The sequence below is a fragment of the Acidovorax sp. GW460-11-11-14-LB4 genome (genome assembly GCF_059423685.1).
In genome coordinates, this window is sequence record NZ_JBWKYJ010000014.1 from 1 (window position 1) to 52,063 (window position 52,063).

The 52,063-nt window shown below is 64.2% G+C and carries 66 protein-coding genes (1 of these 66 cut by a window edge); 45 read left to right on the forward strand and 21 right to left on the reverse strand.

Features of this window, described 5'->3' with window-relative positions; genetic code table 11:
- Positions 1-14: 14 nt before the first annotated feature.
- The 3 genes from AC07X4_RS07750 to AC07X4_RS07760 are packed head-to-tail and all read right to left on the reverse strand — an operon-like array spanning position 15 to position 1,317.
- The gene (locus tag AC07X4_RS07750) at positions 15-167 is read right to left on the reverse strand and encodes a hypothetical protein (protein WP_494739723.1); all 153 of its coding nucleotides are present in this window, start codon (positions 165-167) and stop codon (positions 15-17) included.
- Positions 164-310 (reverse strand): hypothetical protein, encoded by a 147-nt coding sequence (locus tag AC07X4_RS07755; protein ID WP_494739724.1) that lies wholly within the window; start codon positions 308-310, stop codon positions 164-166. Before AC07X4_RS07755 ends, AC07X4_RS07750 begins: the two co-directional genes overlap by 4 nt.
- Positions 307-1,317 (reverse strand): Lcl C-terminal domain-containing protein, encoded by a 1,011-nt coding sequence (locus AC07X4_RS07760; protein WP_494739725.1) that lies wholly within the window; start codon positions 1,315-1,317, stop codon positions 307-309. Before AC07X4_RS07760 ends, AC07X4_RS07755 begins: the two co-directional genes overlap by 4 nt.
- 151 nt (positions 1,318-1,468) lie before the next feature.
- Between AC07X4_RS07760 and AC07X4_RS07765 the strand changes: the two genes are divergently transcribed.
- A complete protein-coding gene (locus AC07X4_RS07765; protein ID WP_494739726.1) occupies positions 1,469-2,038 on the forward strand; it encodes a TM2 domain-containing protein in 570 nt (189 codons plus the stop codon).
- A 90-nt stretch (positions 2,039-2,128) separates the two neighbouring features.
- Here AC07X4_RS07765 and AC07X4_RS07770 read toward each other — a convergent pair whose 3' ends face one another.
- The gene (locus tag AC07X4_RS07770; protein WP_494739727.1) at positions 2,129-2,659 is read right to left on the reverse strand and encodes a helix-turn-helix domain-containing protein; all 531 of its coding nucleotides are present in this window, start codon (positions 2,657-2,659) and stop codon (positions 2,129-2,131) included.
- On the opposite strand from AC07X4_RS07770, the gene AC07X4_RS07775 reads away from it, so the two are divergent.
- Together AC07X4_RS07775 and AC07X4_RS07780 are read left to right on the forward strand one after the other, a co-directional pair.
- Positions 2,658-3,011, forward strand: a complete 354-nt coding sequence (locus AC07X4_RS07775) for a transcriptional regulator (RefSeq protein ID WP_494739728.1) — start codon at positions 2,658-2,660, stop codon at positions 3,009-3,011. The two genes, AC07X4_RS07770 and AC07X4_RS07775, sit on opposite strands and share 2 nt — an antisense overlap.
- The gene (locus tag AC07X4_RS07780; protein WP_494739729.1) at positions 3,004-3,249 is read left to right on the forward strand and encodes a hypothetical protein; all 246 of its coding nucleotides are present in this window, start codon (positions 3,004-3,006) and stop codon (positions 3,247-3,249) included. The genes AC07X4_RS07775 and AC07X4_RS07780 overlap by 8 nt, the downstream gene beginning before the upstream one ends.
- Here the strand turns inward: AC07X4_RS07780 and AC07X4_RS07785 are convergent.
- The 3 genes from AC07X4_RS07785 to AC07X4_RS07795 all read right to left on the reverse strand — a co-directional run bounded on the left by AC07X4_RS07785 (position 3,236) and on the right by AC07X4_RS07795 (position 4,633).
- A complete protein-coding gene (locus AC07X4_RS07785) occupies positions 3,236-3,439 on the reverse strand; it encodes a hypothetical protein (RefSeq protein ID WP_494739730.1) in 204 nt (67 codons plus the stop codon). The two genes, AC07X4_RS07780 and AC07X4_RS07785, sit on opposite strands and share 14 nt — an antisense overlap.
- A gap of 255 nt (positions 3,440-3,694) precedes the next feature.
- Positions 3,695-4,180 (reverse strand): hypothetical protein, encoded by a 486-nt coding sequence (locus tag AC07X4_RS07790; RefSeq protein ID WP_494739731.1) that lies wholly within the window; start codon positions 4,178-4,180, stop codon positions 3,695-3,697.
- A gap of 198 nt (positions 4,181-4,378) precedes the next feature.
- A complete protein-coding gene (locus AC07X4_RS07795; protein WP_494739732.1) occupies positions 4,379-4,633 on the reverse strand; it encodes a hypothetical protein in 255 nt (84 codons plus the stop codon).
- Here AC07X4_RS07795 and AC07X4_RS07800 point away from each other — a divergent pair.
- From AC07X4_RS07800 to AC07X4_RS07925, 26 genes are all read left to right on the forward strand, one after another.
- Positions 4,632-5,141, forward strand: a complete 510-nt coding sequence (locus tag AC07X4_RS07800) for a phage regulatory CII family protein (RefSeq protein ID WP_494739733.1) — start codon at positions 4,632-4,634, stop codon at positions 5,139-5,141. The genes AC07X4_RS07795 and AC07X4_RS07800 overlap by 2 nt on opposite strands.
- Positions 5,142-5,143: 2 nt before the next feature.
- On the forward strand, positions 5,144-6,013 hold the full coding sequence (locus tag AC07X4_RS07805; RefSeq protein ID WP_494739734.1) for a hypothetical protein: 870 nt from the start codon (positions 5,144-5,146) through the stop codon (positions 6,011-6,013).
- Positions 6,010-6,339, forward strand: coding sequence for a hypothetical protein (locus AC07X4_RS07810; RefSeq protein WP_494739735.1), 330 nt, complete (start codon positions 6,010-6,012; stop codon positions 6,337-6,339). Before AC07X4_RS07805 ends, AC07X4_RS07810 begins: the two co-directional genes overlap by 4 nt.
- Complete coding sequence (locus AC07X4_RS07815; RefSeq protein ID WP_494739736.1) at positions 6,336-7,226, forward strand: YdaU family protein; 891 nt, start codon at positions 6,336-6,338, stop codon at positions 7,224-7,226. The genes AC07X4_RS07810 and AC07X4_RS07815 overlap by 4 nt, the downstream gene beginning before the upstream one ends.
- A gap of 172 nt (positions 7,227-7,398) precedes the next feature.
- Positions 7,399-7,944, forward strand: coding sequence for a hypothetical protein (locus AC07X4_RS07820; RefSeq protein ID WP_494739737.1), 546 nt, complete (start codon positions 7,399-7,401; stop codon positions 7,942-7,944).
- Positions 7,941-9,998, forward strand: coding sequence for a phage terminase large subunit family protein (locus tag AC07X4_RS07825; RefSeq protein WP_494739738.1), 2,058 nt, complete (start codon positions 7,941-7,943; stop codon positions 9,996-9,998). Before AC07X4_RS07820 ends, AC07X4_RS07825 begins: the two co-directional genes overlap by 4 nt.
- Positions 9,992-10,366 (forward strand): Mor transcription activator family protein, encoded by a 375-nt coding sequence (locus AC07X4_RS07830; RefSeq protein WP_494739739.1) that lies wholly within the window; start codon positions 9,992-9,994, stop codon positions 10,364-10,366. Before AC07X4_RS07825 ends, AC07X4_RS07830 begins: the two co-directional genes overlap by 7 nt.
- Before the next feature lie 65 nt (positions 10,367-10,431).
- Positions 10,432-10,989: a hypothetical protein gene (locus AC07X4_RS07835; RefSeq protein ID WP_494739740.1), complete on the forward strand. Its 558-nt coding sequence runs from the start codon at positions 10,432-10,434 to the stop codon at positions 10,987-10,989.
- Positions 10,986-12,587, forward strand: a complete 1,602-nt coding sequence (locus tag AC07X4_RS07840) for a phage portal protein (RefSeq protein WP_494739741.1) — start codon at positions 10,986-10,988, stop codon at positions 12,585-12,587. Before AC07X4_RS07835 ends, AC07X4_RS07840 begins: the two co-directional genes overlap by 4 nt.
- Positions 12,588-12,723: 136 nt before the next feature.
- Positions 12,724-14,592 carry a phage major capsid protein gene (locus AC07X4_RS07845; RefSeq protein ID WP_494739742.1) on the forward strand — a complete coding sequence of 623 codons (1,869 nt, stop codon included), beginning with the start codon at positions 12,724-12,726 and terminating at the stop codon, positions 14,590-14,592.
- 43 nt (positions 14,593-14,635) lie between these two features.
- A complete protein-coding gene (locus AC07X4_RS07850) occupies positions 14,636-14,935 on the forward strand; it encodes a head-tail joining protein (RefSeq protein WP_494739743.1) in 300 nt (99 codons plus the stop codon).
- Entirely contained in the window at positions 14,932-15,372 is a 441-nt protein-coding gene (locus AC07X4_RS07855) for a hypothetical protein (protein WP_494739744.1), read from the forward strand. Before AC07X4_RS07850 ends, AC07X4_RS07855 begins: the two co-directional genes overlap by 4 nt.
- Positions 15,373-15,396: 24 nt before the next feature.
- Positions 15,397-16,047 carry a phage tail tube protein gene (locus AC07X4_RS07860; protein WP_494739745.1) on the forward strand — a complete coding sequence of 217 codons (651 nt, stop codon included), beginning with the start codon at positions 15,397-15,399 and terminating at the stop codon, positions 16,045-16,047.
- A 143-nt stretch (positions 16,048-16,190) separates the two neighbouring features.
- Positions 16,191-16,526: a phage-derived protein YdaY family protein gene (locus AC07X4_RS07865; protein WP_494739746.1), complete on the forward strand. Its 336-nt coding sequence runs from the start codon at positions 16,191-16,193 to the stop codon at positions 16,524-16,526.
- Between the two features lie 89 nt (positions 16,527-16,615).
- Positions 16,616-16,951, forward strand: coding sequence for a DUF1799 domain-containing protein (locus AC07X4_RS07870; RefSeq protein WP_494739747.1), 336 nt, complete (start codon positions 16,616-16,618; stop codon positions 16,949-16,951).
- A 6-nt stretch (positions 16,952-16,957) separates the two neighbouring features.
- Complete coding sequence (locus tag AC07X4_RS07875) at positions 16,958-21,841, forward strand: phage tail length tape measure family protein (protein ID WP_494739748.1); 4,884 nt, start codon at positions 16,958-16,960, stop codon at positions 21,839-21,841.
- A complete protein-coding gene (locus AC07X4_RS07880; RefSeq protein WP_494739749.1) occupies positions 21,838-22,773 on the forward strand; it encodes a hypothetical protein in 936 nt (311 codons plus the stop codon). The genes AC07X4_RS07875 and AC07X4_RS07880 overlap by 4 nt, the downstream gene beginning before the upstream one ends.
- Entirely contained in the window at positions 22,773-23,432 is a 660-nt protein-coding gene (locus AC07X4_RS07885) for a hypothetical protein (RefSeq protein ID WP_494739750.1), read from the forward strand. The genes AC07X4_RS07880 and AC07X4_RS07885 overlap by 1 nt, the downstream gene beginning before the upstream one ends.
- Positions 23,429-24,268 (forward strand): hypothetical protein, encoded by an 840-nt coding sequence (locus tag AC07X4_RS07890; protein ID WP_494739751.1) that lies wholly within the window; start codon positions 23,429-23,431, stop codon positions 24,266-24,268. Before AC07X4_RS07885 ends, AC07X4_RS07890 begins: the two co-directional genes overlap by 4 nt.
- Positions 24,269-24,274: 6 nt before the next feature.
- The gene (locus AC07X4_RS07895; RefSeq protein WP_494739752.1) at positions 24,275-24,682 is read left to right on the forward strand and encodes a hypothetical protein; all 408 of its coding nucleotides are present in this window, start codon (positions 24,275-24,277) and stop codon (positions 24,680-24,682) included.
- Positions 24,682-25,152, forward strand: a complete 471-nt coding sequence (locus AC07X4_RS07900; protein ID WP_494739753.1) for a hypothetical protein — start codon at positions 24,682-24,684, stop codon at positions 25,150-25,152. Before AC07X4_RS07895 ends, AC07X4_RS07900 begins: the two co-directional genes overlap by 1 nt.
- Positions 25,145-25,567, forward strand: a complete 423-nt coding sequence (locus AC07X4_RS07905) for a hypothetical protein (RefSeq protein ID WP_494739754.1) — start codon at positions 25,145-25,147, stop codon at positions 25,565-25,567. Before AC07X4_RS07900 ends, AC07X4_RS07905 begins: the two co-directional genes overlap by 8 nt.
- The gene (locus tag AC07X4_RS07910) at positions 25,564-25,845 is read left to right on the forward strand and encodes a hypothetical protein (protein ID WP_494739755.1); all 282 of its coding nucleotides are present in this window, start codon (positions 25,564-25,566) and stop codon (positions 25,843-25,845) included. Before AC07X4_RS07905 ends, AC07X4_RS07910 begins: the two co-directional genes overlap by 4 nt.
- Positions 25,846-25,848: 3 nt before the next feature.
- The gene (locus AC07X4_RS07915) at positions 25,849-26,331 is read left to right on the forward strand and encodes a glycoside hydrolase family 108 protein (protein WP_494739756.1); all 483 of its coding nucleotides are present in this window, start codon (positions 25,849-25,851) and stop codon (positions 26,329-26,331) included.
- Positions 26,332-26,333: 2 nt separating this feature from the next.
- On the forward strand, positions 26,334-26,741 hold the full coding sequence (locus tag AC07X4_RS07920; protein ID WP_494739757.1) for a DUF1353 domain-containing protein: 408 nt from the start codon (positions 26,334-26,336) through the stop codon (positions 26,739-26,741).
- Positions 26,738-26,956, forward strand: a complete 219-nt coding sequence (locus AC07X4_RS07925; protein ID WP_494739758.1) for a hypothetical protein — start codon at positions 26,738-26,740, stop codon at positions 26,954-26,956. Before AC07X4_RS07920 ends, AC07X4_RS07925 begins: the two co-directional genes overlap by 4 nt.
- Before the next feature lie 28 nt (positions 26,957-26,984).
- Here AC07X4_RS07925 and AC07X4_RS07930 read toward each other — a convergent pair whose 3' ends face one another.
- Entirely contained in the window at positions 26,985-27,311 is a 327-nt protein-coding gene (locus tag AC07X4_RS07930; protein ID WP_494739759.1) for a hypothetical protein, read from the reverse strand.
- A gap of 230 nt (positions 27,312-27,541) precedes the next feature.
- Between AC07X4_RS07930 and AC07X4_RS07935 the strand changes: the two genes are divergently transcribed.
- Complete coding sequence (locus AC07X4_RS07935) at positions 27,542-28,150, forward strand: hypothetical protein (RefSeq protein ID WP_494739760.1); 609 nt, start codon at positions 27,542-27,544, stop codon at positions 28,148-28,150.
- Between the two features lie 6 nt (positions 28,151-28,156).
- Here the strand turns inward: AC07X4_RS07935 and AC07X4_RS07940 are convergent, their stop codons facing one another.
- From AC07X4_RS07940 to lexA, 4 genes are all read right to left on the reverse strand, one after another.
- A complete protein-coding gene (locus tag AC07X4_RS07940) occupies positions 28,157-28,384 on the reverse strand; it encodes a hypothetical protein (RefSeq protein ID WP_494739761.1) in 228 nt (75 codons plus the stop codon).
- Positions 28,357-28,794 carry a hypothetical protein gene (locus AC07X4_RS07945; protein WP_494739762.1) on the reverse strand — a complete coding sequence of 146 codons (438 nt, stop codon included), beginning with the start codon at positions 28,792-28,794 and terminating at the stop codon, positions 28,357-28,359. Before AC07X4_RS07945 ends, AC07X4_RS07940 begins: the two co-directional genes overlap by 28 nt.
- 402 nt (positions 28,795-29,196) lie before the next feature.
- The gene (locus AC07X4_RS07950; RefSeq protein WP_494739763.1) at positions 29,197-29,382 is read right to left on the reverse strand and encodes a hypothetical protein; all 186 of its coding nucleotides are present in this window, start codon (positions 29,380-29,382) and stop codon (positions 29,197-29,199) included.
- A gap of 566 nt (positions 29,383-29,948) precedes the next feature.
- Positions 29,949-30,623: a transcriptional repressor LexA gene (lexA, locus tag AC07X4_RS07955; protein ID WP_056062380.1), complete on the reverse strand. Its 675-nt coding sequence runs from the start codon at positions 30,621-30,623 to the stop codon at positions 29,949-29,951.
- An 83-nt stretch (positions 30,624-30,706) separates the two neighbouring features.
- Here lexA and AC07X4_RS07960 point away from each other — a divergent pair, with 83 nt between their 5' ends.
- The 3 genes from AC07X4_RS07960 to AC07X4_RS07970 are packed head-to-tail and all read left to right on the forward strand — an operon-like array spanning position 30,707 to position 32,617.
- Positions 30,707-31,666 (forward strand): asparaginase, encoded by a 960-nt coding sequence (locus tag AC07X4_RS07960; RefSeq protein WP_395454838.1) that lies wholly within the window; start codon positions 30,707-30,709, stop codon positions 31,664-31,666.
- 19 nt (positions 31,667-31,685) lie between these two features.
- Positions 31,686-32,105 (forward strand): hypothetical protein, encoded by a 420-nt coding sequence (locus AC07X4_RS07965; RefSeq protein WP_288851193.1) that lies wholly within the window; start codon positions 31,686-31,688, stop codon positions 32,103-32,105.
- Between the two features lie 41 nt (positions 32,106-32,146).
- Positions 32,147-32,617, forward strand: a complete 471-nt coding sequence (locus tag AC07X4_RS07970; protein WP_494739764.1) for a DUF6152 family protein — start codon at positions 32,147-32,149, stop codon at positions 32,615-32,617.
- Between the two features lie 152 nt (positions 32,618-32,769).
- Here the strand turns inward: AC07X4_RS07970 and adk are convergent, their stop codons facing one another.
- The 6 genes from adk to AC07X4_RS08000 all read right to left on the reverse strand — a co-directional run bounded on the left by adk (position 32,770) and on the right by AC07X4_RS08000 (position 36,915).
- Positions 32,770-33,426: an adenylate kinase gene (adk, locus tag AC07X4_RS07975; protein ID WP_056062394.1), complete on the reverse strand. Its 657-nt coding sequence runs from the start codon at positions 33,424-33,426 to the stop codon at positions 32,770-32,772.
- A 257-nt stretch (positions 33,427-33,683) separates the two neighbouring features.
- Positions 33,684-34,514 (reverse strand): 3-deoxy-manno-octulosonate cytidylyltransferase, encoded by an 831-nt coding sequence (gene kdsB / locus AC07X4_RS07980; RefSeq protein ID WP_494739765.1) that lies wholly within the window; start codon positions 34,512-34,514, stop codon positions 33,684-33,686.
- Complete coding sequence (locus AC07X4_RS07985) at positions 34,511-34,693, reverse strand: Trm112 family protein (protein WP_056062396.1); 183 nt, start codon at positions 34,691-34,693, stop codon at positions 34,511-34,513. The genes kdsB and AC07X4_RS07985 overlap by 4 nt, the downstream gene beginning before the upstream one ends.
- Positions 34,694-34,721: 28 nt before the next feature.
- On the reverse strand, positions 34,722-35,822 hold the full coding sequence (gene lpxK, locus AC07X4_RS07990) for a tetraacyldisaccharide 4'-kinase (RefSeq protein WP_494739766.1): 1,101 nt from the start codon (positions 35,820-35,822) through the stop codon (positions 34,722-34,724).
- Positions 35,823-35,827: 5 nt separating this feature from the next.
- The gene (locus AC07X4_RS07995) at positions 35,828-36,262 is read right to left on the reverse strand and encodes an ExbD/TolR family protein (RefSeq protein ID WP_056062402.1); all 435 of its coding nucleotides are present in this window, start codon (positions 36,260-36,262) and stop codon (positions 35,828-35,830) included.
- 5 nt (positions 36,263-36,267) lie between these two features.
- Entirely contained in the window at positions 36,268-36,915 is a 648-nt protein-coding gene (locus AC07X4_RS08000; RefSeq protein WP_056062406.1) for a MotA/TolQ/ExbB proton channel family protein, read from the reverse strand.
- A 352-nt stretch (positions 36,916-37,267) separates the two neighbouring features.
- Between AC07X4_RS08000 and xseA the strand changes: the two genes are divergently transcribed.
- On the forward strand, positions 37,268-38,593 hold the full coding sequence (gene xseA, locus AC07X4_RS08005) for an exodeoxyribonuclease VII large subunit (RefSeq protein WP_121943012.1): 1,326 nt from the start codon (positions 37,268-37,270) through the stop codon (positions 38,591-38,593).
- A gap of 209 nt (positions 38,594-38,802) precedes the next feature.
- A complete protein-coding gene (locus AC07X4_RS08010) occupies positions 38,803-39,384 on the forward strand; it encodes a superoxide dismutase (RefSeq protein ID WP_494739767.1) in 582 nt (193 codons plus the stop codon).
- A gap of 167 nt (positions 39,385-39,551) precedes the next feature.
- On the opposite strand, the gene AC07X4_RS08015 is transcribed toward AC07X4_RS08010, so the two are convergent.
- Together AC07X4_RS08015 and AC07X4_RS08020 are read right to left on the reverse strand one after the other, a co-directional pair.
- The gene (locus tag AC07X4_RS08015) at positions 39,552-40,091 is read right to left on the reverse strand and encodes a DUF192 domain-containing protein (RefSeq protein ID WP_121943011.1); all 540 of its coding nucleotides are present in this window, start codon (positions 40,089-40,091) and stop codon (positions 39,552-39,554) included.
- A 196-nt stretch (positions 40,092-40,287) separates the two neighbouring features.
- Positions 40,288-40,491 (reverse strand): hypothetical protein, encoded by a 204-nt coding sequence (locus tag AC07X4_RS08020; protein WP_056644838.1) that lies wholly within the window; start codon positions 40,489-40,491, stop codon positions 40,288-40,290.
- Between the two features lie 225 nt (positions 40,492-40,716).
- Here AC07X4_RS08020 and icd point away from each other — a divergent pair, with 225 nt between their 5' ends.
- Entirely contained in the window at positions 40,717-41,976 is a 1,260-nt protein-coding gene (icd, locus tag AC07X4_RS08025; RefSeq protein ID WP_056745996.1) for an NADP-dependent isocitrate dehydrogenase, read from the forward strand.
- Between the two features lie 92 nt (positions 41,977-42,068).
- Here icd and AC07X4_RS08030 read toward each other — a convergent pair whose 3' ends face one another.
- Positions 42,069-42,980: a LysR family transcriptional regulator gene (locus AC07X4_RS08030; RefSeq protein ID WP_288851200.1), complete on the reverse strand. Its 912-nt coding sequence runs from the start codon at positions 42,978-42,980 to the stop codon at positions 42,069-42,071.
- A 106-nt stretch (positions 42,981-43,086) separates the two neighbouring features.
- Here AC07X4_RS08030 and gstA point away from each other — a divergent pair, with 106 nt between their 5' ends.
- From gstA to AC07X4_RS08075, 9 genes are all read left to right on the forward strand, one after another.
- On the forward strand, positions 43,087-43,707 hold the full coding sequence (gene gstA / locus AC07X4_RS08035) for a glutathione transferase GstA (protein ID WP_233193738.1): 621 nt from the start codon (positions 43,087-43,089) through the stop codon (positions 43,705-43,707).
- Between the two features lie 11 nt (positions 43,708-43,718).
- Complete coding sequence (locus tag AC07X4_RS08040; protein ID WP_056062421.1) at positions 43,719-43,937, forward strand: tautomerase family protein; 219 nt, start codon at positions 43,719-43,721, stop codon at positions 43,935-43,937.
- The gene (locus AC07X4_RS08045; RefSeq protein WP_056062424.1) at positions 43,934-44,314 is read left to right on the forward strand and encodes a nuclear transport factor 2 family protein; all 381 of its coding nucleotides are present in this window, start codon (positions 43,934-43,936) and stop codon (positions 44,312-44,314) included. The genes AC07X4_RS08040 and AC07X4_RS08045 overlap by 4 nt, the downstream gene beginning before the upstream one ends.
- 160 nt (positions 44,315-44,474) lie before the next feature.
- Positions 44,475-45,416 (forward strand): MBL fold metallo-hydrolase, encoded by a 942-nt coding sequence (locus tag AC07X4_RS08050; protein WP_494739768.1) that lies wholly within the window; start codon positions 44,475-44,477, stop codon positions 45,414-45,416.
- A 2-nt stretch (positions 45,417-45,418) separates the two neighbouring features.
- Positions 45,419-46,405, forward strand: coding sequence for a catalase family peroxidase (locus AC07X4_RS08055; protein WP_146870998.1), 987 nt, complete (start codon positions 45,419-45,421; stop codon positions 46,403-46,405).
- The gene (locus AC07X4_RS08060) at positions 46,402-47,082 is read left to right on the forward strand and encodes a DsbA family protein (protein WP_494739769.1); all 681 of its coding nucleotides are present in this window, start codon (positions 46,402-46,404) and stop codon (positions 47,080-47,082) included. The genes AC07X4_RS08055 and AC07X4_RS08060 overlap by 4 nt, the downstream gene beginning before the upstream one ends.
- Before the next feature lie 273 nt (positions 47,083-47,355).
- On the forward strand, positions 47,356-49,206 hold the full coding sequence (locus AC07X4_RS08065) for a PAS domain S-box protein (RefSeq protein ID WP_494739770.1): 1,851 nt from the start codon (positions 47,356-47,358) through the stop codon (positions 49,204-49,206).
- Entirely contained in the window at positions 49,203-49,613 is a 411-nt protein-coding gene (locus AC07X4_RS08070; protein WP_494739771.1) for a response regulator, read from the forward strand. Before AC07X4_RS08065 ends, AC07X4_RS08070 begins: the two co-directional genes overlap by 4 nt.
- Before the next feature lie 18 nt (positions 49,614-49,631).
- Positions 49,632-52,063, forward strand: the 5' portion of a protein-coding gene (locus tag AC07X4_RS08075; RefSeq protein ID WP_494739772.1) for an EAL domain-containing protein. 1,201 nt of this gene lie beyond the right edge of the window; only the first 2,432 of its 3,633 coding nucleotides appear in the window; its start codon is at positions 49,632-49,634; the stop codon falls past the right edge of the window.

The following is a 52,063-nucleotide window of genomic DNA, read 5'->3' on the forward strand; positions in this document are numbered from 1 at the left end:
GGGGTGGGTGGTGGTCATTTCAGCCATCCCATCAGCACGGCGAAGGCGACGCCCAGAAAGAAGCCGGTCACCTTGCCCTGCCACCAGCCCACGGTCCAGGCGGCGTCGGCGTTCTGGCTGCGCAGGGTGGGTAGCGCCGTGGGCTTGCGCATTTGCGGGTGGCTCATGCAATCCTCCGCGCGCTGCTGGCGGGCAAGCCCATGCCGTGAGCCTCGGCAATGGCGTGGCATTCGCTGGTGGCCCACACGTGGTGCTGGGCTTTGCCTACGCGCACGGCGTAGAGGCGGATGGGGCGCAGGGTGGGGTTCATGCTGCCGCCCCAGTGCCCAAAATTTCGCGCGAATCGCCTTCGGCGATGGACGTGGGGAGTGCCGAAGTGCTGGAGGGCTGAAGTTGAATGCTGCGGACAGGACGGGCGCGGAACTCGTAGTCCTTGATGCCGGCGGTGCTGTTGCCGTACTCGAAGTCCTGGCAAAAGGCGCTGAGGCGCGAGTACTGCGAGCTGGTCCAGTAGTAGGAGTCCTTGCTGAACAACTCTGGCGAGCACTCGTACAGCGCCAGCATTTCGAGGCGGCTGGGGATATACCAGTCTGAATGCCCGGCTAAGGTGAGTGCGCGCACGGCCTGGGCGATGGGGCTGCCTGCGGCCGCCATGGCGCCTGTGTTGGCTGCACCGTTTGGGCCTTTGGCGCCTTCGATTTCGGTGCCGTAGTTGCCCCATTCGCCGGTCCGCTCATGCAGCGAGTCGGCAACGATCAGGCCGTAGGTGGTGCCGTCGCGGCGGGCAATGATGGCGCCCAGGGTGCCGCCTTGGTCGGGTAGGTGGGTGCCGATGGGGGGCGTTGTATGGTGTAGCTTTTCACCGCAAAGGAGCCCGCAATGGGTGCTGTCCACTTCTTGCCGGATACGTTCCTGCTTCCCGATCGCGCGCGCCCCTACATCCAGCATGAGCTGCAGCTTTTCGAGAACGGCGGCGAACTGGTCTTGCGCCTCTGGATCGATGGCGTCGGCGCCGATATGCCGGTTGAATGTGTCCTGAGCAAGGCCCAGGCTGCACAGCTGGCGAGCGGCGCGGAGAAACTGGCGAGCCGTTTGGGTTTCTAGGGCAATGGGGTGCTGCCGGTCCACCAACAGCGTCGCGCCGGTGGTGATGTAGCCGTTGCCGCTGGGGTTGGGTGCGCGGTAGCTGGCTTGCCGAATGGCTGAGTGAAGGCCGTTGGCGTCGATGACGTCGAGCAGTTCGCGGTCTGCGTCTGTCTCGGCTGTCAGTGTGAATTGCTGGCCCCGCTCAGGTGCGGGGTTGATGGTGGTCTGCATCGTTCCTCCAGGGCGCCGGGGTGGCGTGTGGAGGGAATATCACATACGTGATTCGGCTTGTCAATACAAACGTGATATTTCGCGCTGAATTTGTGTTTTGCCCTCTGAAATCAGGGTGCTATGCTGCAATCAGTAACAGTTGGAGGGGCTGATGGGCAACAACGAAGCGTGGGCTGAGGCGCTGGATGAGGCTGAATCGCCAGAGCGGCGCGACAAGGGTCTATGGGCCCGGTGCTTCGCTGAAAGTGGCGGTGATGAGGCCAAGGCCAAGGCGGCCTATGTGTCGGCGAAGGTGGGGGCGGCCATGCCAGCTGCTGCGCCAGCGCAGCGCCCTGTGCGCGATGGGTTCTGCCCGAACTGCGGTGAGGACTGCAGCATGCAGGCTATGTGGTGCACGCATTGCAAGGCTGACTTTACGGGTGATGGCCCGCGCCCGGTGGACAAGCGGCCTCAGCTCCCGCCGCAGCCGCCGCAACGCCAAAGCGGCACGCAGCTGGTGAAGTCGGCCAAGAGCCGAGGCATTTACATCATCCTGGGCTTGTTCTTCGGCTTGCTGGGGGTGCACAACTTCTATGCCGGGCGCCTGGGTATTGGCCTGGCTCAGTTGCTCGTCACCTGCATCCTGGGCTGGTTTGTGGTGGGGCTGTTCATCACCGCGATTTGGGTGCTTATCGAGCTGTTCACTGTCACGAAGGATGGGGCGGGGGACGCCTTTGCGTAGCCCGTGCGCTTGACTGATGTCAGCGCGTGGTCATTTAGGCCTTTACTTTTCGTAGGGGCTGCGGAAACATAAAGATACGGGCCGTGGTACCTATGCGGCCCGCTTTGCTTTTGAGCTCATCAGCGCTTGAATGTGCGCGCCTATCTCTTCCGCCTGCTCGGGCTTGCGCGCCACTGCTGCCAGCATTTCTGCGATTGCAGCCCTTCTAACATCATCGATCCCGCTCAGCAGTGTGCCGATCTGGGCCACGTGGTGGGCGATGTCGTTCTTGCTGCCCCTGGCTGGTAGGTAGTCGGCCTGCACGTCCTGAATGGCGTGGCCTCGGCTGTCGGCGTCGGCCAGCCGTGGGCCTTTGCCGGACTTCAGCCACTCTGCATTGACGCCCACAGCTCTGGAGATGGCCAGCAGCTCGCGCGGGTTCTTGCGGATGCCGCCCTCGATGTTGGCGATGGTGCCCTGGGTGACGCCCGCTTTTTTGGCGAGTTCTTCCTGGCGCAGCCCTGTGGCTTCGCGTGCGCTCTTGAGTCGTTCGGCTATGGTTATCACCGATGTGATTGGACAGGATCGGTCCAACACGTTGGTGTTTGCCGAATTATCACGATCGTGATTTAATGCGGCCATGGAATCACTGCAAAGAGCCATCACGATCCTCGGTGGTCAGGTGTCCCTGGCTACTGCCCTGGGCGTTGTTCAGTCGGCCATATCCGGCTGGCTGAAGCGTGGAAGGGTGCCCATCAAATACTGCGCCGCCATCGAGCGCGCCACGGCGGGCGAGGTCACGCGCCGCGACTTGCGTCCCAACGACTGGCACGACATCTGGCCCGAGCACGAAGAGGCCGAGCGCCTGCGCGCGGTGGTGGCGGACCTGCTGCAGCGGCTGCGTCGGTATGAGCCTGATGCGGCGGATGTTCAAGCGCCTGCAGCTATCAATTCCGAAGCGCTCCATACGGGGCAGGAGGTGGCCCATGTCTGAGCTTTCAAACTCCGCGACAACCGTCATGGCGAAGATCGAGATCGGTCTTGCCACGAATGGTGAGGTCTTTATGCGCAGCGAATTCCTGGGGCGTAAGGACGACATGTACATGCCGTTTCCCCACGGTGAGCTGCTGCCCAAGTTTGAAAAACTGGCGCAAGAACTTCGCGCGCTGATGGTGGTTGAGCTGCGCGCCCAGCTTGCTGCCAACGAGGCCGCGCTGGCTACCCGGGGATGACCTTGTACACCTCGTTGAACTCGACTTGCACGATGCGCGGCCCATGGATCGGGCCGCGTTCCCTGAGCTGGAAGAAGCTCAAGTCTCCGCTGCCGAAGCTGATCTGGTCTTCGTCCTTCAGGCTGGCCAGCAGGTCCCTGAAATGCAGTTTGAACTCTGCACCGCTCATCAGTTTGGTGTCGTTGCTCATGTCCGCCCTCCTTGGCGTTGGTTGTGTAGGAGCTTCCATCGTATGCCAGGGATGGGTGGGCGCCCTTATGCAATTTGAGCAGGAGGTGGCCCATGGCTGAGCACATCAACATTCGCCCCTCAAGTCTGGTTTGGAGGCTGGATTGCGGTGCGGTGATTGAGTTTGAGCCACCCGCTGTTGATCCTGGTGTAGACCAGTTCATGCTGCCGCTCGGTGCGGGCTTCGGGTTCGTGCGGTTTGTCCGTTTGCCTGTAATCAGAGGACAAAGCCAAGCAGTCTTCCAATCGCGCTCAATGCATCCGGTGCTTTCTCCAAGCCTAGGTCCACTAGCTTCAATACAAGGTGTTTTGTGGTCTCGGCCGGCAGCTCGCGAAGCTGATCGAGCCATCGCTGTTTTTCTGCTGGCGGAAGGTCCGACTCCTGAATCTTCAGAGACAGGAGGTCTTTGATGGTCTCGTCGTGCAGCTTGACTGTGACCACGCCAAGGATGGCTGAGAGACCGCCATCCTCTTCTATGAAGTCCATGCCCTTGGCTGTGGCGTGTACCGCTCCCACAGCGATATCGCCTGAGTTCATCGCGCTTTTGTGTAGCCGCAGCAGCCCGTGCTCTTCCAGATACACAAGGTTGCGCACTGTCGTCGCGTCGGAAAGCTCGATCCCATCGCCATGCAGGACTGGGGCTGGGTATTTCACCGCCGCTATCGATAGCAGTTGCTTCTGCAGTGATCTGTTCAATGTCATGTCCGCCCTCTCTGGTGATGGTTGTGTGAGAGCGTCCATCGTATGCCAGGGCAGGGCGGGCGCCCAGTTCTGTTTTGCCACCCCGCCAGGCCAGCAGCCGCGCTGCCGGGCTGCTCCACCCAACCACCAGGGCGCTGCGCGCGCAGGCAAGTGCGCGCGGCTTCGTGCGGTGGCGTGGCGGGGTGCTTTCTCTGTGGGTCATGCGCACACCGCGTCTGTCAGCGCCTCCAGCGCGCGCAGCGGGGCCGGCGGCACGCTGCCGGTGGCGCGCATGCGGCTGGCGGCGGTGTCCAGCCATTGGCCCAGGTCTTCGATGCTCAGGGTGCCCTGTGCGTCCATCACAAAAAGCATCTGCTGCACCAGCAGCTCGAGCGCGGCCACGCGGTCGGGCAGGGCGTGGGCGGTGGTGGGTGCTGGTGCTGCCGTTGTGCAGCTGGAGGTTTGATTCGTCATGAGAGCAACTGTCTCAATTCCGCGCGCCTTTGCCTATGGCGAAGGTGAGCCGGTACCGTCCACCCGGCCCGATGTGTTGGTGGCGGTGGCCGCCATGCTGGAGGGGCGGCTGGAGCGTGTGGCCAAGAGCATTGGCATGTCACCCAGCACCCTGCAGAAGAAGGTGAGCCTGTACACCGACACGCACCACCTATCGGTGAGCGAGCTGCAGATGATCCAGCACGCCACGGGCTGCATTGCGCCCACCGAGGTGCTGGCCGCTGCCGAGGGCTATGTGTGCGTGCAGGTGAACCCGGTGCAGGTCACCAGCGTGGCCGAGTTTCTGGCCACTGGCGCGCAGATGTTTGGCGACCTGGCCAAGGCCATGCAGGAAGAGGCCAGCCACGACCGCCCGGTAACGCCCAACGGCCACAAGCGAGTGCAGCATCTGGTGCAGGAGCTGATGGGGCACATCAATGCGGGCAATGCGTTTGTGGCGGGGCGAGTGCCTGCCAAGGGTGGGGTGTAGCCATGCAGCTCAACATCGCCATCAAGGGCATTGAGCGCGTGAAGGCGCAGCTGGAGGCGTTATCCAGCAGCCAGCTGCGCGAGGCCTCGGCCAAGGCGCTGAACGACACGGGCTACCAGGTGCGGCGCGACATGCAGCGCGAGCTGACGCATCGGTTTGACCGGCCTACGCCGTTCATTGTCACATCGCCCAGGGTGTTCGAGGCCACGCCCGACAAGCTGCAGGTGTCAATTGCACCGACGAAGCAAAGCCAGTTTGGCACCATTGGCGGCAAGATCGGTGTGGACCCGCAGCAGGTGCTGCAGGCGCAGGAGTTTGGTGGCCAGCGGCGTGACAAGCGCAGCGAGGTGGCCCTGCGCCGGGCGGGCATCTTGCCCAACGGCTACCAGCTGGCCATCCCTGCCAACCCGTTCCCGGGCAGCGAGGATGGCTACGGCAACATCAAGGGGCCGTTTCTGGTGCAGTTGATCAGCTACTTCCAGGCCTTTGGCGAGCAGGGCTACCGCGCCAACATGACCGACCGAACCCGCGCCAACCTCGCGCGCGGTGGCACGGCCGCCCGCCTTGCCAAGGTGGCGGGCCCCCAGCTGGGGCGCCGCTACATCGTGAGCTACGGAAAGATGCGCGGCGGCTCCCGCATCACCCGCAAGGGCGAGCCCGACATGCGCGCCAGCAACCTGGCCCCAGGCATCTGGGCTGTGCTGGGCGCCACGGGTGCCGTGGTTAAGCCGGTGGTGATGTTCGTCCGCAAGGGCACCTACAAACCCCGCTTGGATCTGGACAGCCTGGGCAAGAGCGCAGCCACGCGGGACTACCTGGCACGGCGCATGCGGTTTCGGATTCGTCAGGCTGCGGAGGCGCTGGCTGTATGACGCAGACCGCAACGCATTGCCAAGTGCCCCGCGCCTGGCAGCCCACAAAGCAAGAGCGCCTGCGCACCATGCTGCTCGAAATGCCGCTCACCCGCGCGGAGCTGGTGGAGCGCACCGGCTGGGCCGCCAAGCAGGTGGACAAGGCCATCGAGGATGCAATGCGTCTGGGCTCGGTGATCCCCTTGAATCTGCCAGGCCGCACCCGCCGCAGCTATGCCGTGCCGGGGTTTGTGCCCGAGGTGTGCGCGCAAGCGGCCAGTGCGCAGTTTGGACATGAAGAGCGGCAGATCCTGCTGCGAGAAATGAAAGCGATGGGGCAGGCATGAATCACTACCCGCACCACGTCGGCGACTTCAACAGCGCCACCCGACATTTAACGTTCGTTGAACGGGCGTTGTACCGGGAGTTGCTTGACCTGTACTACGACACCGAACGGGCACTCATCGCCGATGAAGCCAAGCTCGCACGGCGCATCGTTGCCAACACCGAAGAGCTGCGCGAGGCGCTGCGCGTGGTGCTGGAAGAGTTCTTCGAGCTGCGAGAGGATGGCTGGCACAACGACCGCTGCGACCGTGAGATTGCGGCCTATCACGCAAAACAAGAGCAGCAATCCCGCGCTGGGCGTGCGTCTGCAGCCAAAAGGGCAGGGGGCGCCAGCGGTGCAGCAGGTGTTGCCAAGCCTGCAGAGCCACCACCATCAGGTGGAGGTGGTGCGGTTGAACGCCCGTTGAACGACCGATCAACCAACCAGAACCAGAACCAGAACCATATAAGTCCCCCCAACCCCCCTGCAGGGGGGGCGGGTGCGGGCTTGGCTGTCGCCACTGCACTCAGCAGCCACTTCCCGCTGCACCGCAGAACCCGCATCGCCGAGGTGGCCACGCTGATCGCAGCCATCGAGGCTGAGGGGCTGAGCACGGGTGAGCAGCTGCTGCACGCGGCCGCCCTGCAGTCCGAGGAGTTGGGCAAGGACGGCGGCAAGCACGCGCCCAACGTGTTGACGTGGCTGCGGCGCAAGGGCTGGCTGGACTGCGCTGCCCTCCAGGCCGGTGCCGCGCCAGCCGATTGGCGCCAGACCCGCAGCGGTGTCGAGTCCATGGGCGAACGCCTGGGCCTTGGTCGGTGGGACGAATCGCGCCACCGCCTGTTTGCGCAGTACGAGGCCGCAGTAGTCGCCGCCTTCGATGCGCAGGCCGCGACGGTCGGAGCTTAAGCAATGGCGGAGCCCTCCACCCCCACCCCCCGTCTCGGGTCCTCCCCCCACCCCCCAAGTGCGGGTAATTCGAGCCGCCCTGTCGGACTGTTGCGGGTGAGTGCTAAGGGGGTTAAGTGAATATGGTGTATGGCTTTGGTGCTACGTTGTTGATAGCAAATGAGGGGTGCAAGTGAAAGTTTTGCCGGTGCTCGACCAGGTGATATCGCAGGCTGAGTTCGCCCAGATCATTGGGGTGAGCGAGGCGCGCGTGTCGCAGATGGTGAGCGAAGGCTTGATTGCCCGGGGCGATACCGCTGCGGGCTGGGTGGTGGCCTATTGCGAGCGGCTGCGTGACCAGGCTGCAGGGCGGCTGGGCGAGACCTACGGCCTCGACCTGGTGCAGGAGCGCGCGGCCCTGGCCCGTGAGCAGCGCGAAGGCCAGGCGATCAAGAACGCAATCGCCCGGCGCGAGTACGCCCACGTAGGCCTGCTGGCTGACGTGCTGGGCCAGGCCGCCAGCGCGGTGGTGGACCGCTTCGACCAACTGGAGGGCACGCTGCGCAAGGCCTGCCCCGCTCTGCCTGATGAAGCCAAGATCGCAGTGCTGCAGGTGATCGCGTCGGCCCGCAATGAGTGGATTCGCGCCACCGAGCGGCTGGTGGCTGACAGCGTGGACGCCATGCTGGCCGAGGGTGCCACCGAGGAAGAGCCGTACAGCGAGGGCATGCCCACATGACCACGATGCCCATGCTGCATGCCGAGACGGCCGCCGCCATCAAGGCGGCAGTGCGCATGGGCCTTGAGAGCCTGCGGGCAGAACCGCCCCAGCGCCTGGGCGACTGGGCGCGCGACCACTTCAAGCTGGCAGGCGAAAGCAGCCACCAAAAGGGCGCCTGGGAAGCCTGGGCCTTCCAGGTGGGCATTCTCGATTTCATGAGCGATGACCGCATTGAGGATCTGGCCGTGCGCAAGGCCAAGCGCGTCGGCTACACCAAGATGGTCACCGCCTTCGTGGCCTACAACATCGCCCACCGCCGCCGCAAGCAGGCCCTGTGGCAACCGACCGACGATGACCGCGACAGCTACGTCAAGAGCGAAATCGACCCGCTGCTGGACCCGCTGACCGGCGTGCCTGCCATCAACAAGGCCCGCAAGCTCGGCAGGTCCTCCGAGGAAACCATCAAGTTCAAGCCCTTCCGCGACAGCGTGCTGCACCTGCTGGGCGGCAAGGCGGCTCGGGCGTACCGCCGCATTACCGTGGCCGTGGCCATCCTGGACGAGTGGAGTGCCTTCGACCAGCAGATCGAGAAATCCGGCGACCCTGGCGGCCTGGCCAAGGGGCGCCTGGAGGGGGCGCCATACCCAAAGTTCGTCGGCGGCAGCACGCCGCGCCTCAAAGGCCTGTGCCATGTCGAGCGCGCGTGCGACAACGCCGAGGGCATGGTGCGCTTCCACATCGACTGCCCACGCTGTGGCCTTGAACACCCATTGATCTGGGGCGGAAAGAACCTGGCCCACGGATTCAAGTGGACGCGCGGCAAGCCCGACACCGTGCACCACGTGTGCCCACACTGCCGTGCATCCATCACCCAGGCCGACTACCTGGCCGGCGGTGTGCCGCTCGCAGGCGCCTGGGTGTGCGAGCGCACGGGCAAGCGCTACGGCCAGGACCGCATCTGGCGCGACAGCAAGGGCATGCCCTGCAACCCGCCGCGCACCCTGGGCGTGCACGTGTGGACGGCCTACAGCCCGCAGCGGGCATGGTCCGATATCGTCACCGAGTTCGAGAACGCCCTGAAGGCGCTGGAGGCGGGCGAAGTCGGCCCCATGCAGCTCTTCGTCAACGAAACCCTGGGCGAGACCTGGGAGCTGGCTGGCGAGCGCACCGACGAGCACGCCCTGCAGGCCCGGGCAGAGCCCTACAAGCTCTGCACCGTGCCCAAGGGCGGCCTGTACCTCACCGCCGGCGTGGACGTGCAGCGCAACCGGTGGGAAATCACCGTCTACGCCTGGGGGCGCGGCATGGAGTCCTGGGTGGTCGATGTGATCGTCATCAAGGGCAACCCCGCTGTCGATGAAGAGTGGGATGCTGTCACCCACCAACTGCAGCGCCGCTACACGCAAGAATGGCACGGCGGCACCCTGGGCATCAGCGCCACCAGCATCGACTCATCCGACCAGACGCAGGCCGTCTACAACTGGGTGGCCAAGGCCCAGCACATCCTGCCCGGGCTGCGCGCCATCAAGGGCGACGGCAACGAGGCCACCAACATCCTGGGCGCCAGCAGCGCGCAGGACATCAACTGGCGCGGCAAGAAGGTGCTCAACGGCATCAAGCTCTGGCGGGTGGGGGTGGACGCCGCCAAAGACCTGCTGCTGGGCCAGCTCGCCATCGACAAACCCGGGCCGGGTTACGTGCACTTCAGCGACGAGCTGCCCCGCGAGTTCTTCGAGCAGCTCACCGCCGAGCAGCGCGTGCTGGCCAAGATCAACGGCCGCGAGGCGTACCGCTGGATCAAGCGCCGCCCCCGCAACGAACAGCTGGACAACCGCAACTACGCCCTGCATGCCGCCATGGCCAGCGGCCTGCACCGCTACGACGACGCCCGCTGGCAGAAGCTGGAGGCCGCCGTGCAGCCCGCCAATCATGACCTATTTGCTACACAAAGCGTAGCAACAAAACCAGAAGAAAAAAGCGCTGCCGCAGACATCGCACCCGTGCAGCACAAGCCCAACCCCTTCGCATCGCGCGCCAACCGCAGGCCCACAGCCTCCACCGTCTCATGGTAAAACCCGCCGCCCCAGCCACCACGCCCGCAACACCCCAGCTCGACGGGCTCCTGCTCGCCGACGGACCCGCCGCCGACCAGCAAGCCCTCGCCGCCGTACAGCACAGCGACGATGTGGTCGAGTACACCCTGCGCTGCGTCATGGCCCTGGCGCCCAAGCTCAACGCGGCAGTGCTGCGCGCGGCCGAGGCCCAGGTGCGCGAGGTGTTCGGCGGCGATGAGGTTTGGGTGGGCCGCCGGCCTGACCTTCTGAGCCGCAACGACGCCATCCGCCGCGACTACCTCGCGGGCGAGCGCGTGGCCCTGCTGTCGCGCCGGTACCAGCTCACTCAGCGCCACGTGCTGCGCATCATCAAGGGGCAGGGGTGACATTTCACCCCTTACAAATGTCACCCCGCCCGGCCTAGATTGCAGCCTGCAACACCACGCGCGCCATGGCCACCACACCCACCACAGAACCCACCACCGTCAACGCAGGCGACACCGTGCTCTGGCGCCGCACGCTGGCCGACTACTCCGCCAGCGACGGCTGGGCGCTGACCTACACCCTGCTCAGCGCCACGGCCAAGATCACCATCAGTGCAGCAGCCGACGGTGCCGACCACCTGGTCAACGTGGCCTCTGGCGTTTCTGGCACATGGGTCGCTGGCGACTACGCCTGGCGCGCCCAGGTCAGCAAGGCGGGGCAGGTGTTTACCGTGGCAGAGGGCCGCATCACCGTGCGCCCCAGCTTCACAGCAGCCACCACGCTCGACACCCGCAGCAGCGCCCGCAAAGCGCTGCAGGCCGTCAAGGACTACCTGGCCGATGCCAACAACATCAAGGCGTCAGAGTATGAAATCGCAGGCCGCCAGCTGCGGCGCTACACCCTCAGCGAGCTGTGGGCCCACCATGACCGGCTGGTGACCGAGGTGCGCAACGAAGGCGCGGCAGACCGCATTGCCGCAGGCCTGCCCAGCAACACCCGCGTTTATGTGAGGTTTGGCCAATGACCAGCATGATCAACCGTGCGCGCCAGTGGCTCAGCCGCACCGTCGCCCCCGCTGCCCACCACACGCGCCGATTCCAGGCTGCCCGCATGGACCGGCTCACCGCCGACTGGATGGCTACTGCGCAAAGCATCAACGAAGAGCTGCGCAGCGACCTTGATGCGCTGCGCTCGCGCGGCCGCCAACTTGGCAACAACAACGACTACGCCAAGAAGTTCGTCGGCATGGTCAAGGACAACATCATCGGCCCCGGCGGCGTGCGCCTGCAGGTGCGCATCGAAGACGCCCCAGGCAAGCCCGACCGCTTGGCCAGCCAGGCCATCGAGCGCGGCTGGAACGAGTGGCAGGCTGTAGCCGATGTCGCCGGGCACCAGCACTTTCGGGACATGTGCGAGACCATGGTCGGCGGCCTGCCGTCTGACGGCGAGTTTCTGGTGCGCATGGTGCGCGGGGCAGACGCGGGCAACCGCTTCAACTTCGCCCTGCAGCTCATTGACGTGGACCGCATCGACACCACCTACAACGGTCGCCACGGCGCCAACACCGTCATCATGGGCGTGGAGGTCAACGCCTACCGTCGCCCTGTGGCCGTACACATCTTTGCCGCCCACCCCAACGACGGCCAGCACAGCAGCCGCCAGCGCATACGCCTGCCGCTGGACGATGTCATCCACGGCTTCAAGGTAGACCGACCCGAGCAGCTGCGCGGCATCCCCTGGATGGCCGCTGGCATGCTCAGCCTGCACCACCTGGGCAACTTCAAGCTGGCGGCGCTGCTTGCGGCAGAGCATGGCGCCAACCACTACGGCTTCTTCACCACGCCAGATGGCCAGTCACCCATCGGCGCCCCGGACTCCACCGGCGGCGAGGCCGTCACCGTCAGCCAGCCTGGGTACTACGACACGCTGCCCACCGGAGTGCAGTTCACGCCCTACGACAGCAAGTACCCCGAGCAGAACTTCGGCCCCTTCGTCAAGACCACCCTGCAGCGCATTGCCAGCGGCTGGGGGGTGGCCTACCACTCCCTGGCCAACGACCTGGAGGGCGTCAGCTTCTCCAGCATCCGCAGCGGCACGCTCGAAGAGCGCGACCGGTGGATGAGCGACCAGCAATGGTTCATCGACGTAGCGCTGGAGCGCATCTACCGGGCCTGGCTGCAAATGGCCCTCCTGTCCGGCGCCATCACCATGCCCAACGGCAGCGCGCTGCCCGCCTCCAAGCTGGAGAAATTCAGCCGGCACGAATGGCAGCCCCGCCGCTGGGAATGGGTGGATCCGCAGGCTGACACCAATGCCAACATCCTCAAGGTGCGCGCAGGCCTCATGAGCCCGCAGGACCTTTGCAGCGCTATGGGCTACGACTTCGAGGACACGCTCGACGCCATCGCAGCCGCCCAAAAGCTCGCCAAGGAAAAGAACGTGCAGCTGCCTGCCTACGACGCACTGCCGGGGGCCGGTGCAGCAGCCTCAAGTGGTCTCAAGGGCGATTCGGGTGTGCGCGAAGCCATTGAATTCGTGGCCGCAATCAGGGCCATGGATGAAAAGTTTGACCAGATGCGGCTTGCTGCGTTTGAGCGGCGACAGGCCGATTCCAAGAGCTGAAGCACGGCGCCTGGTTGAGCAAGCGCTGCAGTTCAAGGCCCGCCCCGCGCGGGCCTTTTGCTGTGTGGTGCGCTGTGCAAGTAGGTGACATTTCACCCCTTACAAATGTCACCTCACCCCGCTTGCAATAGCGGGCATGAGCAGCACAGCACAACTCCCCGAAGCCGTCGCGCGGCACCTGTCCAAGGGTCGCGCAGAGCGTGCATTTCTGGTCGAGCGCCAGGCCATTGACGAAGAAGCCCGCACCGCTGTGCTGGCCTTCGCCAGCGAGCTGCCTTACGAGCGCTACTGGGGCGTGGAGATTCTGGACTGCACAGCCACCAGCATGCGCCAGGGCCGCCTGCGCAGTGGTGCCAACCTGCTTTGCGACCACGACACCCGCGATGTCGTTGGCGTTATCGAATCTGTCGAGATCGGTGCGGACAGGGTTGCCCGCGCCGTGGTGCGCTTCGGAAAAAGCGCTCGTGCAGAGGAAGTGTGGAACGACGTGCGCGACGGCATCCGCCGCAACGTGTCTGTCGGCTACATGGTCCACAAAGCGCAGCTGGTCGAGACCGTGGACGGCGTGGAAACCTACCGCGTCACCGACTGGGAGCCCTTTGAAGTCTCGCTGGTCAGCGTACCCGCTGACGCATCCGTCGGCGTAGGCCGCAGCCTCGATGGCGCTGAAACCCCAGCGCCAGACGCAGCCCCCGCGCCGCAAGCCACCACCCCCACCACAACCCCATCCGAACCCGAGGTAAAAACCATGCCCGATCCCGTAGTCGAAGTCGTCGAGCAGCGCAACCACGCTGCCGAAATCTCCAAAATTGCCCCCAGCATCCCAGGCGGCGCCGAGCTGGCCATGGATGCCATTCAGCGCGGCCTGACCGTTGAGCAGTTCCAGCGCGAGGCCATCGCCAAGATGGCCAGTAAGCCCGTGCCCACCGCCGATATCGGCATGGAAAAGGGCGAGGTCAAGCAGTACAGCCTGATGCGCGCTCTGAACGCGTTGGCCAACCCCACCGACGCCGCCGCACAGCGCGCAGCCGCATTCGAGCGCGAGTGCTCCGATGTTGCTGCTGCCAAGCTGGGCAAGCAAGCGCGCGGCTTCATGGTGCCCAACGAGGTACAGCGCCGCGACCTGCTGGTGGGTACTCCCACTGCGGGCGGTAACCTGGTGGCGACGGATCTGCTCACCGGCAGCTTCATCGACATCCTGCGCAATGCCATGGTCATCGACGGCCTGGGTACGCGCATGCTCACCGGCCTGGTGGGCAATGTGGCCATCCCCAAGCTCACCGGCTCGGCTTCCGCATACTGGGTGGCTGAAAACGTGGCGCCCACCGAAAGCCAGCAAACTGTCGGCCAGGTCACTCTGACCCCCAAGACGGTCGGCGCCTTCACCGACATCGCCCGCCGCCTGCTGCTGCAAACCAGCCTGGATGTCGAAGCCATGGTGCAGAACGACCTCGCCACCATTCTGGGCCTGGCCATCCAGCAAGCCGCCATCAACGGCACGGGTGCATCCAACCAGCCCAGCGGCATCCTGACGCAGATCGCCACGCCCACCGTGGTGGCAGGCACCAACGGTGCTGCGCCCACCTGGCAGAACGTCATCGATCTGGAGTCTGCCGTGGCTGTGGCCAATGCCGACGTGGGCACGCTGGCCTACCTCACCAACGCCAAGGTGCGCGGCAAGCTCAAGGCCACCAGCAAGGTGTCGGGCCAAAACGGCTTCATCTGGGAAAGTGGCGACACCCCCGTCAACGGCTACCGCGCAGCGGTCACCAACGCCGTGCCGTCCAACCTCACCAAGGGCACCAGCTCTGGCGTGTGCTCGGCAGCCATCTTTGGCAACTGGGCTGACCTGGTGATCGGCATGTGGGGTGGCCTGGACCTGATGGTGGACCCCTACACCGGCAGCGCCGCCGGCACCGTGCGCGTGGTGGCCCTGCAAGACGTGGATGTTGCCCTGCGCAACACCGTGTCGTTCGCCACCGTGGTGGACCTGCTGACCGTCTAAGCCAGCGCCACGCCCCCAGCCCACTACCGCCCTGACCCCCAGCATGTTCACCGAAGACATCAGCGCCTTCTTCAGCACCGCAGATTTCGCCACCATGGCGAGCTTTGCCGGTGGTGCCGATGTGCCTGTCATCTTCGACGCGGCTGCGGTTCAGGGCTCGGTGGGGCCGCTGGGCATGGTCAGTGCCATGCCCGCCATCACCTTGCCCAGTGCGCAGGTGCCCGCCAGCCCGGTGGGCGTCAGCGTGGTGGTGACTGTGGATGGCGCAGCGGTCCCCTACGTGGTGGCCGACGCCCAGCCCGACGGCACCGGCGTCACACGCCTGCTGCTGGAGGTCGCATGACCACCCCCACCGTCTTCGCCCAGGTGCTCGGCGCCATGCAGGCATCCCTGCAGGCCGCCACACCCGTTTCCCAAAACGTGTTCCGCGCCCGGGCCCGGGTGATACCGCAGCAGATGGCCACGGCCATCGTGGTGCGGCCCGCCCAGGCAGAGCGCGACGCATCGGTGGGGCAGGGCGCCATGGCGCTGTGGCTCACGGCTGCGGCGGTGGAGTGCTACGCACGCGGCAGTGCCTCCAGCCCGGCGGATGTGGCGGTGGACGAGCTGATGGGCGCAGCCGTGCAGCGGCTGATGCAAGACCCATCCCTCGGCGGCCTGGTGGGGTCCATCGACCCCCAGGGCGTGTCCTGGGATTTCGACGTGGACGGCGAGCAAACCGCCTGCGCCACGGTGACTTTTTACGTGCGGCACGCCACGGCGTCTGCGTCTTTCTTCTGATCACCTTCCAACGAGGTAACCCAAATGGCAAACCCCATCTTCTGGACCAACGTAGGCATCGATGTGCAAACCGCACTGGCTGCTGCCGTCACTATCACCGCCATCAGCAAGGCATCCCCCGGCGTGGCCACCTACAGCGGGGTCGTCAACCCCGCCAACGGCGACCACATCGTCATCACCGCCAACGGCATGAGCCAGGTGAATGACCGCATCTTCCGCATCGCCAATGTCAACACCACGACCAAGACGTTCGAGCTGGAAGGCGAAGACACCTCGCTGTACGACACCTTCATCAACGGCAGCTACCAGATCGTCACCTTCGGCGCTTCTTTCAGCACCGTGCAGAGCATCAGCCCCAGCGGTGGCGACTACGAAAAGGCCGACGTCACCACCATCCACGACCAGGTGCGCAAGCAGGTGCCCACCATTGCCGCGCCCCTCACACTGGCCATGACCAACTTTTTCGACCTGACCGATCCCGGCTTCGTGGAGTGCAACAAGGCCTACAAGTCCAAGACCAAGCGCGCCATCCGCCTGCGTTTCGGTACCGGCGCAAAGATGCTGATGACCGGCTACGTGGGCGCCGCTGGTGTGCCCACCGGCCAGGCCCAGGGCGTGGTGCAGACCCCTGTGACCATCGAGGCGCAAAACCTCCCCACCGTCTACGCGAGCTGATCGCGCAGCGCGCATGCCGCACCCCGGCATGCGCATGGTTTCGTGCGCGGCACGGTGGGCTGCAAGGCCTGCTGGCTCCGTCTTTGCCCGAGCGGGCACGCCGCGCACTCCCTTCCCATCGGGCCTTTGATCGGGCTTCTCCCATGTCTATCTCTCTCGTCGTATCTCCAAAGGTCAAGTTCCCTGTGAAGGGCAGCATCAAGAACGAAGCCGGTGTAGACCAGCCGTTCGACTTCACCCTCACCTGCAAGCGCCTCGACACCGATGAAATCCAGGCCAAAAAGAACGAAGACGGCTCCTACGTCTATGCCGACTTCATGGCTGGTGTTATTGAAGACTGGTCCGGCGTCAAGGACAAAGACAACCAGGCCGTGCCCTACACCACCGACGCGTGGCAGGCCCTGAGCAAGATCCCCGGCGTGGCTGCGCTCGCCTGGCAAACCTACATGCGCGAGAACGGCGCCAAGGAAAAAAACTAGCCCAGGTCGCCCGCCGGATCGCTGAGCACAACCATGCGCGCCACTCTGCCCAACAGCCACAGCAGCCGGGTCCAGACCCGTCCAGCCCCATGGGTGGGCTGCTCTCGCAGCTTGCGGCCGTGGGTGCGTTTGACGCGCAGGGCGAGCCAGACCCCGGGGGCGACATCGTGTACCTGTGGCCCGAATGCGTTGATGCATGGGGCCACTGGCAGCAGCTGCAAACCCAGTGGCGCACCGGCGTGGCTGGCGCCACGGGCCTCGACTACAGCGGCGTGCGCGCCTACCTGGACGAGCACGGCATCGAGCCCGGCCCCGAGCGGCGCGAGCTGTTCGCTTGCCTGCAGGCCTGCGAATTCGCAAGCCTTGAAGCGTGGTCCGAGCTGCGCGCCAAAGAGTCACCGCCACCACCTCCAACCAACCGGTAACGCTGCATGACCGCACCCATTGGCATCACCCTCAGTCTCGACGGCGTACAAGCCACAGAGCAAGGCCTGCGCCGTGTGGCTGGCGGGGTGGACGCCGTTGGTGTGTCCGCCAAGCAGACGGCCGCCGCATTGCGTGGCGTGCCGGCACAGTTCACCGATATCGTCACCAGCCTGGCCAGTGGCCAGCAGCCGCTCACCGTCTTCCTGCAGCAGGGCGGCCAGCTCAAGGACATGTTCGGCGGCGCGGGCAATGCGGCCAAGGCGCTGGGCGGGTATGTGGCGGGGCTGATCAGCCCCTTCACGCTGGCAGCTGCGGCGGGGGTGGCCCTGGCCGTGGCGTACAAGCAGGGCAGTGCCGAGGCTGATGCCTACGCCCGCTCCATCGCCCTCACGGGCAATGCCGCTGGCGTCACCACCTCGCAGCTGCAGGGTATGGCAGAGCGTGTGTCGGCCGTGGTGGGCACCCAGTCCAAGGCCGCCGAGGTGGTGGCCCAGCTGGTGGGCACTGGCGGTGTTGCATCGCAGAGCCTGGAGCAGTTCACCGCCACCGCCATCCGGCTGGAGCGCAATGCGGGCGTCGCCGTGAAAGACACGGTGAAGGAGTTTGCCGAGCTGGGCAAGGAGCCTGTGGAGGCTGCCAAAAAGCTCAACGAGCGCTACAACTACCTCACGGCGGCGGTGTACGAGCAGATCAAGGCGCTGCAAGAGCAAGGCAAGGCCAGCGAGGCCGCGGCACTCTCTCAGCAGACCTACGACAAGGCCATGAGCCTGGTGGCGTCCACGCTGGAGGGCAGGCTGGGCTATGTCGAGCGTGCATGGCGCGCGGTGGGCGATGCGTCCAAATGGGCATGGGACAAGATGCTCAACGTGGGCCGTCCCGACACGCTGAAGGACCAGCTCGACCGCGCCCGCGCAAACCTTGAACAGCGGCTGAACACCCCCTTGGCGGTGGACAACCCCGCCATGCGCGCGTCCCGTGAAAAGGGCATCGAGGCCCTGCGCAACGAAATCAACCTGCTGCAGGAGCAGGAGCGCATGATGCGCCGGGGCGCAGACGCCCAGGCTGATCGCGCCAAGGCCGAGAAGGCAGGCATTGACGCAGCCGATGCGCTGCTCAAAACCCAGGACAAGGGCCTCACCAAGCAGCAGCAGATGAATGCTGCGCTCAAGGAATACCGCACGCAGCTGGAGGCGCTGCGGGCCGTCAATCCCAACTCCGATCGCCTGGCTCCCGATGCCGTGGCGCGTGGCGAGCGTGCCATCCGCGACCAGTTCAAGGACCAGGCTGGTGCCTCCACTGGCGAGTCCGAGCTGGCCACCATCAAGGCCAAGATCACCGAAACTGAAAAGTACATCGAGGCCCTGCGCACGCAAGGCCTGGAGGGTGCCAAGCTCAACGACGGCGAGCGGATGGCCCTCAAGATCAAGGAAGACCTCAAGACCAGCATCACCGGCACCGCCCGCGCCAACAAAGAGCTGGCCCTGGTAGAGGCTGAAAAGCTCGGCCTGGTGCAGCGCGCGGCAGCAGCTGAAGAGCAGCGCCAGAAGGCCGTCAAAAAGTCCACCGACGAATACGCCAAGCTGGTCGAGAGCACCTTCAAGGCCGCCGACGCACTGCAAGACCAGGCGGACAAGCAAGAGGCCGCCAACGCTGTGTACGGCAAGGGTGCTGCCGCCATCGATGAGCTGGCCCTGGCCACCCTCAAGTCGCGCATGGCCGAGGCCCAGGCCTCCGACAGCTTCAGCGAAAAATTCATCGCCGCGCTGGAGGCCCAGATCCAGGCGCAGGAGCGCCTGAACGCCGCCCGCGCCGAAGGCCGGTTCAAGGAGATGAACGAATCCCTGGACCGCGAACTGGCCGCCGCCAACCAGCAGGCCGCGCTGTACCAGGACGAGCTGCGCCTTACCGGCCTGTCGGCCCTGGAACGCGCCAAGATCGTCGCCCTGCGCCAGTCTGAGCTGGAGCTGGCCCGCGACCTCGAAAAGATCGAGCAGTCCGGCCTGGAGGACGCTGACAAAGAGCAGCTGCGCATCAAGGCCCGCGAAAAGCAGCGCGTGGCAGGCTCTGCCGCCGTCAACAAGGTCATTCAGGACGATTTCACCCGCACGTCCGAAACCATCGAGCGCTCGCTTACCGACGCGCTGCTGCGCGGCTTCGAATCGGGCAAGGGCTTTGCCAAGAACCTGCGCGACACCATCGTCAACATGTTCAAGACGCTGGTGCTGCGGCCCATCATCAGCGCCATCATCAACCCCGTGGCGGGCGCCATCACCGGCGCGCTGGGCCTGGCTGGCACTGCCAGCGCGGCCACTGCTGCTGCCAGCGGCGGCGGCATCCTGGGCAGCGCTGGGGGCATTCTCAGCGGCGTGGGTGCGTTGGCTGGCAACTTCGGCGCAGGCATCACAACTGGCCTCGGACAGCTGATGAGCGGCAACATCATCGGTGGACTGCAACTGGGTGGCGGCCTGATCGGGTCGGGGGCTACGGCTGGCGGGCTGGGCACCATCATGGGGGTGCTGGGCCCCATCGCCCTGGGCATCGGTGCCCTGGTGGCCATCAGCAAGGCCACCAAGGGCGAAACCCGCACCGGCGGCCAGTTCGGCGTGTCGTTCGATGGCACCGTGACCAACCAGCGCCGCGATCAGGTCTACACCTACCAGGGCCAGCAGTTCGACCGCGACTTCTCCAACGGCCAGCGCAATGCGCTCATCGCGGGCCAGGCCTACCGCCTGGAGGGCGACCCGGTGCAGAACGAGCAGGCCATCCGCGATGCGGTGTCTGGCACGGCCAGCGGCATCAATGCCTTCCTGAAGGCGCTGGGCAGCAAGGCCACGCTGACGGGCTTCTCTGCGGGCCTGGAAACCTCCAGCAAGGGCCGGGGCGGTGTGTTTGCGGGCGGCATCTTGTCCGACGGCACCACCTTCGGTGAGAGCGGCAAGGGCGACAACTACGCGGGCACGTTGTACGAAAAGTTCAGCACCAACAGCCCCGACTTCAAGACCGCTCTGGAGAACTTCACGCTCGACCTGAAGCAGTCCACTATCCAGGCGCTGCAGTCCGTCACCGACATCCCGCAGACCGTGCAGAAGATGCTCAAGGGTGTGGATGCCGAGGCCCTGAGCGAAGAGGCTGCGAACGCGCTGCTGGAGTCCATCAACGCCCAGATCGTTGGGGTGCAGAACCTCACCACCGCCTTCGAGGCTATGGGCCTGGACAAGCTGGCAGAGATGGGTTTCGACGCCGCTGCAGGCCTGGCCGCCGCTGCCGGTGGCTTCGACAAGCTGCAAACCAACCTCAACACCTACTACGACAACTTCTACACCGACGCGGAAAAGCGCGCCAACCTGCAAAAGCAGGTGGACAAGCAGTTCGCCGAGCTGGGCATTGACGTGCCCAAGAACCGCGACGAATTCCGCCGCCTGGTGGAGGGCACGCTGGAACAGGTCGATGTGCAGGACAAGGCCCGCGCCTCCCTGTCCAAGCAGATCAACGACGCCATCGCAGGCGCTGGCAAAGACGGCTTCACCCTGGCCGATGCCGCCGGCCGCAGCATCGTGTCGGGCATCAACCCGAACCTGCTGGGCAATGGCCCCGCCGACCCGGCGCTGGCTGGCAAGCTCAACGGGTTCCTGGCTGGCGTCAGCGACCTGGCCGCCAAGGGCCTCGACCCGGAAGCATTCGACAAGGGACTGGCTGGGCTGATCGATGTGAACGCCGAGGTGCTGGGCATCGGCAAGGACGCCTCCAAGACGGCCGCCACGCTGCTGGCCCTGTCTGGCACCTTCGCCCAACTGAACGAAAGCGCCGACGACGCTGCGGCCCGCATCGCCAAAGAGCAGGCCGACGCCCGCGACAAGGCCCTGCGCGGCCTGGAGCGCGCCATCGACGCAGAAAAGAAGGCGCTGCAGACTCAAATCGACGTGGCGCGCGAAGTGGCCGACACCATGAGCGGCCTGTTCGACCTGCTCAAGACCAACGTGCAAGAGCTGTACGGCGAAGTGGACTCCACCCGCGCCATGCTGGCCGTGCAGGGCAACGACTTCATCACCCAGGCGCTGGCCACCGCCCGCACAACGGGTTCCCTGCCCGACCAGACCCAGCTGTCAGACGCCATCAGCGCCGCGCGCGGCGGCCTGGACTCCAGCGGTTACGCCAGCCAGTTCGAGCTGGACCGCGACCGCCTGGTGCTGGCCGGCAAGCTGTCGGAGCTGGAAGGCCTGACGGGCAAACAGCTCTCCAGCGCCGAGCGCACGGTGAAGGAGTTGGAAGCACAAAGCAAGCAACTGGACCAGACGCTCGAATACTGGAAACAGCAGATCGACATTGCCAACGGCACGTATGAGGCGACGCTGAGCGTGGCTGATGCGGTCAAGAGCCTTGAAAAGCTGATGTTCCCGAACGCGAGCGAAACCGGCAACCTGAAGCCTGAAAAGATCGGCGGCAGCAGTGGCGGTGCTGGCTTCGGCCCTGGCATGGGCGGTGGCACATCCACGCCCGCCAAGATCGACGCGACCACAGGCAAACGCACCTTCTCTGATGGCAGCGTGGACTACCTGACGGAAAACGAGCTGGACCTGTATCGACGCGGAATTCTGGGCAAGGTCACGTATTTCGACGTGGGCACCGACTACGTGCCACGCGACATGCTGGCCATGGTCCACGAGGGCGAAAAGATTGTGCCCAAGGCCTACAACCCGGCCGCGAATCCGGGCATGGGCGGTGGCAATGGGCAGATGGAAGCGCTCATGGCTGCTTTGCTGGAGCAGAACGCGCGCCTTGAAACCCGCCTGGCAGCCATCGAGGGGCACACGCAGGACACCAGCCGCGCCACCAACGGCAACCCGATATCCCCGGTGCCTATGGCGCTTGTTGAGGACGAAACCGTATGAACATCCTCGTCCCCATCACTATCACCGACGCCATGATCGGCGCGGGCACCACCATCGCAGAGCCTGCAGCTGGTGAAACGGCTTGGGTGTCTGCTGGGAACTACGTGCTGGGCGACCGCCGCATTCGCGCCATCACCCACCGCGTTTACGAGTGCGTCCAAGCGCACACCGGGCGTACGGCGCTGCCTGAGGTTGACACCGCCTACTGGCTCGACGCCGGACCCACCCAGCGCTACGCCCCATTCGACACCTATACCAACACGGCGGCCACGGCCACCGCCAGCATCACCTACGTGCTGAGCCCAGGCTATTTCAATGCAATCAGTCTGTACGGCCTCACCGGCACGCAGATCGTGGTGAGCGTGAAAGATGCCCCTGGCGGCACGGAGATCTACCGCTACCCGGCCACCGGCGCCGCCAGTCTCACCGAGCCGCCCACCGGCTGGTACGACTATATGTTCGGAAAGCGCCGGCCCATCCAGAAGCTGGTGCTGAGCAATCTGCCCATTCGTCCCGCGGCCGAGCTGACCATCACCGTCACGGCCGCCTCGGGCGTTGCTGTCGGCATCGGAATGATCAATGTGGGCGACCTCACGCCACTGCTCGGCGATGCAGAGTGGGGCGGCGTCACGGGCGGTGCATCGGCAGAGCCCACCAGCTACAGCTACATCAAGACCAACGACGACGGCACCACCACCATCAAACGGCGCGGCAAGTCCACCAACCTACGTGCAACGGTGGTCATCCCTCGCCAGAAGGCAGACGCAGCCCTGGCCACGGTGCAGCAGGTGCTCGATGTGCCTGTGTCGTGGATCGCAACCACCTCCCAAGGCTTTGACGGCCTGAACGTCTTTGGCATCGGCAGCTGTTCGATGAGCTACGACAGCTTTGGCATCGCCACCCTGCAGGTCAATGTGAAAGGACTCATCTGATGGCAATCGTTGCCCCAACCCCGGTTGATGCGCTTCCTACGGCGCCAGACCCCAATGACCGCGCGACGTTCGATTCCCGGGCGTATCCGTTCCAGCAGGCGCTCAGCGGCGCCTATCGCATGCAGATGAACGCGCTAGCCGAGAACGTCAACAACAACGCTGAAGAGGCGAGTCTTGCAAGCACTGCAGCCGTGACAGCGGCGGCCTCTGCATCCACGGCAGCAAGCCAGGCCGTTGCCGCCGCCAACTTTAAGGGCGAGTGGCCAGACCTGACTGGCCCCCTGAACAAACCCGCCTGCGTCAAGCACAACGGCCGGTTCTGGATGCTGCTCAACAACCTGGCCGATGTCACCACCAGCCAGCCAGGCGTGTCGGCCGACTGGACATCACTCAACGTGGGGCAGGTGTCGGCGCGCATCGGTTCCAACACCAACGCTGTGTCCGGCGTGTTCTACATCGCCACCACGGCGGGCATCACGCTCACCATCCCTGCGGGCTTCACGGCGGATGACTTTGTGGGCGGGCGCAACGCCTCGGGCGGCGGCTGCTTCATCAACTGGGGGGCCTACACGGTGTCAGGCGAGACACCCGAGGCCCCCATGTCCTGGCCCAACCGGGGCCGGTTTAACGCTGTCTACGACGGGAGCACCTTCGCATGATCACATTCAACCAGGCATTCGGCGGTGGTTCCGCATCGGGGGCGCTCGGCGGGTGGGCTTTGCCCATCCTGGTGTCCAAGTCCATCACCATCGCCAGCAAGGGCAAGTTGCAAATTGCTGCCATGGGTGGCACCGGCTCCGGTGGTTTCACCACCACCGGCGGCGAAGGCGCTACGGGGGCGAACTCTGCACCCTGGGGCGTCAAGATCATCAATGTCGCTGTCGGCGATGTGGTCGAGTTTGTGATTGGCGCTGGTGGCGCTGGGCAGACGGTGGCGGGTAGCGGCATAGCTGGCAATGCCACGCTGGTCAAGCTCAATGGCACGACCATCATGACCTGCAACCCCGGTGAGCCGGGTATCAAGGGCGCTTCGTTCCCTTTGATCCAGACCGCCCCGACTGCGACTGTCGTGGGCGCGGATTACTGGGTGCCGGGCCTTCGCGCTGGGCAGCTTGCAGCGGGCACGTTGGGTTCCGGCGGTGCTGCGGTGGACGTGTTCCGCACGGGCCTCGGTCGCTCCACCGGCACGCCGGGCGGTAGCGTGGGGGCGGACGGCAACTCAAACGGTACTTTTTACACGGCGCCCCTGGCTCTGCCTTCTTTCGAGCTGGGCATCAGCTTCCTTGGGCTCAACACGGCGGGCCTGGCTGGCGTTGGTGGCAATCAGACAACGACGGCAGGTGGCCTGTTTGCAGGCGGTTCGGGCTCCATCTCTGGCTCTGCTTCTCCTGGCAAAGGTGGACGTGGCGCAGGCGGCGGTGGCGGCTACGCAGGCACCACCAGCGGCGCTGGTGGCGACGGCTATGCATTCATCGTGTTCCAACCAGAGGCTTGATTGACCATGACACAGCGAATCGAAATTCTCGAAAACGGTGTCGTGGTCGGCACCATCATTGCAGACGAAGAGGCTGCAGAGCAGCTCTATCCCGGCGCGTGGCGCGTGGCAGAGCAGCAGGGGGAGCCGGCACCACCGGCCGACCTGCGCATCACCCGTCTGGCCTTCCTTGATCGCTTCACCGATGCAGAGGCTGTGGCCATCGACCTGGCGAGCCTCGGCGCCACGGTGCAAGCGGCAGGACTGCGGCGCTACCTGCACAAGGTCAACTCGGCCCAGCACATCGACCTGGCCCGAGCTGACCTGCAGGCCGGTGTGCAGGCGCTGGAGGCGGCCGGCCTGCTGGCTGTGGGCAGGGCCGAGCAGATACTGACCGCGCCCATAACCGACATCGAGCGCTACAAGGGGCCCTGATGCGTGCCGCCTTCTACCGGGGCACTCGTCCAGGCCTGCAGGGCCTGTACAGCCGCGCTGTGCGCGTCATCGAGCGCGGGCCCTACAGCCACTGCGAAATCGAGTTCGGTGACGGCTGGTGCGGCTCTGCCTCGCTTATTGACGGCGGGGTGCGGCTCAAGCGCATTGAGTTCGATGCCGAGCACTGGGACTTTTTCGACCTGCCGCCAGCGCTGGAGGTGTACGCCCGCGACTGGTTCGAGTTCCACGTCGGCGAGCCCTACGACCTGCCCGGCAACCTGCGCTTTGTGCTGCCCTGGATCGCCGACAGCGAGCGCGGCTGGTTCTGCAGCGAAGCCTTCGGCGCCGCCCTGCGCTGGCAAGAGCCATGGCGCCACGGCCCCAACGGCGCTGCCGCCCTGGTCCGCACCATGTACCCACAACAACCACAACAAAACGCACCAAGCCTGGGAGGGATTGCGCATGCCTGAGCCAACGTCCACCGCCGCCGGCATCGCCACCCTGGCGGCCACAGCGATGTCAACCACCGCCATCACCGCCTTCGGCGTGCCCCTCGGGTTGCGTGCGGACCTGCTGGTGGCGGGGTTCTTTGGCGGCATGAGTGCCGTCTTCATCCTCAACAGCGTGCCCAGCACTGGTGACACGTGGATCGAGCTGGTGCGCACCACGTTCAAACGCATGTCGGTGGTGGCGGCCTCCAGTTTCACGGCGGGCTACCTCACGCCCATGTTTGCTGTGCCATCCATCGTGGGTGAGCCCTGGCAGCTTGGCGCCGCCTTTGTGGTGGGTGCCTTCGCGCAGCGCATGCTCATGCTGGCCCGCGACAAGGTGGGCGGGCAGGGGGGTAAGGCGGGCGGTTCTACAGATGCTGGAGGTGCGCCATGAGCACGGTCTTGCTGCTGCTGCACTGGGTGGCCGGCTTCATCGTGCTGGCCGAAGCGCTCAACAAGCTGGAGCGCACCGCGCCGTGCGCCCCGGGCCTCACCCCGCGCGAGCGCGTCACGGCCTGGCTCAAGGGCTTTGCCTGGCTGCTGCTGGGCCTGGGGGGCGCTGGCGCCCTCATCACGCCGCTGCTGCCGCTGGAGCGGCCCACCTTGCAAGACGTGTGCGTGATGCTGGGCTTTGCCGTGCTGATCGTGCGCACCCGCGTCAAGGAGGGCTAGCCCATGTCCCTGTACCTTGACCTTGTAGACCGCGTGCTCTCGCACGAAGGTGGCTATGTCAACGACCCCAACGACCCGGGCGGCGAAACCAAGTGGGGCATCAGCAAGCGCAGCTATCCGCACCTGAACATCAAGGACCTGACGCGCCAGGACGCCATTGCCATTTACCACCGCGACTTCTGGCAGCGCGTGCAGGGCGACAAGCTGCCGGTGCCGTTTGTCTTCCAGGCCCTCGATGCGGCCGTGAACCATGGCATTGGTAACGCTGTGCGGTGGATCCAGCGGGCCGCCGGTGTGGCTGACGACGGAGTGATTGGCCCTGTCACCCTGGCCGCTGTGGCGCGGCAAGAGCCCGCCGACCTGGTGCTCAACTTCAACGCCGAGCGGCTGGAGTTCTACGCCAAGCTGCAGACCTTCGACCACTTTGGGCGGGGGTGGACGCGCCGGGTTGCCAAAAACCTGCGGTACGCCGCGCGGGACAACTGACCATGCGCGTCACCTTCCTCAACCAGCCCCTGCTCAAGCCGCACGGCAACGGCGACGAATGGGTGCTGCACGAAGACTTTGCCGCCCTCATCGAGACCGACACCGCCGACGACTCCGCGGTGATCACCGTGCCCCGGGGCTTCATCACCGACCTGGCCAGCGTGCCCCGCCTGCCGGTGATGTTCATGGCCTTCGAGGGCAAGGCCCGCCGCTCGGCCGTGCTGCACGACTTTCTGTACGAAAGCCAGTACCCCCGCGCGTGGGCCGATGCGGTTTTCTACGCCGCCATGAAAAACGAGGTCAACAACCTCGACCAATACCTGATGTGGCTGGCCGTCCGCTTGGGCGGGCAGGGCGCATGGGCCAACTCAATTCCCTTACCACCCGAAACCGAAAGGCAAGCACCATGAAAAAGAACGTCCTCGCCCTCTGCATCGCCGCCGCCCTGGTGGCCATGTCCGGCTGCAGCAGCTTCAAAGTGGGCGCTGCCTGCTACATCCCCCACGGGGTCACTGGCCAGTGCTCGGCCACCACTGTGGCGCCTGGTGTCGTACCTGCTGGAGCTGCGGCCGCAACCGGCGCCAGCCAGGCCCAGCCATCAAAGCCGCCCACCACCGGCGTGTAGTTTCCCAATCGCCGGCTGCGCGCCGGCGTTACGCCGTGGGCATCTTGTCGAAGTCAGCCAGCGGCATTTCGGTGCCGTCATGCGCCACCAGCGCGCCGGCTGTTGAGTCCGCGACTTCAATAGGGCGGTCATTGAACTTGGCCTTGTCCACCTTATAGGCGCTCCCCATGGATGAGGCGCCGTAGAGGCGGCAAAGAGCCAGGTCTTCGGCCTGCTTCTGGGTCAGGACCAGCTTCTGCGGCGTCTTGCCTGGGTGCTTGATCCAGTGCGTGCGGAAGGCGTTCGACACCCGGCGGTGCAGTTCTGCCATGCCGGGGTGGTGCGGGGGAAGGTCAACGATGTTCTGGGTAGCCATGGCCGGGGATTTTCAGCCCAAAACAGAAAGGCGAATGCATGCACTCGAACAAGCGCCGTGCTACCGGCCTTGGCGGCAAGTCCGTCAAGGCCCAGAAAGACAAACAACTCCGAGACCAGCGCGAGCTGGCCAGGGAGTTGCAGGAGAGGGTGCAGCGGCAGGCCGTCCCGCAAAGGGATGACGGGCCATTACCTCGCATCGATTAGCATGTTCTCCTAATAAGGAGTGGTATGGCTACTTTTGATCCTGGCAGCAATGAATTTCTCGGAGCAATCGCTGGCTCTCTCGTGGGTGGTGCTATCGCGCTGTGCGGAGTCTGGCTAACATTTTGGCAACAGCGAAAGGCAAAGGAGTATGCTGAACTTCAAGCTACGCATAACCTGTTGATGTCAATTCAGGATGAGATAAATGCGCTGCTCTTGATGTATCAGACATCCGTGCGAGAGTCATTATTGGCCCTTCAGGATGGGCAGCCTCTCATGATAGTTTGGCCTGTAACGCACGAGAGATTTTCGGTCTACGAGGCAAATGCAGCAGCTCTCGGGGCAATAGCTGACGATGACTTGCGATCAAAAATTGTTCGGTTCTACATCATGGTCAGTGGTCTCATCGCGACATTCAAATTCAATACGGAGCTGATCGGGCGGTTTGAGGGTTTTGACTTCCTCAGTCGTCACACTGGATCGCAAGAGGCTCGCGCTCAGGCAAATGGCGTGATCCGGCAGTTAATTGAATACGCTCCAAAAATCAAAACGCGGGATCAGCTTACTGTGACTTTGGCGGCCGATGTGATTTCTTCTATTAAGCAGTATTTAGATACGCATCCCATTAAAAAATAGCCCCGCCTAAAACGGCGCCGGAGACTCCACCACCTCCACCGGCCCAATCCCTCGATACAGCACTTCGCCCGTGTGCTTTACGGTCACCGCCCAGCGGTCGGCCTCCACTTGTTCCACCAGGTAGGCCGCAGCCTCAAGCGGCAGCACCAGCTCGTCAGGCAAGCCGCCGTACCAGGTGGGCGTGCGCAGCAGGGTGGGGTAGGGGATCAGGTCCTGACGTGGGTCTTGTGCCATTGTTCGCTCACTGGGGGTTCGTTGCCGGTGCGCTCTTCCACCGGCATTTTCTTCATCCACTTGCGCGCATCAAAGCGCGGCAGAGGTGGGGCATTGGGGGCGCTGCAGGGGCGCACCAGCCACAGCTGCTCGTATTCGTAGCTGCGGCCGCTGCTGGAGTCGATGACATGCCCGCGCAGCAGAAAGCCATCGCCCACCACGTCCACAAACTCCGGCTCGAACAGAATCATCAGGGTGAGGGGGTGCGACACCCATTCCCCCAGCAGATCCACGCGCCGCACGGTGCGCCTGGCCGCGCACTGATCGTGGGACATGTGCTGCATGCGTAGCAGCCCACGCGATGGCTCTGGCCATTCGTCGGGGCGCAGGCGCAGGCCTTGAGCGCGCAGTGGAGTAACTTCGCAGAACATAAAATTCAGCGTAGGTAACAGCGTAAGTTATATGGAAGTCTTTTAAGTTTCATTGGGGAATATGAGAATCAAGGATCACAATATTCATGCCGACATTGTGCCTTGACGGGCGCAGGGGAATGCCACAGGGGCCGTGCTGGGCATACCAAAGCCTGCGGTTTTTTGGTGACTGAGTGCTGCATGGGCCCCGCAGACGTACTTCTTGCACTGCGCGTGCACGGAAGTCCGCATTCAGAGAGTGCCATGCACCACGACTGCTGCAGCTCGGTGCGGATTTTTGGACCTGCCGGTGCCCCGGTGTTAGACGTTTGCGGATCGAGCGCGGCCTGACAGTGCCTCAGCCTTGGTGCGTGGGGCGTAGAAGAGGGCTTGGCGCTCGTGCCGCCTGCTGCGCTCTGCGAATCAGGCCCGGAGCGCCTCGGACGCTGCCAGGCGGTCCAGCTCTGCGCACACATCGGCCATGCGGCCGGCAATTACCAGGCGGCAGGTGCCTGTGTCAGAGGCCCGACGCAGCACCCGGGTGGATTGTGGTGGGCAGTGGTCTACACCCACCGACGCCAAGAAGGCCTGTCGTTTGCTGCCGGCCATGTGTGTTGGCAGGAAGGAGCGGTGGGTGGCAGAGGGTCTGGTCGGGCTTTCCGGCGTTCGTGCTGGAGGTTTGGCGGTAAAGGGCCAATTTCCGCGCAATGGACGTTGCGCCTGTGGCTCTGTGGAGTTGCTGGGAACCAGGGCTTGGGCGTCGTCGCTGCGGGAGGCCGATGTTGGGGAGTTGTCTGGCCTGGCACGTCTCATGCCGACTGGCTGTGCCCGCAGGTCCAGTCTGTCTTTGGGGGCACCGGCTGGGTTGGCAAGCAGCTTTTTAAGACTGCGAAGAGGGTTCTGCACAGCAGACAGGGTGAACAAAGCAATTCCCATGTGAAAACTCCGAAAGTCGGGGGTTGAACATAGGCAGGATTGCAAAGTGGTCGAACACCAGTGCAGACAGACGCAGTGCGAGTTGATCCCTCGACAGTGCAGCCAGCTGCTCCGCCGATCCATCAAGCATTGCCTGAGAGGCCTTGGCATTCAACGGGACCTGCACCGCAGGGCTGGTGAATCGGTTGTATCCGTTCACCAAACGCCCGCCACCCACGGTGCGGCCCCTGGGGCACAAGCTACATCAGCATGGTGTTGCGGATAAGTCCCACTGCCAGTCCTTCGATTTCGAAAGGCTCGCCGGGCTGCACCACGATCACAGGATAGTCGGGGTTTTCGGGCAGCAACTCGATGGCAGTGGCCGTGCGGCGAAGTCGCTTGACGGTGACATCATCGCCCAGGCGGGCCACGATGATCTGACCATTGCGAGCCTCACGGGTGGACTGCACGGCGAGCAAGTCACCGTCCATGATGCCGGCGTCGCGCATGGACATGCCCCGCACCTTGAGCAAGTAGTCGGGCTTGTGTTGGAAGAGGCTGTTTTCCACGCTGTAGGTCTGGTCCACATGTTCCTGCGCGAGAATGGGCGACCCCGCAGCCACCCGACCTACCAGGGGCAAGACCAGCTGCGACAGACCCGGGATGGGCAGACTGAATTGGTTGCCACGGGCTGCGTTGATGGAGCGAACTGTGTCTCCGCGCAAGCGGATGCCGCGCGAGGTGCCGCTGACCAGTTCGATCACCCCTTTGCGGGCCAGGGCCTGCAGGTGCTCTTCGGCCGCGTTGGCTGACTTGAAACCCAGCTCGGCCGCGATTTCTGCGCGGGTGGGAGGCGCGCCGGTGCGTGCGATGGCGGTCTGGATGAGATCCAGAATCTGCTGCTGGCGGGCGGTGAGTTTGGGGTTGTCGAGCATGGTGGTTTCCGGTGCAGGCGGTTACAGTGGCGAGCAACTGTTTTTTAATCCAGTAACTGTATTTTTCACCAGTTTTTCGGAGTATGCAAGTGAGTGGGCAAAAAATTGTGGTTTTGGGCACCGGTGGCACGATCGCGGGCACCTCTGCACAGGCGGGAGACAACATCGGCTACACCGCGGCCCAGGTGGGGGTGGAGCAACTTCTGACGGCCGTGCCAGGCTTGCAGGCACTGGCAGGGGGCGCCTTGGCTGCAGAGCAGGTGGCGCAGATCGACAGCAAGGACATGGATTGCGAGGTGTGGCGCACGCTGGCACTGCGGTGCGCGCACCATTTGAGCGACCCGGAGGTGAGAGGTGTGGTCATCACCCATGGCACGGACACCCTGGAAGAGACCGCGTGGTTTTTGCACGAGGCGCTGGATGCGCGCAAGCCCGTGGTACTGACCTGTGCCATGCGGCCCGCCACAGCCCTGACCCCCGATGGACCCCAGAATCTGCTGGACGCTGTGGCAACGGTATTGGCACCCGGTGCCACAGGTGTGCTGGCTGTTGCGGCGGGTGAAGTGCATGGCGCACGGTATGTGCAAAAGATGCATCCCTACCGCGTCAATGCCTTCAGCTCGGGCGAGGCCGGTCCTTTGGGATGGGTGGAAGAGGGCGTGGTCCGCTGGACATGCAATAGCCCGGTAGCGTATGTCAATCATGTCGATAATGCTATAAAAAATATAGTGAATGCTGTTGCCTGGCCCTGGGTGGAAATCGTCATGAACCATGCAGGCGCGTCGGGCAGGGCGGTTGATGCTCTGGTGCGAGAGGGGGTGCAGGGCCTCGTGGTGGCTTGCACCGGCAATGGCACGATCCACCACGATCTGGAGGCTGCCCTGGTGCGAGCGCAGGACGCCGGGGTGCGAGTGGTGCGCTCCACCCGCTGCGCGGAGGGGCAGGTGCTGCCCAAGCCGGGGGATGCGCTGCCCGCCTCGCAGGGCCTGTCGCCGGTCAAGGCGCGGGTTGCTCTGATGCTGGATTTGCTGCGGGCGGATTGATCGAAAAAGACTGCCAGCCGTGTTCACCGCACTCAAGACACACGCCTGGGCTTATCCCGCGCTCGAAGTCGTCCACATTGTGGGCATTGCGCTGTTGCTGGGCAATCTGGTGTTGCTGGAGTTGCGGGTGTTTGGGCGCGGTGCGGCCTTGCCGATGAAAGACCTCGCGCGGCTGGGTCTGACTTTGGCCGTGTGCGGCTTTGGATTGGCGGCAGTATCGGGTCTGTTGATGTTTGCCACCCAGCCTCCGGAGCTGCTCAGCAACCGCGCCTTTACCTTGAAGATGCTGTTGTTAATGCTTGCGGGCTGTAACGCGGCGTGGTTTCATGCACGCGGTTCGCTTGCACGCCTGGACGGGTTGGCACGTCTGCAGATGCTGGTGTCCACCGTGATCTGGCTGTCGGTGGTGGCCTGTGGCCGCTGGATTGCGTACCTTTGATATGCCCCCTTGAACCGGGTTTTATTCCTACGGGAGTCTTTATGGGCTTGCAACGTCGCCATGTGCTGATCGCCGCCAGTGCCTTGCCTTTGGGGGTGCACGCCCACCATGGCTGGAGCAGTTTCGATGCAGACCGACCGCTGTATCTGGAGGGCACAGCGCGCAAAGTGCGCTGGCAAAACCCGCACGCAGAGCTGGAGCTGGAACTGCCCGTTGCGCTCCGGTTGCCAGCGGACCTTGCGCAACGCGCCATCCCCGCGCAGACAGCGCCAGTGGATGGCCGCGCGCTGCTGGCCAAAACGGTGCTGCCGACCCGCAAGGACCGCGTCTGGGAGATTGAGCTGGCGCCGCTAACCCGCATGCAGGCGTGGCAGGTGCCAGAGATCAAGCCAGGCACCGCCGTATCAGTCGTGGGTTTTGGCCTGCGGGACGAAAAGGGCGAGGCGGTACTGCGCGCCGAGTACCTGTTTGTGGACGGCAAATCCTACGGCCTGCGGTCCAGTCCTGCCTGAGTCAACGCACACGCCCGCAGCAGGCGGCTGTCGCGGCTGCCGTGCTTCAAGGCGGCCCATGAAAAAAGCGACGCCCTGGTGCGGTGCGTCGCTTTGATGGGGCTTGACCGCCCAACGTGTGTCAGGCGGTTTTTTGCTCCTAGTTCAATGTATCAGCTGGCCAGCGCCTGCAGCGCGCGTGCGGTGATCTCGTCCACACTGCCGGTGCCGCTGATGGCGCGGTACTTGGGCGCCACAGCGGGTTCGTCCTTGGCCCAGTTGCTGTAGTAATCCACCAAGGGGCGCGTCTGGTCGCTGTAGACCTGCAGGCGCTTCTTGACGGTTTCTTCCTTGTCGTCTTCGCGCTGGATCAGTTCTTCGCCGGTCACGTCGTCCTTGCCTTCCACTTTGGGGGGGTTGAACTTGACGTGGTAAGTGCGGCCGCTGGCGGGGTGCGAGCGGCGGCCGCTCATGCGCTCAATGATGGCGTCAAAGGGCACATCGATTTCGAGCACATAGTCCAGCTTGACGCCTGCGGCCTTCATGGCGTCGGCCTGGGGAATGGTGCGGGGGAAACCGTCGAACAGGAAGCCGTTGGCACAGTCTGCCTGCGTGATGCGCTCCTTGACGAGACCGATGATGATGTCGTCACTGACCAGGGCGCCCGAATCCATCACGGCCTTGGCCTGCAGGCCCAGGGGGGTGCCGGCCTTGACCGCTGCGCGCAGCATGTCGCCGGTGGAGATCTGGGGGATGCCGTACTTCTGGCAGATGAACGTGGCTTGCGTGCCCTTTCCGGCGCCAGGCGCGCCCAACAGAATCAGTCTCATGGATGTCCTCGAAGGTTAGAAATCGGGTGGCGCCGCTGGCGGGGACGTTCGAAGGGCGCCTGAAGCCGTTCTGTGCGCCCGGGATGCGGTGCTCTCGTTACAGTTGAGGATAGCATGTGACCACCTTGCGCTGACTTACATGGGTGACCGTTTCTAGGTCGGCGCCTCCACGTGCCCACCACGGCGCCCCGCTGTACGTCCCCAGTGCGTTGAAAGTGCGCCCGCAGCGCACACCGCATAGCGGCGCCAGAGCGCTTTCAGCGAAACAGCGCGCGCACCCGCTCCAGGTCCTCCGGCGTATCCACGCCAGGGCCGGGCGCTGCGTCTGCCAGGTGCACTGCGATGTGGTGGCCATGCCAGAGTGCGCGCAGCTGCTCCAGGGCCTCCACCGCCTCGGTCGGTGCTGGCGCCAGCTGCGGAAATTTCCGCAAGAACCCTGCGCGATAGCTGTAGATGCCCACGTGCCGCAGCGGTGCAAAGCCTTGCAGTGCCTTGACGCCGGGCTGGGCGGCCTGTGCCGCGCCCTCCCACCAGGCCGTGCTCGCGTGGTCGCGGCCAAAAGGGATGGGTGCACGGCTGAAGTAATGGGCCAGACCCCGCGCGTCCAGCACCACCTTCACCACATTGGGGTTGGTGTAGTCGGCCAGGGACGCAATGGCATGGGCAGCGGTACCCATGCTGGCTTCGGGGCGCTTTCCATCACGGTCTTGCAGCAGGCTTGCCACGGCATTGATGAGGCCGGGGTCTATCAGCGGCTCGTCACCCTGCACATTGACCACGATGTCGTCGCCGTCCAGCCCCAGCTGTATGCATGCCTCGGCCAGCCGGTCGCTGCCGCTGGCGTGGTCGGTGCGGGTCATGACGACATCCACGCCATGCACTGCGCAGGCTTGCAGGATGCGGGCGTCGTCGGCCGCCACCACGACGCGGGTTGCGGCGCTCTGCGCAGCACGCCGGGCCACGCGCACCACCATGGGCAGGCCCGCAATGTCGGCCAGAGGCTTGTCTGGCAAACGGCTTGAGGCCATGCGTGCCGGGATCAGCACGGTGAAGGCGGTGTGGGCTAAGGCGGGCACGGGTGCGCTCACTGCTCCAGTTCCTCGTCGGTCAGGGTGCGTGCTTCGTTTTCCAGCAACACCGGAATTCCGTCGCGCACCGGGTAGGCCAGCCGCGCGCTGCGCGACACGAGTTCCTGCGCCTCGCGGTCATAGGTCAGGGGGCCTTTGGTGACGGGGCAGACCAGCAGTTCAAGCAGTTTGGGGTCCATGGGGGAGGAGCTTTCCGGGAGGGTTCGTTCAGGCAGGGGCAGATGATAGCGGCGGCCTTTGGGCTCCTGGGCCGGTCGTAATTCGATGGAGCCAGGCATCGAGGGCGGTAAAAAATTGCGGGTCCATCTGCGCGACCAGGGGAACAGCCAGTGCGTCAGGATGGCGGGTCCAGAGCTTCACGGCGTCTTTTTCAGTGCAAACAAGCTGCATGCGCTGGACGGATAAGCGCTGCCAGCTATCAAAATCATAGTGATCTGGCAGGGCCTCGGTGCGCTCCAGCGCCAGGCCCTGGGTGCGCAGCATGGCAAAAAACTCGCTGGGTCTGGCCACGGCTGCCACCGCATGCAGCGGTTGCCCCTGCAATTGGGCCAGTGGCACCTGCTGGCCGTTCGACCGCAGGGCATAGGGCGCCAGGCTACGCTGCAGCTCAAATGCAGGCGCCGTGGTCCCGCGCGGCGGCGCACTGCCTGCGTGCAGCACGATGTCCACGGCGCGGGGCCAGGGCTCCCGCAGCGGGCCGGCAGGCAGCAGAAATCCGTTGCCGATGCCCTGGTCATTGAAGATGCAGATCTCCAAGTCCCGCTGCAGCGCCAGGTGCTGCAAGCCGTCATCGCAAATGAGAACGTCGGTGTCAGGGTGCGCGGCCAGCAGCGCGCGTGCGGCAGCGATGCGGCGCGGGGCCACAAACACAGGCACTGTGCCACCCGCCGCCACGCTGCGGGCAATCAGGGCGGGCTCGTCGCCCACCTCACTGGCCAGGCTGTCAGGCAGCACCGCACGGCAGTCGTGCGTGCTGCGGCCATAGCCGCGCGAAATCACGCCCACGCGCAGACCGCACGCCTGCAGGTGTTTGGCGAGTGCGATGACTACCGGGGTCTTGCCGGCGCCTCCGGCAATCACGTTGCCCACCACGATGACGGGGCGGCCCGGGTGTTCGGAGCGAAGCCAGCCCCTGCCATACAGCCAGCGGCGCAGCGCCACCAACGCGCTATACATCAGGGAGACGGGCCACAGTGCCCAAGCCGCTGGACCCCGGGACTGCCAGATGTTGTGAAGCCGTTGTTCGGCCGTGGGCGGAGAGACCTGCGGGGCCGAAGCCCGGGGCGGCTGCGGCCCGGAAGCGGCCATGCCCGTCAGCGGCTGGCCGCGCGTCCCGACGCGGACGACTGCGTGGCAAACGTGATCTGCGTGAGGCCCACGCGGCGCGCGGCTTCCATCACAGTGACCACGGACTGGTGTGGCGACATGGCGTCGGCGCTGATGATGACCACGCTGTCGCGGCCTGCGGTGGCAGCACTGCGCAGAGCCTGGGCGATGGCATCCACACTCTTGCCTTCCACGCCGGTCTTGTTGACGGCGTAACGGCCGTCTGCGGCCACCGACACGATCACTTCCTTGGGATGGTCGCGCTGCTGCTCGGCATCGGCCACGGGCAGGGTAAGTTGCAGCTCCGTGAACTTGCTGTAGGTGGTGGTGAGCATCAGAAAGATGAGGATCACCAGCAGCACGTCGATGAACGGGATCAGGTTGATCTCGGGCTCATCCTTGGCGCGGGGACGAAAGTTCATGGCGCTTACTTGGCTTTGCGCAGGCGCAGGATGTGGCGAACGAATTGCTCCGACGCCAGCTCCAGCGTGAGCAGATACGCGTCCACGCGGGCCCGGAAGTAGCGCCAGAAGATCAGCGAGGGGATCGCCACGATCAGGCCAAACGCGGTGTTGTAGAGCGCGATGGAGATGCCATGCGCCAGCTGGGCCGGGTTGCCGCCACCCATGGCCTGGCCCACACCGCCGCCGCCGGCCTGCGAGCCAAAGATCTCGATCATGCCGATGACGGTGCCCAGCAGGCCCAGCAGCGGAGCGGCTGAAGCGATGGTGGCCAGGGCCGACAGGTACTTCTCCAGCCGGTGCGCTACCGCGCGGCCGGTGCCTTCCATGGCGGCGCGCAGGTCGGTTTCACTGCACTGGGGGTTGCTGTTGAGGGTGCGCAGGCCGCTGGCCAGCACTTCACCCAGGGCCGAGTTCTGGGCCAGCTGGTTCACCACGTCGGGGGTGGGCAAGGCCTTGGACGACACCGTGATGGCTTCGTCCAGGAGTTTGGGGGGGGCCACGCGGGCCGTTTTCAGGGCCAGAAAACGTTCAAAAATCAGTGCCAGTCCCAGGACGGAACACGCGATCAGGGGCCAGATGGGCCAGCCTGCGGCTTGTATGATGGACAGCAAATCTCTCTCCGCGCAGATGAAAGCAATCGGCGATTATGGCCTAGCTTGCGGCGGCCACTGCGTCACAAACCGTTACGTTATCGCGCACGCCACCCATCACCGCGCTCACCCACAAAAACTGTGGATAACTTTGTGGGCAACCCACATCCACAGCCTCGCAAAGTGGCTTCGCGCCGTGCTTGCAACAGATTGATGAAAAATTGTGCAGTGAAAAATGTATATAAATCAACAGCTTGCACGTGCTCTCGTGTTTTGCGGCCGATTGGGGTGCCCAGTTTGAAGGCAATTCCCGCTGGCTCGAAACTGTGGAGTACTCGCCGGGGGGGCGCGGCGCCAACGCGCGCCGTTTCTCATGTTTGACCGCTCAAGCCCAGCAGCGGCGCCCCGTATCTGGGAAGTTGGCGCGCTGTGCCGCGCCATTGCTGATGCCCTGGAGGCGCGCTTCAATCCTGTCGCGGTGCGCGGCGAGATTACGGGCTTCTCGCGCGCGTCCAGCGGTCATTGTTATTTTTCGATCAAGGACGCCAACGGGCAGTTGCGCTGCGCCATGTTCCGACGCGCAGCCACGTTGCTTGACTTTTCGCCGCGCGATGGTGAATTGGTGGAAGTGCGCGGGCGTCTCGGTGTGTATGAGGCACGTGGCGACCTGCAGTTCATCGTGGAAAGCATGCAGCGCGCGGGGCAGGGCGCGTTGTTCGAGCAGTTCCTGCGGCTCAAGGTGCAGCTCGACGCCGAAGGCCTGTTCGACACGGCGCGCAAGCGCCCGCTGCCGCTGCAGCCCCGCGGCATTGGCCTGGTCACGTCAGCCGGCGCAGCCGCGCTGCACGATGTGGTCACGGCGTTGCGCCGGCGTGTGCCGCACATTCCGGTGGTGCTGGTGCCAGCGCAGGTCCAGGGTGTGGCCGCCCCGCCGTCGATCATTGCGGCGCTATCAAAACTGTATCTGCTCGCGCAAGCGGGGCAGGCGCCTGGGGCTGATTCGAACCGGCATCCGCCTATTGACGTGATTTTGCTGGTCCGTGGAGGCGGCTCCATCGAGGACCTGTGGGCCTTCAACGACGAGCAGCTGGCCCGCACCATCGTGCAAAGCCCAGTGCCCCTGGTCAGCGGCGTGGGGCATGAGACCGATTTCACCATCGCTGACTTTTGCGCCGATCTGCGTGCACCTACCCCCACTGCAGCGGCCGAGCTGGTGGCCCAGCCGCGCGAGGTCTGGCTGGGCGCGCTGGGGTTGCTGGCAGGCCGCCTCAGCGATGGAGTGCAGCGCCAGCTGGATACCCGCCACCAGCGGCTGGACCAGGCTGCAGCCCGCCTCGGCCGTCCCTCGGGCCTGGTGGCGCGTCAGCAGCTGCAACTGGCGCGCCTTGCGCAGCGCATGCGCCATGGTGTGCTCCTGAAAATGCAGCGCCTGGCGCAACGCCAGCAAACACTGGAAACCCAATTGCCCCAGGCTTTGCAACGCAGTGCTGCGCAGCACGCCGAGCGGCTGGACCGCGCTGCCTTGCGACTGGAACTGCTGGACCCACGCTTGGTACTGCAGCGCGGTTATGCGCTGCTGACCGATACCAGCGGCCAGGCGGTGACCAGCGTGCGCCAGGCTCAGCCGGGCGACGCGCTGCGGGCCACGCTGGCCGACGGCGCCGTGGATGTGACGGTGTCGCAGCCACGGTTGCTGTGAGCGGATTGCGGAGGGAGAGGGCTGCAGGGCTTTTTTGTAGGACAGCGGCGGTTTGTGGCGTTGCGGGTGGGGAACCGGGAGCCCACATGCTGCACAGGTCACCTGATGTTCCTACAATGCCCCCTTCGCGCTGTGTCCGACTGCATTGCTCAGGAAAGCCCGCGTTGCAGACGGCATCCCAGAATTTCAAACCACGAGGAAACACTACCATGGAACACACCCTTCCCCCGCTGCCCTACGCCATCGACGCCCTGGCCCCGCACTACAGCCAGGAAACCCTGGAGTACCACCACGGCAAGCACCACAACGCCTACGTGGTGAACCTCAACAACCTGCAAAAGGGCACCGAGTTCGAATCCCTGACGCTGGAAGAGATCATCAAGAAGGCCAGCGGTGGCATCTACAACAACGCTGCGCAAATCTGGAACCACACCTTCTTCTGGAACTGCATGGCTCCCCAGGGTGGCGGTGAGCCATCGGGCGCACTGGCCGCAGCCATCAACGCCAAGTGGGGCAGCTACGCCGCTTTCAAGGAAGCCTTTGTGAAGTCCGCCGTGGGCAACTTCGGTTCGGGCTGGACTTGGCTGGTGAAGAAGGCTGACGGCGGCGTGGACATCGTCAACACCGGCGCCGCCGGCACGCCCCTGACCACCGCCGACAAGGCCCTGCTGACGGTGGACGTGTGGGAACACGCGTATTACATCGACTACCGCAACATGCGTCCCAAGTTCGTCGAAACCTTCCTCGACAAGCTGGTGAACTGGAAGTTTGCTGAAGCCAACTTCGCCTGATCGACCCGCGCAGTCGCGGTGTGGCGCCCACATCGCGCAGGCAACAAAAAACGGCCCGAGGGCCGTTTTTTGTTGCACGACAGAAAATTTGAAGTGTTTTCGGCTGGATGTGCTAGTGAATTATGGTTCTATTGCTATTGAATATGTAGCATCTGCAGCCCTTGGCGTCACTGCCGGGCAAACGGGGTCCCACTGAGTTTGGCCCCGGCCTTGATGCCCTTCTTGGCAAACCAGCCCTGGTTCATCTCCAGCACGTAGCGCACGGGCTTGGCCGAACAGTGTGAATCCAGTGTCTGGGGCTTCATGTCCTCCAGGTTCACGATGGTGCCGTCATCGGCAACGAAGGCGGCCGTGAGCGGCAGCAAGGTGTTCTTCATCCAGAAGCATTGCTGGGAGGGCTGCTCAAACACAAAGAGCATGCCTTCGTGCGCGGGCATTTCCTTGCGGTGCATCAGGCCGGTCTGGCGCTCCTGGGGGGTGAGGGCGACCTGGGCGTCGATGCGGTGCATGCCGGCGGTCAGTTCCACGCGCCGTAGGTTCATCTGTGGGCCTTCCTGCGCCTGGGCGACCCCAGCGGGCGCGGCCAGTGCACATGCCGCCAGCCAAACCCCCCAGGCCCCGACGGCGCGGCGGGCCCGGCTGGGAACACCGGTCGCCCCGCGCAGGGCGGCGAGCGGGAAGGCTGGGAGGGCGCGTGAGGCGGTCATGGGCGGGACTTTCTGGCAAAAAAGACAACAGTGGGTGCGGCAGCTGCGCCAGGGACGGACTGCAGCACTCGCAAAAAGTTCAGGCGGTGCGCAGAGTATGCGAAGCACCAAAGAAAACGCCCGCAGGAGCGGGCGGTTTTTGAATCGGCGAAGGCCTGAGGGGCCCCGTGGTGGGTCTGTCAGGCCTTGCGATGTTTCAGGCGGCCTTGTGGGCGGTTTTCTTCTTGGCGACCTTTTTGGTGGTCTTTTTCTTGGCGACCTTCTTGGTGGCCGGTGCTGCTGCCTGGGCCGTCATGGGAGCGGCTGCGGGAGCGGTAGTGGCAGGGGCGGCTGCGGGTGCCTGTGCAAAAGCACCAGCAGTGAACAGACCGGCCACGAGGACAGCGAGGAGTTTTTTCATATATGCCGTTTCCAGTGTGAACGAAGGTTGAAGGGCCGGACGAATTCCGTACGGCTCCACTCGCAACGATAGCAGCGCGCGGCCCGTTGACAGGGTCTTGGACGAAATTTTTTGTCATTAGAATGGTTTGAAACCACACTGGCGCGCCTGCGGCGGTGCTTCTTTTCCTCGCTTTGCCCCTCATCGACCGAATCAGACTCGGCGCACACCGGAGACTCCCCACCCATGACCACCTACCAGCACATCGTGGTGCCTGCCGAAGGCCAGAAAATCACCGTCAACGCCGACATGTCCCTGAATGTGCCGGACGAGCCCATCATCCCCTTCATCGAAGGTGACGGCACCGGCCTGGACATCACGCCCGTCATGATCAAGGTGGTGGACGCAGCCGTGGCCAAGGCCTACGGGGGCAAGAAGAAGATCCACTGGATGGAGGTGTACGCGGGCGAAAAGTCCACCAAGGTGTACGGCCCCGATGTGTGGCTGCCCGATGAAACCCTGCAGGTGCTGCGCGAGTACGTGGTGTCCATCAAGGGCCCGCTGACCACGCCCGTGGGCGGCGGTATCCGCTCGTTGAACGTGGCGCTGCGCCAGGAGCTGGACCTGTATGTGTGCCTGCGTCCCGTGCAGTATTTCAAGGGCGTGCCCTCGCCGCTGAAGGAACCCGAAAAGACCAACATGGTCATCTTCCGCGAGAACTCGGAAGACATCTACGCCGGCATTGAGTTCGAGGCCGAGTCGGACAAGGCCAAGAAGCTCATCAAGTTCCTGCAGGACGAGATGGGGGTGAAGAAGATCCGCTTCCCCAACACGTCCGGCCTGGGCGTGAAGCCCGTGTCCATCGAGGGCACAGAGCGCCTGGTGCGCAAGGCCATCCAGTACGCCATCGACAACGACAAGCCCAGCGTGACCATCGTGCACAAGGGCAACATCATGAAGTACACCGAAGGGGGCTTTCGCGACTGGGCCTATGCCCTGGCACAGACGGAGTTCGGTGCCGAGCTCATCGACGGCGGCCCCTGGTGCCGCCTCAAGAACCCCAAGAACGGCAAGGAAATCACCATCAAGGACAGCATCGCCGATGCCTTCCTGCAACAGATCCTGCTGCGCCCGGCCGAGTATTCGGTCGTGGCCACGCTGAACCTGAATGGTGACTACATCTCTGACGCGCTGGCGGCACAGGTGGGCGGCATCGGCATTGCCCCCGGCGCCAACATGTCCGACTCGGTGGCGTGCTTTGAAGCCACCCACGGCACGGCGCCCAAGTACGCGGGCAAGGATTACGTCAACCCCGGCTCCGAGATCCTGTCGGCCGAGATGATGCTGCGCCACATGGGTTGGACAGCGGCTGCCGACCTGATCATCAGTTCGCTGGAGAAGTCGATCGCATCCAAGAAGGTGACCTACGATTTTGCCCGCCTGATGGAAGGTGCCACGCAGGTCAGCTGCTCGGGGTTTGGGCAGGTCATGATTGACAACATGTAGTCGCATCCGCCTTGGCTTCGGGGCGGTTCAAAACGTCTCCATAAAAGAAGAACCCTGGTGCGTCATTCGGACCAGGGTTTTTTGTTTGCGCCTCAGCGTCCCAGCGCGCGTACCAGATAGTCGATGAGCACCCGCACCCGCAGGGGCATGTGCCGGTTGCCTGGGTAGATCAGCGAGAACGGGCGTGACGCGCCCGCATGCCCCGCCAGCACTTCGACCAACTGGCCGTTTCGCAGATCCTCCTCCACCAGAAAACGGTACGTTTGTACCAGGCCTGCTCCTGCGCGGGCCAGCGTGACCTGACCCAGGATGTCATCAGCACAGCGCAACTTGCCCTGAGTCGGCCATTCCATGGTCTGGCCCTCGTGCACCAGCAACCAGGGAACGACCTGCCCGCTGCTCGGCAGCACGAACTGCACGCATTCATGTCGTTCCAGCTCGTCTGGCGTAGCGGGTGCGCGGTGGCGTTTCAGGTAGGCCGGGGCTGCGACAACGATCAAGGCCGCGTCCTCCAACTTGCGAGCCACCAGGCTCGAATCTGGCGGTGTTCGGCCGCGGATGGCGAGGTCAAAACCTTCCTCGGTGAAGTCCACGTTACGGTTGGACAACTGCAGTTCTATCTCTATGTCGGGGTACTTCTTGCTGAACGCGGGCAAGAGAGGCAGTACGCGATGGTGGCCGTACGAAGTGGGCAGGCTCATCCGCACAAGGCCTGCTGGCTTGAGTTGCTGGCCCGACGCCTCACGCTCTGCCTCGCTGAGTTGCGTCAGCGCCTGGCGGCATTGGTCGTAATAGCGCTGCCCAACCTCCGTCAGGCGCACTTGGCGCGTAGTGCGCATGAGAAGGCGCACGCCCAGACGCTCCTCCAGCCGTGCCACTGAACGGCTCACGGCAGCCGCCGTGAGTCCTGTGGCCTTGGCTGCCGCAGTGAACCCCTGGTGCTGCGCTGTCAGGCAGAACAACTCAATGCTGCCCAGGCGAAGGTTGTCGAATTGCCGGTTCATTGTTGATTCTTATGTAATTAGTGATTTGAAATTAATCTAGTTTATTGTCAATTTCATCGCAAATACAGTTACTGCATCACCAACCACGGACGTAAGGAGTCCCCAGATGCAGAACTCGATCAAGCTTTACTACTCTCCCGGCGCATGCTCGCTGGCGACGCACATTCTTCTGCGCGAAACCGGCACGCCATTCACGCTGGAGAAGGTGGATACCCACAAACACACCACCAGCACTGGCGGCGACTTCTATGCCATCAGCCCCAAAGGCCAGGTGCCTGTGATCGAACTTGCTGATGGGACGCGGATCACCGAAGGGCCGATAGTTGCTCAATATGTGGCGGACCGGGCGGGCGCACGCACCCTGATGCCCCCCGCAGGCAGTCTGGAGCGCTACCGGGTCATGGAGTGGCAGAACTACGTGACGGCGGAACTGCACAAGTCTTTCACCCCGCTGTTCCACAGCGATGTGGATGCCAATGCCAAGAAGGCGCTGGCTGCTGTGCTTTACAAGAAGCTGGTCTGGCTCGACGGACAACTGGCTGGCAAGAGCTACCTCACGGGCAGCGATTTCACTGCCGCCGATGCCTATCTGTTCGTGGTGCTGGGCTGGGCCAAGTTTGTTCAGATCGACTTGGGGGAACTGCAGCACATCGGCAGCTTCATGGCGCGTGTGGCAGCCCGCCCCGAGGTCCGTGCCGCGATGCAGACAGAAGGCCTCGTAGCCTGAGGAATACTCCCATGCCTTACATCAAGATCCAGATCACCCGCGAGGGTGCATCGCGCGAGCAAAAGGCCCAGCTGATTCGGGGCGCTACCGACCTTGTCGTGCAGGTGCTCGACAAGAACCCTGCCACTACTTTTGTTGTGATCGAAGAAGTGGATACCGACCACTGGGGCATCGCTGGCGAAACCGTGACCGTGCTGCGTGAGCGGGCGAAGAAAGGCGGTGCGCAATGAGTAGCGCCGCTGACTTTGCCGCCATCCATTCGGTGCTGGAGCTGTACCTCGACGGCCTTTACCACAGCGACACAACGCGCCTGGCCAAGGTGTTTCATCCGCAGGCTCTGTACGCCACGGCGGTGGGAGAGCAACCCATCTTCTGGCGTATGAACGAGTACTTCCCGGTGGTGGATGCTCGCCCAGCCCCTGCGGCGAGCGGCCAAGGGCGCACCGACCGCGTGCTCTCCATCGACCTGGTAGGCCCCGTCACGGCACTGGCCAAACTCCAGTGCTCCATTGCGCCCAAACATTTCATCGACCTACTGACGCTGCTCTGGCTGGACGGACGCTGGCAGATCGTCTCCAAGGTCTTTCATTACGACATCAGAGATTGACATGAATATTCTTCGACCTTTCTCCAAGCCGTTTCTCTCTTCAGTGGGCGGGCTGGCGCTGTATTGCGTCACTGCATTGCTGCTGGGTTTTTCTGCCAGCGCATCGGCTCACCAAGAGTGCGCGGCCCCAGGGTGTGCTGCTTCGGAGCCTTACCATGGAATGCCCGCGATTGCGACCATTGGAGCGCGCACCGGCAAGTACATGGAAATCCCCGAAGCTGCCAAGGGACCCACCATTGACCCCGCGAAGGGTTATCGAATCCAGGAACTGGGGCGCGGCCTGTACATGGTGACCGACAACGTCTACCAGGCGATGTTCGTGGTGCACGAAAAAGGCGTAGTGCTGGCTGACGCACCGCCCCCGCTGGCCGGATTTATCGCGAAAGCCATCCGTGAAGTCACGGGCAAGCCGATCACACACATCATTTACAGCCATGCCCATGTTGACCACATCGGTGCAGCAGGGGAGTTGCTAGCCACGCTGCCGCGCCGACCTGTGATCATTGCGCACGAAGAAACCCAAACCATCCTGGCGCGTGCACGTGATCCCAAACGCCCGCTGCCCGGCGTCACCTTCCGCGACAAGTACACCCTCAAAGTGGGCGGGCAGCGCCTGGACCTCTCGTACCACGGCAATGGTCATGAGCCGGGGAACATCTTCATCCTGGCACCTGAGCAACGTACGTTGATGGTGGTGGACGTCATCTTTCCCGGATGGATGCCGTGGAGACGCCTTGCGCTGGCGCAGGACATCCCGGGCTACTTCAAGCAGGTCGAGAAGATCAAGTCGATGGACTTCGACTGGCTGGTTTCTGGCCATGTTGCACGCGCCGGTACCAAGACCGATGTCGCCATGCAACATGAGTTTTTGCAAGATCTCAAAGAGGCTGCCGGCAAGGCCCTGCAGAACACGGCCTTGGGCGAGGGCATGGATGCCCGCGACCAATCCAACCCCTGGGCCGTCTTTGACAATTACATAGACCGTGTGGCGGCCCAATGTGTGAACGCGTTGACACCCAAGTGGGCTTCTCGCCTGGCGGCTTTTGATGTGTACATCTGGGACCAGTGCTTCACCATGGAGCAGAGCCTGCGGCTGGATTGAGCATGGCACTCAGAAACTACATCTACCTCATGTTGCTCGCGCTGGCCGTTGGGCAGCCGATGGCGGTAGTAGCCCAACCATTGACAGAGTCTGTGGACGCATTGGAGGCGTTGTTTGGCAAACACGCTGGCGTGCGTCGTACGCAGACGAAGGGGCTGTGTGCGAAGGGCTTCTTCATCGGAACTGCCGAGGCACGAGCACTGAGCAAAGCGACTGCATTTTCGGGAGCCCAAGTGCCAGCCCTCGCTCGGTTTTCGGTGGGTGGGGGCAATCCCGGCGCGTCGGACAAAAGCCGCTCAACACGTGGTCTGTCGCTCAAGCTGGACCTTCCCGATGGGGCAGTCTGGATGCAGGCCAACCTGTCTGCTCCGGTATATTTTGTGAAGGACCCGGCGGACTTCGCTCCGTTTGTCCGATCCCGCGTCCCGGACCCGGTGACCGGCAAACCATCTCCAGAACGCTTGGCAGCATTCAACCTGGCTCACCCCGAGTCGTTGCGCCAGGGGAAATATCTGGCCGAGCGTTCTGCGCCTGCGAGCTATGTCACGACTCCTTATTGGGGCGTGAACGCATTCATCTTCCGGGCTCCGGATGACCAACGCCGCTTTGTGCGTTGGCGTTTTGAGCCGGAGGCGGGAGAGCAGCGGCTGAGTGAGGAGCAGAGCATGCAGCTACCCGACGATTTTCTCGCGGCAGAGCTGAAGGAGCGACTTGCCAGAGGACCCGCTTCCTTCCGGTTTTTGGTGCAGTTGGCTGAAGACGCCGACGATCCCAGCGACCCGACCGTCGCGTGGCCAGAACAGCGTCGGCAGGTCACTGCAGGGCGTCTGGTGATTGAGAGCTTGTCCGAGTCTTCGACCTGCGAGCCCGTCCTTTTCAATCCCCTGGCTCTGCCGGATGGCATCGAACCTTCAGCCGACCCGGTGCTGCTGGCGCGTCCAGCCGCATATGGAATTTCATTCGGGCGCCGAATGGCGGAGCGCCAATGAACGCCACCGCCAGCGAGCGACACCGCTTGGTGTTTGTGGGAGACCCCATGTGTTCATGGTGCTACGGCTTCGGACAAGAACTGTCCGAGGCACTGGCCCGGCGGCCCGAAATGCGGCTCGACATCGTCACTGGTGGTCTGCGTGCAGGGGCTACTGAGGTATTGGACGATGCCGGCAAGCGCTTGAGGTTGTTTCACTGGGCGAAGGTGGAAGCAGAGACAGGCCTGAGCTTTGACCGAGAGGCCCTCCTGGCTCGGCGAGGCTTTGTATACGACACAGGGCCTGTCTGTCGCGCGGTGGTTGCCGCTCGGCTCAGTCAGCCGGGTGCAAACCTGTTGGCCATTTTTCGGGCGCTGCAAAAGGCTTTTTATGCCGACGGCTTGGACACGACCGATCCAGAAGTGCTGGTCGCCGTAGTGACTCAGGCTCTGTCGGTACAGGCGTTGGATGCCCAGGGGCTGCAGGAGTGCTTCGTGGCCGATGCCACCCTCCAGGTGACTCAGAGGGACTTTGCGCAAGCGCGTCGCTGGGGCATCACCAGCTTTCCCGCACTTCTGGGCAAACATGGCGAGCACCTGGTCCGCCTGGTGGATGGCTTTGCCAAAGCGCCCGTGTTGCTTGCGACCATAGATCGTTGGATGGATCAGACATCGATGACAGTCACACCCCGGGGCTAGCGGGGGAAAGTGTATGCAACGCCACAGATGGTGAGGCCCACTTTGTGCAGCAGTGCTATTGATCAGCCCCTGTTGCATGCTTTCCGATTCTTCCCACAACCTGCATGATCGCGCTGGCAATTCAGAGTTGGCTTTTTGAATCTTTCCCTCCTAAGATGGCCTGACGCTTCGGCATTGCTGGCATAAGCCTGATGTGTGCTTTGCCGAATGTGGCGAGCGTTGAAGGTCCCTGGAGCGCCTGACTCTCCAGGAAGCAGAAAGCGAGAGGGCTGCATGGCGACTGACTTTTCTGCCGGGTACTGGGAGCAAAACCCCGATGCATTGCTGGTGCTATCACCCCAGGGCGTGGTGCTGGAGTGGAACCCGGCGGCCGAGCTGATCTTTGGCTATTCGCAGGCCGAAGTGCAGGGGCGCTCCATCCTCGACCTGATCGTGCCCCAGGGCCGCGCACACGAAGAGGACCTTTTCCGTGCCGAGGCCCTGCGACTGGGCACTTCGGTGCAAGAAGCTGTGCGCCGCCGCAAGGACGGCTCGCTGGTGCATGTCAATGTATCGACCAAGGCCGTGTGCGATGCAGCCGGGCAGGTACTGTACTTCTTGTCGAGCAAGAAGGATGTCACCCAGCTCAAGGTGCAGCGCGATGCCAAGCTGCTGGAGGCGCGGTTTCGCGACCTGCTCGAATCCACCCCCGACGCAATCGTGATGGTCAACGTGACCGGGCGCATCGTGCTCGTCAACTCGCAGGCCGAGCGCGTGTTTGGCTACCCCCGCTCCGAGTTGTTGGGCCAGGCGGTGGAGGTGTTGTTACCCCACCGCTACCGGGGTGCCCACCTGGGCCACCGCAGTGGGTTTTTTGGCCAGCCGCGCACGCGCACCATGGGCGCGGGGCTGGAGCTGCATGGCCTGCGCAAGGACGGTGGCGAGTTCCCGGTCGAGATCAGCCTGAGCCCCATCGACACCGAAGAGGGCACCATGGTGATGAGCGCCATCCGCGACATCACCGACCGCAAGCGCGCAGACCAGAAGTTCAAGGACCTGCTGGAGGCCGCACCCGACGCCATGGTCATCGTCAACCGCGAAGGGCGCATCGTGCTGGTCAACTCCCAGGCGGTCAAACTGTTTGGCTGGAGCCGCGATGAGCTGCTGGGCCAGCCCATTGAGTTGCTGGTGCCCCATCGCTTCAGCGCCCGCCACCCCGACCACCGGCGCCACTTTTTTGCCGAACCACGTACCCGATCCATGGGCGCCGGGCTGGAGCTGCACGGTTTGCGCAAAGACGGCAGCGAGTTTCCGGTCGAGATCAGCCTGAGCCCGCTGGAGACGGAGGAAGGCCTGTTTGTCTCCAGCGCCATCCGCGATGTGACGGAGCGCAAGCGCATCGAGCAGGTGCTGCGCGACAAGAACCTGGAGCTGGAGAACGCGGCACTGGTGAAAGACCGTTTTCTGGCCAGCATGTCCCACGAGCTGCGCACGCCGCTCAACGCCATCATTGGCTTTACCGGCACACTGCTCATGAAGCTGCCCGGCCCGCTCAATGCTGAACAGGACAAGCAGTTGCGCATCGTGCAGACCGGTGCCAAGCACCTGCTGTCGCTCATCAACGACCTGCTGGACGTGGCCAAGCTCAGCGCCAACAAGGTCACGCTGAACCTGGAGCCCGTGGACTGCAAGACCCTGATCGAAGAAGTGTCTGCGACACTGGAACTCGAGGCGCGACGCAAGGGCCTGGCCTTTGCCGTGCATGCGCCGCCGGTGGATGTCTTGTTGCTCACCGACCGGCGCGCGCTCAGTCAGATTCTCATCAACCTCGTGGGTAACGCCATCAAATTCACGCAACAGGGGAGGGTGGATGTGGTGCTGCAGGAGTTGCAGCTGCCCACCGGCCGCGCCGTTCAGCTGCGGGTGCAGGACACCGGGCCAGGCATACCGCTGCAAGAGCAGCCCCGGCTGTTCGAGGCGTTTTCGCGGGTCGAGAGTGCGGACCGCCGCCACCATGAGGGCACGGGCCTGGGCTTGCACCTGAGCCGCAAGCTGGCCGAAGCACTGGGAGGCACCCTGGGTTTTGACAGCACCGAAGGCCTGGGCAGCACCTTCACTCTGCAATTGTCGGAGCCCCAGGCATGACAACCACCATCCATCCCGCCACCATTCTGGTCATCGAGGACGATGACGCAAGCCGCCTGCTGATCACCTACCTGCTGGAAGCCGCTGGCCACCGCGTGCTGGCGGCCGAAAACGGCGCCGTGGGGCTGGACCTGGCCCTGGCCGAGAGTCCGGACATTGTGTTGTGCGACCTGCAGATGCCGGTGATGAACGGCTACGAGGTGGCTCGCGGCCTGCGCGCCAGCCCACGCTGGCGGGTGGTGCCACTGGTGGCCGTGACTGCGTTCTCGATGCCGGGCGACCGCGAGAAGGCCCTCGAAGTCGGCTTTAATGAACACCTGTCCAAGCCCATCACGCCCGAGACCTTTGTGCAGCAGATTGAGGCGTTTTTGGCTGGTGCCCACCCGGCTCCGCCCCAATCAGGTTGAATATCCAGCACGTACAGCATGGCAAAGATCCTAGTCGTCGATGACCTCCCCGCCAACCGCGCCCTGGTGGTGACCCTCATCGGGCACAGCGGCCACCAGGCGCTGGAGGCGGCCGATGGCGCCGAGGCGCTGGCCCTGGTCCGTGCCGAACGCCCCGACCTGGTGATCTCCGACATCCTGATGCCGACGATGGACGGTTTTGAGTTTGTGCGGCAACTGCGCTCAGAACACGGCCTGGCGGCCACGCAGGTGATCTTTTGCAGCGCCCACTATCACGAGGAAGAAGCCCTGCGCCTTGCCAAGGCCTGCGGTGTGACCCAGGTGCTGTTCAAACCCTGCGAGCCGCAGGACATCCTGGCCGCCATCGAGCAGGCGCTCACGCAGATCCTCCACCAGCCCTCGGTCGCGTTGGAACACAGTTTTCAGACCCGCCACCTGCAACTGATGACCGACAAGCTCACCGGCAACATGGCCGAGCTGGAGGCCATGAACCGGCGCCTGTCCGCGCTGACCGATCTGAACCTGCAGCTGGCCTCCGAGCGCGACCCGCAGGTGCTGCTGGCTAATGTGTGCCGGGGTGCACGCGAGCTGGTGGGCGCGCAGTACGCCGTGTTGTGCGTGGTGCGCAAGCACAGCGACGGTGCCATCACCTGCACCAGCGGCATGGACCCGGCCCTGCAGAACGGACCGCTCGATCTGCCTGTGGTGTCGCATGGACTGTTGGGGCAGCTGCGGGCCGAACGCCGCCCGCAGCGCCTGATCAATGCCGGCGGCGACCCTGTGGCGCTCGGTTTGCCCGCAGGCTATCCCCCGGTGCACACGGCGGTGATCGCACCCATCGTGTCGTTGTCGTTCTCCTATGGCTGGCTGTGTCTGGCCAACAAGCTAGGGGCCGATGCCTTCAGCGCCGATGACGAAAAAGTCCTCGCCATCCTGGGCGCGCAGGTGGGTCGCATCTACGAAAACGGCAGCCTGTACCAGGAGATCCAGCAGCACGCCGAGCAACTGCAGGTGCAGGTGCAAGAGCGCCAGCGGGCTGTGGATGCGCTGCGCGCCAACAAGGCCAGCCTGCGCAGGGCCCAGGCGCTGGCCAAGATATCGCACGTCATCAGCGGGCCCGACGGCGCCTTTGAGAGCTGGCTGGACACCTTGCCCGACATGCTGGGGTTGGACGAAAGCGCCATGCCCCGCTCGGCCCGCGACTGGCTGGCGCTGGTGCACCCCGATGACCGCGACATGTTCCGCCGCCACGCGCTGCAGGCGGCGCACCAGGGCGCGCGTATGGACTTCACCTACCGCGTGGTGCGTGGCGATGGCCAGCCGCTGTACCTGCGCCAGGTGATGGAGCCCCTGGAGGACGAAGCGGGCCGGGGCGAGCTGGGTCGCTGGTTCAACACCATCCAGGACATCACCAAGGAAAAGCGCGCCGAAGAAGAACTGCACGAGAGCGACCGCCGCTTCAACGACATGCTCGACAAGGTCGAGATGATCTCGCTGATGCTGGACTGCGAAGGCCGCATCACCTACTGCAACGACTACCTGCTGCGGCTGACGGGCTGGCAGCGTGACGAAGTGTTTGGCCGCAACTGGTTCGATCTGTTCGTGCCGCCCGAGATGGGCGATGTGCGCAGCGTCTTTGCCGACGTGCTGGCCGACCGGCCGTCGGCCTGGCACTACGACAACGAGATCCTGACCCGGTCTGGCGAGCGGCGCCTGGTGCACTGGAACAACACGGTGCTGCGCTCCGTGGGCGGGCAGGTGACGGGGGTGGCGGCCCTGGGTGAGGACATCACGGCACGCCGCGACGCCGAGCGGCGCATCAAGCGGCTGAACCGCGTGTACGCCGTGCTCAGCGGCATCAACACCCTGATCGTGCGTGTGCGCCAGCGCGACGAGCTGTTCCGCGAGGCCTGCCGCATCGCGGTGGAGCACGGCCAGTTCAAGATCGCCTGGATCGGTCGCGTGGACCACGCCCTGCAAGAGGTGGTGCCGGTGGCGCTTGCCGGGGCCGGGGCGGAGTTCCTCATGCATGTGCGGCGCCGGTTGTGGCTGAGCGAAACCCCGAGAGAGGGGGAAAGCCTGAGCGCCAGCGTGGTGCGCACCCGGCAGTCCGTGGTGTGTGAGGACATTCAGAACGACCCGCGCATCCTCGTCCCCCAGGAGCTGGCCGCGCGCGGCGTAGCATCGATGGCCGTGTTGCCCTTGCTGGTGGCGCACGAGGTGGTGGGCGTGATTGCCCTGTTTGCCGACGAAGCCGGGTTCTTTGACGATGACGAGATGCACCTGCTGACCGAGCTGGCGGGCGATATCGGCTTTGCCATGGACCACCTCGACAAGGAGGAGCGGCTGAACTACCTGGCGTACTACGACGACATCACAGGTCTGCCCAACCGCACCCTGTTCCTGGAGCGCAGCGGCCAGCACCTGCGGCCACGCGAAGGGGCCAAGAC

What these genes read in the sequence shown, in the direction of transcription:
- AC07X4_RS07920 (WP_494739757.1), top strand. Translation starts at nt 26,334, where the DNA reads ATGCGCGTCACCTTCCTCAACCAGCCCCTGCTCAAGCCGCACGGCAAC.
- AC07X4_RS07785 (WP_494739730.1), bottom strand. Translation starts at nt 3,439, where the DNA reads ATGAGCAACGACACCAAACTGATGAGCGGTGCAGAGTTCAAACTGCAT.
- AC07X4_RS08045 (WP_056062424.1), top strand. Translation starts at nt 43,934, where the DNA reads ATGAGTAGCGCCGCTGACTTTGCCGCCATCCATTCGGTGCTGGAGCTG.
- AC07X4_RS07880 (WP_494739749.1), top strand. Translation starts at nt 21,838, where the DNA reads ATGAACATCCTCGTCCCCATCACTATCACCGACGCCATGATCGGCGCG.
- AC07X4_RS07800 (WP_494739733.1), top strand. Translation starts at nt 4,632, where the DNA reads ATGAGAGCAACTGTCTCAATTCCGCGCGCCTTTGCCTATGGCGAAGGT.
- AC07X4_RS07815 (WP_494739736.1), top strand. Translation starts at nt 6,336, where the DNA reads ATGAATCACTACCCGCACCACGTCGGCGACTTCAACAGCGCCACCCGA.
- AC07X4_RS07760 (WP_494739725.1), bottom strand. Translation starts at nt 1,317, where the DNA reads ATGCAGACCACCATCAACCCCGCACCTGAGCGGGGCCAGCAATTCACA.
- AC07X4_RS07960 (WP_395454838.1), top strand. Translation starts at nt 30,707, where the DNA reads ATGCAAGTGAGTGGGCAAAAAATTGTGGTTTTGGGCACCGGTGGCACG.
- AC07X4_RS07940 (WP_494739761.1), bottom strand. Translation starts at nt 28,384, where the DNA reads ATGGCACAAGACCCACGTCAGGACCTGATCCCCTACCCCACCCTGCTG.
- AC07X4_RS07935 (WP_494739760.1), top strand. Translation starts at nt 27,542, where the DNA reads ATGGCTACTTTTGATCCTGGCAGCAATGAATTTCTCGGAGCAATCGCT.
- xseA (WP_121943012.1), top strand. Translation starts at nt 37,268, where the DNA reads ATGTTTGACCGCTCAAGCCCAGCAGCGGCGCCCCGTATCTGGGAAGTT.
- AC07X4_RS08070 (WP_494739771.1), top strand. Translation starts at nt 49,203, where the DNA reads ATGACAACCACCATCCATCCCGCCACCATTCTGGTCATCGAGGACGAT.
- AC07X4_RS07835 (WP_494739740.1), top strand. Translation starts at nt 10,432, where the DNA reads ATGGCCACCACACCCACCACAGAACCCACCACCGTCAACGCAGGCGAC.
- AC07X4_RS08015 (WP_121943011.1), bottom strand. Translation starts at nt 40,091, where the DNA reads ATGACCGCCTCACGCGCCCTCCCAGCCTTCCCGCTCGCCGCCCTGCGC.
- AC07X4_RS08020 (WP_056644838.1), bottom strand. Translation starts at nt 40,491, where the DNA reads ATGAAAAAACTCCTCGCTGTCCTCGTGGCCGGTCTGTTCACTGCTGGT.
- AC07X4_RS07790 (WP_494739731.1), bottom strand. Translation starts at nt 4,180, where the DNA reads ATGACATTGAACAGATCACTGCAGAAGCAACTGCTATCGATAGCGGCG.
- AC07X4_RS07910 (WP_494739755.1), top strand. Translation starts at nt 25,564, where the DNA reads ATGAGCACGGTCTTGCTGCTGCTGCACTGGGTGGCCGGCTTCATCGTG.
- AC07X4_RS07900 (WP_494739753.1), top strand. Translation starts at nt 24,682, where the DNA reads ATGCGTGCCGCCTTCTACCGGGGCACTCGTCCAGGCCTGCAGGGCCTG.
- AC07X4_RS07895 (WP_494739752.1), top strand. Translation starts at nt 24,275, where the DNA reads ATGACACAGCGAATCGAAATTCTCGAAAACGGTGTCGTGGTCGGCACC.
- AC07X4_RS07810 (WP_494739735.1), top strand. Translation starts at nt 6,010, where the DNA reads ATGACGCAGACCGCAACGCATTGCCAAGTGCCCCGCGCCTGGCAGCCC.
- AC07X4_RS07875 (WP_494739748.1), top strand. Translation starts at nt 16,958, where the DNA reads ATGACCGCACCCATTGGCATCACCCTCAGTCTCGACGGCGTACAAGCC.
- AC07X4_RS07770 (WP_494739727.1), bottom strand. Translation starts at nt 2,659, where the DNA reads ATGGCCGCATTAAATCACGATCGTGATAATTCGGCAAACACCAACGTG.
- AC07X4_RS07765 (WP_494739726.1), top strand. Translation starts at nt 1,469, where the DNA reads ATGGGCAACAACGAAGCGTGGGCTGAGGCGCTGGATGAGGCTGAATCG.
- AC07X4_RS07840 (WP_494739741.1), top strand. Translation starts at nt 10,986, where the DNA reads ATGACCAGCATGATCAACCGTGCGCGCCAGTGGCTCAGCCGCACCGTC.
- AC07X4_RS07805 (WP_494739734.1), top strand. Translation starts at nt 5,144, where the DNA reads ATGCAGCTCAACATCGCCATCAAGGGCATTGAGCGCGTGAAGGCGCAG.
- AC07X4_RS07945 (WP_494739762.1), bottom strand. Translation starts at nt 28,794, where the DNA reads ATGTTCTGCGAAGTTACTCCACTGCGCGCTCAAGGCCTGCGCCTGCGC.
- AC07X4_RS07825 (WP_494739738.1), top strand. Translation starts at nt 7,941, where the DNA reads ATGACCACGATGCCCATGCTGCATGCCGAGACGGCCGCCGCCATCAAG.
- AC07X4_RS07850 (WP_494739743.1), top strand. Translation starts at nt 14,636, where the DNA reads ATGTTCACCGAAGACATCAGCGCCTTCTTCAGCACCGCAGATTTCGCC.
- AC07X4_RS07830 (WP_494739739.1), top strand. Translation starts at nt 9,992, where the DNA reads ATGGTAAAACCCGCCGCCCCAGCCACCACGCCCGCAACACCCCAGCTC.
- AC07X4_RS07950 (WP_494739763.1), bottom strand. Translation starts at nt 29,382, where the DNA reads ATGGCCGGCAGCAAACGACAGGCCTTCTTGGCGTCGGTGGGTGTAGAC.
- lpxK (WP_494739766.1), bottom strand. Translation starts at nt 35,822, where the DNA reads ATGGCCGCTTCCGGGCCGCAGCCGCCCCGGGCTTCGGCCCCGCAGGTC.
- AC07X4_RS07845 (WP_494739742.1), top strand. Translation starts at nt 12,724, where the DNA reads ATGAGCAGCACAGCACAACTCCCCGAAGCCGTCGCGCGGCACCTGTCC.
- lexA (WP_056062380.1), bottom strand. Translation starts at nt 30,623, where the DNA reads ATGCTCGACAACCCCAAACTCACCGCCCGCCAGCAGCAGATTCTGGAT.
- adk (WP_056062394.1), bottom strand. Translation starts at nt 33,426, where the DNA reads ATGAGACTGATTCTGTTGGGCGCGCCTGGCGCCGGAAAGGGCACGCAA.
- AC07X4_RS08010 (WP_494739767.1), top strand. Translation starts at nt 38,803, where the DNA reads ATGGAACACACCCTTCCCCCGCTGCCCTACGCCATCGACGCCCTGGCC.
- AC07X4_RS07855 (WP_494739744.1), top strand. Translation starts at nt 14,932, where the DNA reads ATGACCACCCCCACCGTCTTCGCCCAGGTGCTCGGCGCCATGCAGGCA.
- AC07X4_RS07775 (WP_494739728.1), top strand. Translation starts at nt 2,658, where the DNA reads ATGGAATCACTGCAAAGAGCCATCACGATCCTCGGTGGTCAGGTGTCC.
- AC07X4_RS07865 (WP_494739746.1), top strand. Translation starts at nt 16,191, where the DNA reads ATGTCTATCTCTCTCGTCGTATCTCCAAAGGTCAAGTTCCCTGTGAAG.
- AC07X4_RS07750 (WP_494739723.1), bottom strand. Translation starts at nt 167, where the DNA reads ATGAGCCACCCGCAAATGCGCAAGCCCACGGCGCTACCCACCCTGCGC.
- AC07X4_RS07925 (WP_494739758.1), top strand. Translation starts at nt 26,738, where the DNA reads ATGAAAAAGAACGTCCTCGCCCTCTGCATCGCCGCCGCCCTGGTGGCC.
- AC07X4_RS08060 (WP_494739769.1), top strand. Translation starts at nt 46,402, where the DNA reads ATGAACGCCACCGCCAGCGAGCGACACCGCTTGGTGTTTGTGGGAGAC.
- icd (WP_056745996.1), top strand. Translation starts at nt 40,717, where the DNA reads ATGACCACCTACCAGCACATCGTGGTGCCTGCCGAAGGCCAGAAAATC.
- AC07X4_RS07885 (WP_494739750.1), top strand. Translation starts at nt 22,773, where the DNA reads ATGGCAATCGTTGCCCCAACCCCGGTTGATGCGCTTCCTACGGCGCCA.
- AC07X4_RS07795 (WP_494739732.1), bottom strand. Translation starts at nt 4,633, where the DNA reads ATGACGAATCAAACCTCCAGCTGCACAACGGCAGCACCAGCACCCACC.
- AC07X4_RS07985 (WP_056062396.1), bottom strand. Translation starts at nt 34,693, where the DNA reads ATGGACCCCAAACTGCTTGAACTGCTGGTCTGCCCCGTCACCAAAGGC.
- AC07X4_RS07970 (WP_494739764.1), top strand. Translation starts at nt 32,147, where the DNA reads ATGGGCTTGCAACGTCGCCATGTGCTGATCGCCGCCAGTGCCTTGCCT.
- AC07X4_RS07755 (WP_494739724.1), bottom strand. Translation starts at nt 310, where the DNA reads ATGAACCCCACCCTGCGCCCCATCCGCCTCTACGCCGTGCGCGTAGGC.
- AC07X4_RS07780 (WP_494739729.1), top strand. Translation starts at nt 3,004, where the DNA reads ATGTCTGAGCTTTCAAACTCCGCGACAACCGTCATGGCGAAGATCGAG.
- AC07X4_RS07915 (WP_494739756.1), top strand. Translation starts at nt 25,849, where the DNA reads ATGTCCCTGTACCTTGACCTTGTAGACCGCGTGCTCTCGCACGAAGGT.
- AC07X4_RS08050 (WP_494739768.1), top strand. Translation starts at nt 44,475, where the DNA reads ATGCCCGCGATTGCGACCATTGGAGCGCGCACCGGCAAGTACATGGAA.
- AC07X4_RS08040 (WP_056062421.1), top strand. Translation starts at nt 43,719, where the DNA reads ATGCCTTACATCAAGATCCAGATCACCCGCGAGGGTGCATCGCGCGAG.
- AC07X4_RS07870 (WP_494739747.1), top strand. Translation starts at nt 16,616, where the DNA reads ATGGGTGGGCTGCTCTCGCAGCTTGCGGCCGTGGGTGCGTTTGACGCG.
- AC07X4_RS08030 (WP_288851200.1), bottom strand. Translation starts at nt 42,980, where the DNA reads ATGAACCGGCAATTCGACAACCTTCGCCTGGGCAGCATTGAGTTGTTC.
- AC07X4_RS07930 (WP_494739759.1), bottom strand. Translation starts at nt 27,311, where the DNA reads ATGGCTACCCAGAACATCGTTGACCTTCCCCCGCACCACCCCGGCATG.
- AC07X4_RS07860 (WP_494739745.1), top strand. Translation starts at nt 15,397, where the DNA reads ATGGCAAACCCCATCTTCTGGACCAACGTAGGCATCGATGTGCAAACC.
- AC07X4_RS08065 (WP_494739770.1), top strand. Translation starts at nt 47,356, where the DNA reads ATGGCGACTGACTTTTCTGCCGGGTACTGGGAGCAAAACCCCGATGCA.
- gstA (WP_233193738.1), top strand. Translation starts at nt 43,087, where the DNA reads ATGCAGAACTCGATCAAGCTTTACTACTCTCCCGGCGCATGCTCGCTG.
- AC07X4_RS07890 (WP_494739751.1), top strand. Translation starts at nt 23,429, where the DNA reads ATGATCACATTCAACCAGGCATTCGGCGGTGGTTCCGCATCGGGGGCG.
- AC07X4_RS07905 (WP_494739754.1), top strand. Translation starts at nt 25,145, where the DNA reads ATGCCTGAGCCAACGTCCACCGCCGCCGGCATCGCCACCCTGGCGGCC.
- AC07X4_RS08055 (WP_146870998.1), top strand. Translation starts at nt 45,419, where the DNA reads ATGGCACTCAGAAACTACATCTACCTCATGTTGCTCGCGCTGGCCGTT.
- AC07X4_RS07995 (WP_056062402.1), bottom strand. Translation starts at nt 36,262, where the DNA reads ATGAACTTTCGTCCCCGCGCCAAGGATGAGCCCGAGATCAACCTGATC.